Annotated in this window: 34 protein-coding genes; 12 read left to right on the top strand and 22 right to left on the bottom strand. The window is 34.2% G+C overall.

The features are described 5' to 3' along the window. Positions 1-1,621 precede the first annotated feature (1,621 nt). On the bottom strand, positions 1,622-3,409 hold the full coding sequence (aspS, locus tag RINTHH_RS07495; protein WP_008234966.1) for an aspartate--tRNA ligase: 1,788 nt from the start codon (positions 3,407-3,409) through the stop codon (positions 1,622-1,624). A 1,569-nt stretch (positions 3,410-4,978) separates the two neighbouring features. Further along, positions 4,979-5,845 carry a M48 family metalloprotease gene (locus RINTHH_RS07500; protein ID WP_008234968.1) on the bottom strand — a complete coding sequence of 289 codons (867 nt, stop codon included), beginning with the start codon at positions 5,843-5,845 and terminating at the stop codon, positions 4,979-4,981. A gap of 460 nt (positions 5,846-6,305) precedes the next feature. On the opposite strand from RINTHH_RS07500, the gene RINTHH_RS07505 reads away from it, so the two are divergent. Beyond that, on the top strand, positions 6,306-7,913 hold the full coding sequence (locus tag RINTHH_RS07505; RefSeq protein WP_044304870.1) for a cation:proton antiporter domain-containing protein: 1,608 nt from the start codon (positions 6,306-6,308) through the stop codon (positions 7,911-7,913). Positions 7,914-10,139: 2,226 nt separating this feature from the next. On the opposite strand, the gene RINTHH_RS07510 is transcribed toward RINTHH_RS07505, so the two are convergent. The 6 genes from RINTHH_RS07510 to panB form a co-directional block, all read right to left on the bottom strand. Further along, positions 10,140-11,498: an aromatic ring-hydroxylating dioxygenase subunit alpha gene (locus tag RINTHH_RS07510; RefSeq protein ID WP_231291175.1), complete on the bottom strand. Its 1,359-nt coding sequence runs from the start codon at positions 11,496-11,498 to the stop codon at positions 10,140-10,142. Between the two features lie 1,197 nt (positions 11,499-12,695). Continuing rightward, complete coding sequence (locus tag RINTHH_RS07515) at positions 12,696-13,766, bottom strand: ABC transporter ATP-binding protein (RefSeq protein ID WP_044304871.1); 1,071 nt, start codon at positions 13,764-13,766, stop codon at positions 12,696-12,698. A 29-nt stretch (positions 13,767-13,795) separates the two neighbouring features. Then, complete coding sequence (locus RINTHH_RS07520; RefSeq protein WP_331270895.1) at positions 13,796-14,212, bottom strand: ABC transporter permease; 417 nt, start codon at positions 14,210-14,212, stop codon at positions 13,796-13,798. Beyond that, positions 14,203-15,378, bottom strand: coding sequence for an ABC transporter permease (locus RINTHH_RS07525; RefSeq protein ID WP_008234981.1), 1,176 nt, complete (start codon positions 15,376-15,378; stop codon positions 14,203-14,205). The genes RINTHH_RS07520 and RINTHH_RS07525 overlap by 10 nt, the downstream gene beginning before the upstream one ends. Before the next feature lie 3 nt (positions 15,379-15,381). After that, positions 15,382-16,356 carry an iron ABC transporter substrate-binding protein gene (locus RINTHH_RS07530; RefSeq protein WP_008234982.1) on the bottom strand — a complete coding sequence of 325 codons (975 nt, stop codon included), beginning with the start codon at positions 16,354-16,356 and terminating at the stop codon, positions 15,382-15,384. Positions 16,357-16,570: 214 nt separating this feature from the next. After that, positions 16,571-17,338, bottom strand: coding sequence for a 3-methyl-2-oxobutanoate hydroxymethyltransferase (gene panB, locus RINTHH_RS07535; protein ID WP_008234983.1), 768 nt, complete (start codon positions 17,336-17,338; stop codon positions 16,571-16,573). Between the two features lie 2,671 nt (positions 17,339-20,009). Between panB and RINTHH_RS07540 the strand changes: the two genes are divergently transcribed. The 7 genes from RINTHH_RS07540 (at position 20,010) to RINTHH_RS07570 (ending at position 29,578) form a co-directional block, all read left to right on the top strand. Then, positions 20,010-21,440, top strand: a complete 1,431-nt coding sequence (locus tag RINTHH_RS07540; RefSeq protein WP_008234984.1) for a form I ribulose bisphosphate carboxylase large subunit — start codon at positions 20,010-20,012, stop codon at positions 21,438-21,440. Positions 21,441-21,518: 78 nt separating this feature from the next. Beyond that, positions 21,519-21,923, top strand: coding sequence for a chaperonin family protein RbcX (locus RINTHH_RS07545; RefSeq protein ID WP_008234986.1), 405 nt, complete (start codon positions 21,519-21,521; stop codon positions 21,921-21,923). A gap of 47 nt (positions 21,924-21,970) precedes the next feature. Further along, positions 21,971-22,300, top strand: coding sequence for a ribulose bisphosphate carboxylase small subunit (locus RINTHH_RS07550; RefSeq protein ID WP_008234987.1), 330 nt, complete (start codon positions 21,971-21,973; stop codon positions 22,298-22,300). Positions 22,301-24,839: 2,539 nt separating this feature from the next. After that, positions 24,840-25,925: an aromatic ring-hydroxylating dioxygenase subunit alpha gene (locus tag RINTHH_RS07555; protein ID WP_008234992.1), complete on the top strand. Its 1,086-nt coding sequence runs from the start codon at positions 24,840-24,842 to the stop codon at positions 25,923-25,925. A gap of 142 nt (positions 25,926-26,067) precedes the next feature. Continuing rightward, positions 26,068-27,354 carry an aminotransferase class I/II-fold pyridoxal phosphate-dependent enzyme gene (locus tag RINTHH_RS07560; RefSeq protein WP_044304872.1) on the top strand — a complete coding sequence of 429 codons (1,287 nt, stop codon included), beginning with the start codon at positions 26,068-26,070 and terminating at the stop codon, positions 27,352-27,354. A 110-nt stretch (positions 27,355-27,464) separates the two neighbouring features. Next, positions 27,465-28,610: a hypothetical protein gene (locus RINTHH_RS07565; RefSeq protein ID WP_008234996.1), complete on the top strand. Its 1,146-nt coding sequence runs from the start codon at positions 27,465-27,467 to the stop codon at positions 28,608-28,610. After that, positions 28,607-29,578, top strand: a complete 972-nt coding sequence (locus RINTHH_RS07570; protein WP_008234998.1) for an NAD-dependent epimerase/dehydratase family protein — start codon at positions 28,607-28,609, stop codon at positions 29,576-29,578. The genes RINTHH_RS07565 and RINTHH_RS07570 overlap by 4 nt, the downstream gene beginning before the upstream one ends. An 853-nt stretch (positions 29,579-30,431) precedes the next feature. On the opposite strand, the gene purF is transcribed toward RINTHH_RS07570, so the two are convergent. The 6 genes from purF to groES form a co-directional block, all read right to left on the bottom strand. After that, positions 30,432-31,931, bottom strand: a complete 1,500-nt coding sequence (purF, locus tag RINTHH_RS07575; protein ID WP_008235000.1) for an amidophosphoribosyltransferase — start codon at positions 31,929-31,931, stop codon at positions 30,432-30,434. Between the two features lie 1,739 nt (positions 31,932-33,670). Then, entirely contained in the window at positions 33,671-37,435 is a 3,765-nt protein-coding gene (purL, locus tag RINTHH_RS07580) for a phosphoribosylformylglycinamidine synthase subunit PurL (protein ID WP_044304873.1), read from the bottom strand. Positions 37,436-38,221: 786 nt separating this feature from the next. After that, positions 38,222-38,569: a hypothetical protein gene (locus tag RINTHH_RS07585; RefSeq protein WP_008235006.1), complete on the bottom strand. Its 348-nt coding sequence runs from the start codon at positions 38,567-38,569 to the stop codon at positions 38,222-38,224. 366 nt (positions 38,570-38,935) lie between these two features. After that, complete coding sequence (locus RINTHH_RS10840; protein ID WP_008235007.1) at positions 38,936-39,109, bottom strand: CAB/ELIP/HLIP-related protein; 174 nt, start codon at positions 39,107-39,109, stop codon at positions 38,936-38,938. An 839-nt stretch (positions 39,110-39,948) separates the two neighbouring features. Beyond that, complete coding sequence (groL, locus tag RINTHH_RS07595) at positions 39,949-41,583, bottom strand: chaperonin GroEL (RefSeq protein WP_008235009.1); 1,635 nt, start codon at positions 41,581-41,583, stop codon at positions 39,949-39,951. A gap of 125 nt (positions 41,584-41,708) precedes the next feature. After that, positions 41,709-42,020 (bottom strand): co-chaperone GroES, encoded by a 312-nt coding sequence (gene groES / locus RINTHH_RS07600; protein WP_044304874.1) that lies wholly within the window; start codon positions 42,018-42,020, stop codon positions 41,709-41,711. A 1,113-nt stretch (positions 42,021-43,133) separates the two neighbouring features. Here groES and RINTHH_RS07605 point away from each other — a divergent pair. Further along, positions 43,134-43,811 carry a response regulator transcription factor gene (locus RINTHH_RS07605; RefSeq protein WP_008235011.1) on the top strand — a complete coding sequence of 226 codons (678 nt, stop codon included), beginning with the start codon at positions 43,134-43,136 and terminating at the stop codon, positions 43,809-43,811. A 571-nt stretch (positions 43,812-44,382) separates the two neighbouring features. On the opposite strand, the gene RINTHH_RS07610 is transcribed toward RINTHH_RS07605, so the two are convergent. Continuing rightward, complete coding sequence (locus RINTHH_RS07610; protein WP_008235012.1) at positions 44,383-44,994, bottom strand: RNA polymerase sigma factor; 612 nt, start codon at positions 44,992-44,994, stop codon at positions 44,383-44,385. A gap of 293 nt (positions 44,995-45,287) precedes the next feature. Here RINTHH_RS07610 and RINTHH_RS07615 point away from each other — a divergent pair, with 293 nt between their 5' ends. Together RINTHH_RS07615 and RINTHH_RS07620 are read left to right on the top strand one after the other, a co-directional pair. Continuing rightward, positions 45,288-45,875, top strand: coding sequence for a glyoxalase-like domain protein (locus RINTHH_RS07615; RefSeq protein ID WP_044304875.1), 588 nt, complete (start codon positions 45,288-45,290; stop codon positions 45,873-45,875). 1,274 nt (positions 45,876-47,149) lie between these two features. Then, positions 47,150-48,199 (top strand): WD40 repeat domain-containing protein, encoded by a 1,050-nt coding sequence (locus RINTHH_RS07620; RefSeq protein ID WP_155943947.1) that lies wholly within the window; start codon positions 47,150-47,152, stop codon positions 48,197-48,199. Between the two features lie 638 nt (positions 48,200-48,837). Here RINTHH_RS07620 and RINTHH_RS10845 read toward each other — a convergent pair. Further along, positions 48,838-48,984: a hypothetical protein gene (locus RINTHH_RS10845; protein WP_008235015.1), complete on the bottom strand. Its 147-nt coding sequence runs from the start codon at positions 48,982-48,984 to the stop codon at positions 48,838-48,840. A gap of 907 nt (positions 48,985-49,891) precedes the next feature. On the opposite strand from RINTHH_RS10845, the gene RINTHH_RS07625 reads away from it, so the two are divergent. Continuing rightward, entirely contained in the window at positions 49,892-50,572 is a 681-nt protein-coding gene (locus tag RINTHH_RS07625) for a tetratricopeptide repeat protein (protein ID WP_008235016.1), read from the top strand. Between the two features lie 449 nt (positions 50,573-51,021). On the opposite strand, the gene RINTHH_RS10850 is transcribed toward RINTHH_RS07625, so the two are convergent. From RINTHH_RS10850 to RINTHH_RS07645, 6 genes are all read right to left on the bottom strand, one after another. Then, complete coding sequence (locus tag RINTHH_RS10850; protein WP_155943948.1) at positions 51,022-51,192, bottom strand: hypothetical protein; 171 nt, start codon at positions 51,190-51,192, stop codon at positions 51,022-51,024. A 23-nt stretch (positions 51,193-51,215) separates the two neighbouring features. Beyond that, complete coding sequence (gene panD / locus RINTHH_RS07630) at positions 51,216-51,599, bottom strand: aspartate 1-decarboxylase (protein WP_044304876.1); 384 nt, start codon at positions 51,597-51,599, stop codon at positions 51,216-51,218. A gap of 980 nt (positions 51,600-52,579) precedes the next feature. Continuing rightward, positions 52,580-53,095, bottom strand: a complete 516-nt coding sequence (locus RINTHH_RS07635) for an inorganic diphosphatase (protein ID WP_008235019.1) — start codon at positions 53,093-53,095, stop codon at positions 52,580-52,582. A 517-nt stretch (positions 53,096-53,612) separates the two neighbouring features. Next, positions 53,613-53,795, bottom strand: a complete 183-nt coding sequence (locus RINTHH_RS10500) for a hypothetical protein (RefSeq protein ID WP_008235020.1) — start codon at positions 53,793-53,795, stop codon at positions 53,613-53,615. Between the two features lie 870 nt (positions 53,796-54,665). Continuing rightward, positions 54,666-55,637, bottom strand: coding sequence for a DUF362 domain-containing protein (locus tag RINTHH_RS07640; protein WP_008235021.1), 972 nt, complete (start codon positions 55,635-55,637; stop codon positions 54,666-54,668). Between the two features lie 179 nt (positions 55,638-55,816). Next, complete coding sequence (locus tag RINTHH_RS07645; protein WP_044304877.1) at positions 55,817-57,232, bottom strand: aspartate ammonia-lyase; 1,416 nt, start codon at positions 57,230-57,232, stop codon at positions 55,817-55,819. Positions 57,233-57,671: the final 439 nt, after the last annotated feature.

The raw sequence follows: 57,671 nt of genomic DNA on the forward strand, positions 1-57,671 counted from the left end.
ATATAACTGAAAGGAATAGATTTATTTAAGGCAAGCTATAATTTATATAGCCTAATACTATGAGACTTAGAAATACTTGTATTTTGAATATACAAGAAAAATTTTGTATCCTTAATAACCTCTATTATCAAAAGTTTTTATTTATATAAATACTTCTAATGTTAGATAAGTAGCCATTAAAACCATAGATAACTACTAGTAAATAAAATTAGCATATGTTCTTTTAATAAATACTAATTTTATTATAAAAAATCTATTTTTAATGATTACTACTAAAAATCTATTTGCTTGATTTATATTATTTGTTAACTCAACGTTATATTTATCCAAAAATTCTAAATACTAACAGTCTTAGTATCACTTAACTTGATAACATAGTCATCGATATCAAAAATGCTGAATAATCGACTTACCAGTACAATAAATAAACACTGATATATCATTCCAAAGAAAATTATTAATAATTGCTATCTACACCACAAATATTATGCTTATAGTTATTTCCAAACTGAGTAATTTACGGAATTATTATGATAAGCCCATCCCTGTGTAAATATAACTATAACCTACCAAACTAAATCTAATCAGCCTGCCAGTATACTCTACGGGAAAGATATAAACGAACTAGATGTTACAGATAATCTGAAATTTACTATTACTTTCTTCTCACTAATACTCTTGAAAAGTATAGTCTTAGGGCACTTCTCAAATCCAGAATATTCTCCCTTCGACAACAACTTCAATCAATATTTTGTCATTGATGGGACTTAATACATGAATTATGATCCACTGGATAATTACTGCAGCATAGGAAAAAGCTAATTATTGGGTTAGAAACACGACCAACTACTACCTGGTAGAATAATGAATTCTAGAGTTTTAGGAATATGGATTACAAAATATCTACAATTATATTCTAGTTAACAAAATGTTCATTTTATACATGGTGAATAGCTACTATTAAATCTGCTACCTATTTTAGGTATACTGAAATCCGTATCAATTACACTTGATAGTTTCTCTCTTGATACTTGCCAACTACAGATTGTTATCGTATGTATTTTTCAATATTATTCAATTTATCCTATTATAGTATTATTTTTTACGATAAAAAGCCGTATTAAATTCATACCTAATTAAGTTTATATTATCCTAATGCACAGGCTGTTAAAATAATGAATAATGCTATTAATACATAGTACCAACTGTAAGTGAAGGTATATGGTTTTACTATATATTTAGTTTATTTTATATTTCCTTACTTAGTCCAATTCTTGAATCAATATTCCTCAGTTTAAACCTTATTAAGTTTCGGGTAAAATTTAGATGCAAAGATACCCAGTTTGAAATTCTATATCTTCCACAATTTAATTTATTGCTTGGGAACAATGGTAATCCACACAGGATAAAATATTAATTCCACTTTATTTGAATCATTCTACTAGAAACTGTTTGCAATATCTTAAAATAGGTACTGGTTATAGAAATCTCTATTTATCTGACTATTTTAAGTATTATTATACTTGAGTTATAACAACAGAAAATTGGGGACAATTATTTATCTATCTTGATACTTAATCCTACAAAATAAGGACTATTATTTTGTAGGATTAAGTTTGTTTTAGAAACCGGGCTTATAAGTGGAAATAACTTGTAATTCTCTTAGTCTCTTTTCATCGATACTAGCAGGTGCATTTGTCAATAAACATCTTGCCTGTTGTGTTTTTGGAAAGGCAATAACGTCACGGATTGATTCTTCTTCTGCTAGGAGCATAACTAATCTATCAAGACCATAAGCAATACCACCATGTGGTGGAGTTCCATACTCAAGTGCTTCTAGAAGAAAACCAAATTTACTATTTGCTTCTTCTGGGGAAAGTCCAATTTCACCAAATACTTTTTCTTGAATTTCCCGTTGATGAATACGCAAGCTACCACCTCCTATTTCAAAACCATTTATAATTAGATCATATGCCTGAGCACGAGCTGTTTTAAGATTGATAATATCGTCAGGGCAAGGGGCGGTAAATGGATGATGTAGAGCTTCAAGACGTTTTTCATCAGAATTCCATTTAAACATAGGGAAGTCTGTAATCCACAGTAGATTATTTTGATTTGGCTTTATTAATTGCAATTCCCTAGCCATAAATTGCCGTAATCTATCTAGGATTTTGTTAACAGTAGCATCATCACCTGCTGCAAAAAGCAATAAATATCCAGGTTTAGCTCCAGTGCAATTGAGTACTTCTTGTTTTTGTTCTGATGTGAGGTTATCTTTGATAGCACTAATGGCATCTATTTCTCCATTTTCTCGTACGCGGATAAATGCTAGTCCCTTCGCACCTGCTTCACAAGATTCCTTAAATATATCCCCACCGGGTTTAATACGAACATTAGAAATGGTATGATTCCCATTAGGGATTGGGAGAACCTTTACAATGCCGCCATTAATGATTGCTTCCCTAAAGACCTTGAAACCACAGTCTTTGAGAATATCGGAGACATCCACCAATTCTAAACTATACCTTGTATCTGGTTTATCCGTACCATAACATTCCATGGCTTCAACATAAGTAAGGCGTGGAAAAGGGGTTAAGATATTAATTCCTTTGATGCTTTTAAAAATATGAGCAACTAACTGTTCATTCAAAGTAATAATTTCTTCTAGAGACATGAAACTCATTTCCATGTCTAGTTGGGTAAATTCTGGTTGTCTATCAGATCTTAAATCTTCATCCCGAAAACAACGAGCAATCTGATAATAGCGATCACACCCAGCTGCCATAAGCAACTGTTTGAAAAGTTGAGGCGATTGGGGTAAAGCAAACCATTCACCAGAATTGACGCGACTGGGTAAAATATAGTCTCTTGCACCCTCAGGGGTAGAACGGGTTAGCATAGGGGTTTCCACCTCAATAAAGTTTTCCTGGTTCTCTAGGAAACAACGTATAGCTTTTACTACTTGGTGGCGAATTTGCAGATTACTTGCCATCCGACTACGTCTTACATCGAGGTAACGATACTTAAGTCTTAGTTCTTCTCTTACGGGATCAGTTTCAGCAGTAGAAACTTGGAACGGTAAGTTTTTAAATACACCATTAATTAATTTAATTTGCTCGGCATAAATTTCTACTTCCCCCGTGGGTATGCGTTGATTAAGAGATTCCTTAGGACGTTGTGTAACCTTACCTTGGATTTCCACAACACATTCATTACGAAGGGAATTAGCTAATTCACAAGAATCAGGGGTGTGTTGAGGATCGCTTACAATTTGAACAATACCGGAGCGATCACGTAAATCTAAAAATATCACACCCCCATGATCACGGCGACGGTCTACCCAGCCGTATAAGGTAACAGGTTCTCCAATATGTGCAGTTCGGATTTCGCCGCAATAGTAAGTTCGCATAGGAATTATTTCTTAATATTATAGGTAATCAAAGCCGCTTAGACAGGAAGTAAATGTCAAAGCCTTTTTATTATCTAGCATCATTAGTACTTATCGTAATTTCCAATCACTAAAATCTTAAATAAATTAGTCAATTTATATATCCTACATAATGCCTAACAGGTTAAATTTTAGGGTTTTGGAAAATTACCCAGGGTTTAAATTAAAATTCCATAACTCTATTTATCCGTACAGATTAGAACAAATTATGAAAAATTTGAAACTTCATGAATCACTATCAATGATCATTAAACATCATTCAAAATTCTCAGTTCGATTACGATAAACAGCTGCAGATCCACTCGCCCAAAAGCCTTTCATAAACAACTTATGATTGATTAAAATCTAGACTTTCATTATTTTATTTTTGAGTTAATTTACTTCAATACCTTTGTTTTTTTATGGGGGGCAGAGAGGTAGTATTTTGATATTTTTGGATCTCGAAAAATCCTAAACCAGCGCCAATACTAATATCATCAGGTACATTCGCTTAGGTATATTTTCATTATTTATCAGAAAGAAGAATTCAGCTTTTATTTTTCTGAGTATTGAAGCCTGATGCTCAAACCCATTAATATACTACCTACCACCGCAAATTAATACAGTACGCTAATAATAGCATACTGTATTAATTTGCTTCGTGTTACTATGTCTGCTAATCTCTAAATTTAGTGTTAGCTTGATTAATTATCATTTATATCAAATGTAATCCCTAAACAATGAAATATTAGGCAAAATATGAAGCAAAGCCCAGTTAAGAATATGTCGGCATTGAAAAAAAGGTAATTGCTGTTTATGGTAAGTACATAAAATTGATAATATTAGAGTTACAAAGACTATTCTATTGAACTAGGTGATTCCCAATATCTGTTTTCTCTAAATAGATGTTTGATCTTGTTTAGTAATATGGCTTATAATTTCGATTCTTATTTCCTATTCCTTAATATACTTAGTTATTCTTTCACGATTCTAATTTCTCAATTTGAAAGAAACCATTTTGATTAAGCTATTTGCCATATACTAGGTAAAACAACCGCGGCAGTGATTTGCCATTATTGTTTCTTTCCTAGAAGGATTTTAATGTTAAGGCTTACTAGGGTGATTTGAGTAGTAACTGTAGGCATTTGACTGAATATTATATTTCTTAAATAATAGAATTTTAGTTTTATTTTATCTCTTACCTAATTAATCTTTAATATATGTTAAAAATAATTAAATTCAATCAAATAATTTGCTTCAATTGCTTCTCCTTTTTGCACTACCATATCTAAGTAAGTTTAATAAAAAAATAAACCTCAAATTGAGGAGGTATTTCAATCGCATCAATGAATTCTTTTATTCCACCTTTCACTTAATCATTCCCATCACCGATTTGTACTTTTGAATGTCCTTGCATTTAGGAAAAAATCTGCAATTGGTTATCATTTCTTCCTTTTGCTAGTCATCATTTTCAGATATCCTAATTCAAACTTAAAATTTGCAATTCAATTTTTCGATTCTTGCAAGATATTGTCTTTATCTATCTGGCATTTAATAATTTGTTTCCATGAGTTGTTCCATTTCCAGTAATGCATTTACTCTTTCTTCGGTAGGCGGATGACTAGAAAATAAATTTCCTAAAAATCTACTTGAAAGAGAATTAATAATTAACAAGTGTCCAAAAGCTGGATTTGCACTGATTGGCATTTGCTTCGCTGTTCCTTCTAAACATAGTAAGGCTTGAGCCAAAGCACGAGGATTACCAGTTAATTTCGCCGCACCGGCATCAGCCGAAAACTCTCGTGTCTGGGATATAGCAGACTGAATAATTGTTGCTGCTAGAGGTGTTAAAATTGCTGTTGCAACAATCCCTATAGGATTAGCGCTGCGATTATCATCACGGGAAAAACTACCAAACCACATACTATAAGTTAGCATCTGTCCTAGATGGGAAATGGTACCAGCAATAGTAGCAGCGACTGCTTGGATAAGGGTATCACGGTTGTCAATATGAGTTAATTCATGGGCAATTACACCTTCTAATTCTTCTTCTGTAAGAATTTGCATAATGCCTTCAGTAACGGCAACTGCAGAATGTTCTGGATCTCTTCCAGTAGCAAAAGCGTTAGCATTTTGACTGGGAACCACATATATACTAGGCATGGGTAAATTTGCTCTCTGGGATAATCTATCCACCATGTCATAGAGTCTTGGTAGATCTTCGGGGGATACTTCGCGGGCCCGGTAAACTCCCAAGGCAATTTTATCTGATTGATACCAAGCAAATAAGTTAGTTCCTGCTGCTAATATTAGTCCAAGGATGAAGCCACTGTTACCCCTAACTATGAAATTACTAATTGTAATTAAAAGACCACTAAGAGTCGCAAGTAGGACAGCTGTTTTAAATTGATTTGTCATTTTTTATTCTCCTGCTTATGCTGTTTAAATTACTGATATAAGTTCGCCAAATAATAAACACTATTATTTGAGCTAAACTTTTGTTGTATGAACTATAAAGCTAAGTATTAATAAACAAGTAAAAATCCGATTTACAATTAGGATTAATAACTGATTCAGTTATTAATCCTAATTGTGATGTTTCTCTGATATCGTAGATTATCATTGGCATAATCCTACTATTATCCCAGCATTATTAAGTAAAAAATATTAAATTTATTACCTTACTGAATCAATTTTCAATAAATCTAATTGGATATTATAATGCAAAGTAAAAATCGATAAAGCTTGATATGAAAAAATTATTCTTGGAATATAAATTTTTTATACTGAATTTATTATTAGTTTTAAGACCATAGTTTTAATTTCCAAATCTATACTTATAAAACATCTATATTTTAGTAGTACTGCCCGCTTTCAAATGTTAATTAGTGTAATGTGGATTTTAGTTGCAGGGTTCTTAGGGGGTGAAGTTGCCAGGTATTTTAGGGCTCCACCTTTAATCGGCATGATTTTAGTGGGAATTGTTATAGGGCCCCAGATGGCTAATTTGTTGAGTGTAGATGTGCTAAACATTGCCAATGAACTGAGGACCATCGCAGTGGTGATTATCCTTATGAAGGCAGGTTTGAGCTTGGATAGAGAAAAACTGGCTAAACAGAGTACAGTGGCATTGCGTTTAGGATTTTTACCTGCAATAGGGGAAGTACTTATAATCGCAATTGCAGCAATGTTGATATTTGATTTTGACGTACTTACGGGATTATTATTGGGTTGTGTAATTGGAGCTGAGTCCCCTGCAGTAATTGTTCCGGAAATGCTACGGCTCAAAACTTTAGGTTTGGGTGTTGCGAAGGGAATACCAGATGCAATTTTAACAGGTAGTATCCTCTCCGATGTATTGTTGTTACTGGTATTTAACCTACTGATGAGTCTCTTGGGTAAGGAATATATACAGAGTATTACTTTACCTGGGGGATTAACTTTTACTGTAATTCAGTTACTACCACTACAGATTATCTTACAAATATTATTAGGTTTGGTTTTTAGTTATTTTGCTACCCTTTTATTAGTTTATATCTTGGCAAAGCCAAACCTAACACAAAATGTGGTTAAAGAGATTTTGTTTACTATCTGTTCATCCCTATTGATGGTAAATTGCAGCCAATATTTTTCTGGTTATTTAGCAACTATGTCAATGGGATTTTTTTTAACTGAACTTAATGCACCATTAGCAAGAAGATTACGCGATGGTTTTAAATCTCTATGGATAGTTGCAGAGATAATCTTATTTGTTTTGATGGGAGCAACAATTCAGCTACAAGCACTAAAAAATATATTTTTACCCAGTATATTCATTTTAGCAGTAGGTTTGTTGTTTGGCCGCTCTATTGGTTGTTATCTTTCTACTTGGGGAAGTAATTGGAACTGGCAGGAAAAACTATTTTTGTTACCAGGAAATTCTGCTAAAGCCACTATACAAGCAACCATTGGCACAATCCCTCTCAGTCAAGGGATTGCAGGGGGGGAAATTATTTTAGCAGTGGCTACTTTATCTATTTTAATTACTGCACCTTTAGGAGCCTGGGCAACTAATGCCTTTGCTCCTAAACTATTGCAAAAGGGAGAAGTAGACCTAACAAAAGTTAATGTTGCCAGCCATACTTTATTATTGGCTGCAGTCGATAGTTCCCCTTTAGCTATGAAGGTATTGAAAAAAGCAGGGGATTTAGCTAGACAAACAAATGGAAAAGCAATTATTTTATATGTGATTACTATTCATGATGAATATTCACCAGAAGCCCTGAAAGTTCAAACTCATCATTTTTTGTCTGATATCCAATGCGAATTTATAACTACTACAGGAAATATACCTGAAGAAATTATTAAAACTGCTAATAAATATGGAGCTACTGATGTTATTTTAGGGAAGCGTAGAAGCAACCCATGTGGAGGAAGAGTAAGACTTGGCTCAGTTTCTAAAACTGTGTTAGAAACTAGTTCTATTCCTGTAATTTTAGTGGAATAATGATTATTTTTTTGCTGTTAGGGAAAGCTGTTAGCAAATCATGATAATGTCAAGTTTTTCTATAATGATATATACTTGTACAAGTTTTTTAAAAGTAAATTGTTAAATTTGCAGGCACTTACAGCAACTTAATTAATGCAAACAAATGCATTAATTAAATTAACATCATCCTCTATAAATTGCTGCCTTGGGATAAATCTTTAGTATATTAACTTGGGGAAATGGATGTAATACCTAGATTTGATCACATGATAATTATGTACAGTAAATAGATGAAAAATTAGAAGTAAAATATCCTCATCAAGCAAAGCATCACCACAAATTTAGGAATCTAATTATTTATACTCAGGGATAAATTTTCAGTGTATATAAGAAAATAAGAATAGTAGAAATCATATAATCATTGATGTCTTCAAAAAACTCAAATTTTAGTAATGATAAATTGAGGATATTAATTTTTCTTTTTATTATGTTCTTATAGACAATTTGTAAGCATCGCGCCTACGAATGATTAAAAAAATATTGGATTGCATATATGGCAACGCTAAGTATTACTACTATGACGGTTTTTATGCTGGTGTCTTAAATTCTAAAAAGTCACAGTTATGATGTAGTTTATGTTACTACCAGTGATTTTATACAGTGAAACATATTATTTCATTAAAAATTTTTCAAAGGATACGATTATTTGAGTTAAATTATTTATAATTTCTATAGTAACTAGCACATGGTACTAAACCTAATAAATCTTCAAAAGAAGAGATCATTTGTGGTAATTTATAACGTATCACTAGCTTATTTTAACGCTTAGTTCACAATAATTTTTACTATGAGTAAGAATTCTAATCACTAGCAATGCAATAGTTGCCTATATAAGAATATAGTTCAAAAATCAAAAATATGACTAGTCATATTTCTACAAATTAATGATTGTTTGAGATGACCCTTTTGTTTTTCTGATCGGATACAAAAATGGAAGGAGTTCTAGCTAGTATGGAATCTTTAACGGTATTAAGACAGGTCATCAATTTGCTATGGATTTCTCTATTAGTAGAAGTTTGATTCTGTTGTTGGTGGCAGCTGGTGGTTGGCCTTTGCTAGGAAAGATATTATGATTTATATCAAAGCTTAAATTAATTGATAGTAGATGTCTCCTATGAACTGAGTAGTCCTATTGCTTTAATTAAAACCAATGTACAGGTAGCATTAATAGATTTGGATTTCGCATGAATATCAGGAAGTTATTCTGCCTAATATCGGCGACAGTGAAAGTTAGTAGAGAGATTAAACAAATGTCTAGGAATTTTAGTGAACTATTTACTGCTTTTAATACATCAAGATAGTGATAGTTCAAGTAAGAAGTCTATCCCATTTACTATGAGTACTTTGCTAATAGAAGTATTAGAAGAGCAATAATTACTTGCTAAGGAAAAGCGCATTTATCTTAACTTTACAACTGATTGATTCCCCATTTTCAATTCAGGGATTAGAATTATTAGTCAGGTAATTTACCTTTAAAAGTAATTAGGACTATATAGTTCAGCTATTTACTAATTAAATTAGTAAATAGCTGAACTATAATCTTGATGGAGTTAAAGTGACTGTGGAGCTGGAACCGTTATATTCAAAGAATTAGGTCTCTAGGCTGCAGAAGAGCCGTAAATAATTACAAATCAAAATGAGAGATGTAAATGCTAGCATTTCTGCTGGAGCATTATCCAAATTATTTAATTACTTTTATCTTTGTTACTCAAAATAAGAACATTTTTTAGGAACATATTTACAGAGAATATCACTAGTTCTGGATTAGTATCAGCAAGCATCTAAGCTATTATGGAAAATAATCACAGACTAATACAAGGAAAAAAATAATATTGGTGAGAATTATAATTTTAAAGTCATATTGATATAAGGATAAGGATGCTAGATGAGAATGAGGAATAAGTAGAGGCTATTCAGCCATATCATTCGATGGAATTTTACTGATTTTTACCAATACGTGTTTTGTGTAAATCACTTACCAAGGATATATTACTTGTACTTAGAGCTAAAACTCTTAGCTTTGTTCCCCTCGTTTAATTCATGATAATCAAGAGATTTGCAATTAGTTATTCTCCTAAAACAAAGTACAGAGTTCATATTCTGATTATTAAGGTTACATAATTAAGCATTTTACTTGTTCTTTGATTACCCTAGCTCGGAAAACTAACTGCTTGTATAATGTCATTAGTTTTCTTTTAGATTGCGTGGAGGTTTGTTTTCTCCTCGATAAAATTTTTGTTCTAAATTTACCAAATATAACCAGGCTACTACACCAATGATCATAAATATATAATAAGCAATCATAGGTATGATATTCCTAGTAGACATCAATACTGGCATTAAAGCCCAAATAAAAACAATAACTACAGCTATTCCCATTCTTGCTCGCTTCAAATTGGTTAGAGCTGTACGACAAATCCTACATTTTTCTGTGTGGGAATTATATCTATCCAACAAAACTTCTTTGGGCAATGCAGGTGACAGATTTTTTCCAGCAAAAGGGTTAATGCTGTATTCTTTTACCCAAGTGTGAAGCTGCAAGACAAATAAATCAGCTTTGGTGGGTAAATAAAATGCCTTGGAAAAATTACTACTACCCCCTTGTGCTTCTAAATACCGTTCCTGATGATGAAGGAAAATTTGGTCGTCTTCCAAAATTAGATTTTGTTTAATATGGGAATACCAACGGGGAGTTAACTTTAACAATATCATTGGTATTTTAGAGGAAAATTTGAAGGGGAAACGAGCAAATAAACGACATTCACCTTTACGAATAGGGGTGGCATAAACCACTGTCAATGTCCGACCAAATTTACTGGAAGTAAGATCATGCCACATCAATCCTGGGGCAATAAAAGTGGTATTTTGTTTACCTAAGGTACCCCGACGTGGGCCCTCTTGCCAAACTCCTTTAAAACCCCATTCACCTGAGTCTACCACTTCTAACTCTACCGGGGATACATTGGCTCGGTTACCCACTGTACGATGATGGGTGTAGGGAATATGACTGGAGTCAAGAACATTTTCCATTAATGTCAAGGCACCATAAGGTAGATCCCGAAATGTATCCAAATAAACCCAACTATTTGGTTCTAACTCAAGGGGTTCAATGATGGGAATCTTACTCATGGCTGCATTCTTAGGATCACCAGGATAGACAAATAATAAGCCCTGTCTCACGGAAGTTGGGAAAGACTTTACACAGGTGCGTTTAGAATTTTCAGGCTTACTTCCTGGATGTTTTTGGGGTATAGATTTACAAGTTCCATCCCCGGAGAAAGACCACCCATGGTAAGGACATTCTAAATATCCCTGATTATTTATTCTACCTTCAGAAAGAGACACTAGACGGTGAGGACACTGGTCTAAGAATACTCGCCAATCTGACTGTTTTTTGTACCACCAGATAACTATATCTTGCTCTAATAAAGTAAAGCGAGTTAATTGAGACTTGTCTAAATCTTTTATGTAAGCAATGGGATACCAAACTTCTTGCCAGTCAAAGCATTCTGAAACAGTTGTACTAGTAGAAAATGTTTCCATTACTATATTGTGAACTAGTGTAAGTTTACAAGACACTGCCATAAATGTCTGGATCTTTAAGGAGTCATTACAATGTGACTGATTCTACAACTAGAAAAGTCAAAAATGAGATAGATATGGAAAATTGATATATTTTGGAGCGAGTATCAGAATTATGAATTTGCCAGGCTGACTTTAAGTTGCCCTTTCCTCTGAATCTTATTTATTTTTTTATCGGTAGGGTTATTAACTCTATGCTGATTTTTTAATCATATTTGAAAAATAAGATATTTACCTTATTATTTTGGGGACACTGCGTTTGTGTTTAATAAGTACCACAATAAATTTACTTATTAGGGTTATGGTGTAGAGCCCTAAGTAATTTGGATTTGGAGCGTTGTTCAAACAGTATAAATATTTATCTATTAATGAAAACATACTATGCTAACAATAATTTCCAAGTAATTTATGGCATGGTACCATTTCATTTATAAGATTCTTGTGAATATAAAATTCTCGTAAATACTAACTACTGCCAGTATTAGGTTGGATTATGTTAGTTATCAACAGCAAATAACAACTAATATAAAAATAAAAATTATATAAAATAAGGTATAAATTCTCTAATCAAAGCTAACCATATTAAGTTTCATGCCCCTAGTTTTTAGTAATCATACTTTTATTATTCCCAAGACCCCAGCAGCTGGGGTCTTGGGTTGTTCAATTTTTGTGCTCTCTTAGTTAGTAGTAGCAATTTGGTATCCCCTTTTGTTTTGATGTTCAGACTCCACTATTGTAATTTTGCATATGATATAGAATCCGGATGATGTCATAAGTGAACTTAACTTTTTAACACTGCCAATTGTAAATAGTAGGTTTAAAAAAATTAAAACCTACTATTTACAATTGGCAGTCACATTTTCAAAATGGTGTGTTAAGGCTTCTACTACTCCAATATTGATTGTACTAATAACGGAGAAAGACCGGATTGCTAGATGATGAAATATGAACGGTAAATTTTCAGTAGCTTGTACTCTCTAAATTATGTAGTTTTATTAGATAAAATACATTTTTCCTTCTCACTATATTTTATATAATGATGTCTTACAAGACCTTCATCTCCTGGGATTGATAGCTGATATATCACAAGATGATGTTTTCATTTTATTCTTCTGTAGTCCACAGATAATTGAGTTTTTAAGTCAATTTGGTAAAAATCTAGGTTGTGCCTACTACAGGAAAAAGTCTGATTTTATTTCCTGAGATCAGTAAATTAACTCTTGTACCAATAGGTAATAAGGTATTTAGCATAGTTCTTACATGCAATTCATTTCCAGAAGGAGTTTGCAAGCAATACTGATACTCTCGTCCTAGAAATCGTCTCGTACGAATTACAATCTCAGAATTATTTGTAGGTTCTAAAATGATATCCTCTTGTCGAATCATTATTTCACCACTATCATGAATGTCTGCTTCCACCGATGTATTCTTCTTGTTACACTCAAAACACCCAAACTCTGTAGACCACATATTACCTTGACGATATGCTGGTAGAAAATTGGCTTGGGTAACAAATCCTGCAACGAATCGGGATATAGGATGATTATAAATTTCTTCTGGTGTTCCTAATTGTTCTAAGTGTCCTTTATGCATTACACCAACAAAATCAGATATTACTAAGGCTTCTTCTTGATCATGGGTCACAAAAACTGCCGAGATGCCAGCACCTTTGAGGATATCTCTAATTTCTTCCCGTAGTTGCAACCTGACTTGAATATCAAGATGACTCAAAGGTTCATCTAATAACATTAACTTGGGTTGAGGGGCTAAAGCACGAGCAAGAGCAACTCTTTGCTGTTGCCCTCCGGAAAGTTCATGTGGGTAGCGTTTTTCAAACCCCTTTAATTCTACTAGAGTCAGAACTTCATTCACACGTATTTTTGCCATGTTTTTAGGTTGCTTTTTTAAGCCAAACGCTACATTCTCAGCTATTGTCAAGTGGGGGAATAAGGCATATTCTTGAAAAACAATGCCCAAACCCCTCTGCTCTGGGGGAATAAAAACAGAAGGTCCATAAACTAATCGATTTGAAATTTCTACTTTTCCATCCCCTGGTTGTTCAAAACCAGCAATTATTCTCAGTAGAGTTGTCTTACCACAACCCGAGGGGCCAAGCAAACCCAAAATATCCCCCTTATGTAATTGCAGAGTCATATCATCAACTGCAGGCGAGGGGCTATGTGAAAACTGCTTTGTGATGTGATGTAAATTTAAGACTACTGGCTTCATATTTAATTTGCCTGTACAAACCGATATACCTATATTCTATTTTCAACTTTTTCCTGAGATAAAATCAGTAGTGTTAAGCCTATCGAGACTAGGAGCATTGCCAGAGAACCTGCCGCTGCACCAGCAAAATCTACATTCTCTGTTGCTTGCCAAATTTCAATGGCTAGAGTATCAAAGCCAATGGGAGATAACAACATGGTAGCTGGTAGTTCCTTGATAGTGGCCATCAATACTAGTACTGCCCCATTTATAATCCCAGGTTTTGCTAGGGGTAAGGTAACTTCTTTTATGGTTTGCCATGGTGATCTACCTAAACCGTATGCTGATTCTTCCAAGCAGGGATTTATTTGTAGGAGAGAATTACGTATACTGCCTAAAGACTGGGGCAAAAATAGAACCAAATATGCAAACAAAAGTATAGGAAGAGTTTGATATATTACTGGCAAATAATTTGCACCAAAAAAACTAAAGATAGGGCAATTGTAATCCCCGGCACTCCAAATCCAATATAGGAGCAGCGCTCAATAACAGCAGTCATTTTACTGGGAAATCTAACTGCAAGGATAGCAATAGGTAGTGAAAATACTGTAGTAACTATGGCTGCTAATAATGCCACTCCTACGGAATTGAGTATTGTGGGTAATAAATTGGGGAATGAGTAGTCGGTAATCAAACCGCGTATAAGCCAAAATAGAGTGACACCAACAGGCAGAAATACACTAAAAGTAGCAATTAAGAAACAAAAGCCAACTGCTGTCCATTTCCATATACCCAACTTTATTAATGGGATAGGACGTAGAGATCCAGAACCCCTACTATAGTACGTAGCACGTGATCGAACCCGAAACTCTATATATAAAATTATCAACACCAGGGTGACTAACATCAAAGCTAATACAGCAGCGGAATTACGGTTAAAACTGGCTGTATATTGAATAAAGATTACCCTAGTAAAAGTATCAAACTGCATTAGAGAAGGCGTACCAAAATCCCGAAGAGAATATAAGGCAACTAACAAACTTCCTGCGATTAGTGAGGGCCTCAACTGGGGTAAAATTACCTTCATAAAGTGTTCCCTTCTAGTGTACCCTAGACTTCTGGAAGCTTCCTCCAAGGATGGATCAATTCCTTGTAAACCAGAACGGATGCTTATAAATACATAAGGATAAGCAAATAAGGTAATTGCCAATACTGATCCTGGCAACCCATAAATCGAAGGTAACTCTTCTAACCCTAAGGGAGCCAGTAATATCTGCAAAAAACTCCCTTTAGGGGCAAAGGCAGCAAGTAGGGTAAAGCTACCCACATAACTAGGGACAGCCAAAGGTAATATGGCGGTCATTAACCAAAACTTCCGTCCTGGGAGATCTGTAAGTACAGTTAGAAATGCTAGTGGGATCGCAATAATGGTAGAAAATACTGCTACCATCCCTGCCATCACTACACTATTAGCTAAAACAGATAAATGTCGGAAGCTGGAGACCAAAGCAAATAAGTCTCTGGAATCCATACCCAAACTGCGGATTATTAAATATAACAGGGGTAAAGTAATAGCGATTGCAACCACTGCCCCTGTTAAAGTGAGAAATAATGGAGGGCGAAGCGCTTTCAATTCCTACAATACCCCTGCTTGTTGTAGTAATTCAAGTGTTGTTCCCAAGTCTGATAGGTTGCTAAGATTTATACTGGGAGGGTTTAGTTGTTCTAAGGGGATTTGTTTAGCAAAAGTACCAGCTCCTAATGCTAAAGGATACTCATAAGTTTTTTGAGCAAAGTAATCTTGTGATGCTGGTTTTAGCAAATAATAAATCAATGCTTCCACGTCCTTTTGCTGGTCGGTGGTTTTCATAATTGCCACCCCTGCAACATTTACCATAGCTCCTGGACATTGACGTGTATAGTGATGTTCTACAGGAAAATCGGGACTATTTTCTTTGAAGCGTTCTAAGTAATAGTGGTTTACTAGTCCTAAATGAATTTCTCCCCTTCCCAAAGCATTAATAATAGGAGTATTTTTGGAGTATCTTTTTACCCCATTGGCCCTCATAGCACGTAACCATTGTAGAGTTTTCTGTTTTCCTTCTAATACAGTCATCCCCGTGATAAATGATTGGAATGATCCATTGGTAGGAGCCCAACCCACTTTATCTCGCCATTGTGGTTTTGTTAACTCCCAAATCGAGTTTGGTAAATCTTTTTTATTGACTAGCTTGGTATTGTAGTCAATTGTTCTTACTCTCCCAGAAATACCCAACCAACGTCCTCTAGGAGAACGAAAACGATAATTAACCTTATTTAACAACTTTGATGGAATCTTAAGAGCAAGGTGTTTTTGTTCCACCACTCCCAGGGCTCCAGCATCTTGGGCAATAAATAGGTCAACACGACTATTTTTACCTTCTTCTAAAAGAGCTGCTGCCAACTGAGCAGTTTTACCATAACGTATTTTAATATCAAGACCCAAATCACGTTTAGCTTTTTCAATTAAAGGCCCAATTAATTTTTCATTTCTACCAGAGTAAATAGTTAGTGTTTTTGCTTGGGTACCATTTGCCAGACCCATAATAATGCCAATAGTGCAAACTAGCATACCAACTGATATTTTCTTTAATGACGCTGCTCTCACTCTTGTCAACTCCACAATCTTTCAAAGAAGCTTTCCTAATAGAACATTATTCCGAACAGTATCACCAATACATATAATTAATCAATAATATTTCTCAAATCCTTTGAGAAATATTATTGATTAATTATATGTATTCAAGGCTAATTATTTTTTGCTTATGAACATTTGAATATTTAAATTAAAGCCTACCTTCTCGAGCTTCCATTACATATTCTTCTATAGCTTTGGTGATTAATTGACGTAAATTCGTGTAGACCTTAGCAAAAGGTGGTTGTTTTTCTGAAAGACCTAAAATATCAGAGGTAACTAGAATATAACCATCACAGTCTTTCCCTGCACCAATACTGAACGTGGGGATGCTAAGTTTCTGGGTAATTTTTGATCCCAAGCTACTTGGTATATGTTCTAACACAATGGAAAAAACTCCCGCTTTTTCTAAAGTAAGGGCTTCTTGTAAAATTCTGTCGCCATCAGCTTCCGTTCTCCCCTGCTGGCATAAACCTATATGGTGAATAGACTGTGGTGTTAAACCTACATGACCCATTACTGGAATTCCAGCTTGTACTAATCTGGTTATAGTCTCAACTAAAAATGGATAAGCACCTTCCAACTTTACAGCTTGTGCTCCTGTTTCTTTAAGAACCCTACCTGCTGAATTGATAGCTTGTTGAGTACTTTCTTGATACGTTAGAAACGGTAAATCTACCACTAATAATGCCTTCGAGACCCCGCGTTGTACGGCTTTAGCATGGTGTATAATTTCATCCAAAGTCAGAGGTAGGGTATTCTTGTACCCTAATATAACTGACATAGAATCACCAACTAAAATTAAATCCACTCCAGCAGCATCTAGAAGTTTGGCAATCACATAATCCCAGGCTGTCAAAGCCACAATTAAGCGTCCTTCTTGTTTCCATTGAATTAATTGTTTAGTAGTAATGGGCATTGCAATTTTGGATTTTAGATTGGGTACTGAAGATAGCGATACTAATTACTCAACTTTCGTAACTCCTAACCGAACAGCATAGGCAAAAGTAAATAGGGTCTTACCTGCTATTTTAAATCAATCAAAACAAACCCTTGGTCGTGAAAATCTAGACTTTGTTACCAACATTAGGAGCTAATACTAATACTTTACTAGAAAAAATAACCAGTGATTTCTCAAAAGTAAAATAACTTTTGAAATTTTAGTCTTAGCAAATGATTACTAGTACTGGCTCATAAGTTAAAAGATTGATCAAATTGAACTTTATATTCTCTTGATGTACTCATAAACCTTAAGAAATGAAAAATTTGTCTGATTGATAGCTTTAATATCTCTGGTATAAAAGTATGTGAATACTTACGCCCAAATTACTTACTCTAACTTATGTATCTTACTTATAAGTGAGCTTTAATTTCAATAAAGTTCATATTGTTCAATAAACTTCAGAATAATAATTTGAGTTATTTATTAAAATCTATAACTATAATTAGTCTCACATGCTTATATGCTATTTGGTGAGAGTTTGTTGTATAGAGTATATTATCAATCCTAATGACCTGGAGTAGTGTAATATTGGTGCAATTAACACATTCGAAATAGTATTACAAAGATATAAAATAAAATTTATCAAGGAAGAAATATGAAAATACTGAAATACCAACTTGGTCTACGGATAAACAAGAAATTTATGGTGGTTATAGATCTGCATTGTAAAACAACAGAAATAATGCTACCAGTCTATTTACTGCTAAGATAGAGGAAAAACAATAATAAAAAATTGGACGTGTTGCGATAAGCTAAATATAGCCAAAAGGATAATAAGGGTATCGAAAAGTAACTTAAATAAAACCTAGATGAGTACGTAAGTTTGAAACCTCAATACTTGCGCTTTTAGAGGCTTTGAATAAAAAAATAATTTGTAAACCAATTAGAACAGTATTAAATTACAAGTATACTTTTCATTTGTAATTTCTGTGACATAAAGTAAACAGCAGAACAGCCAAAGAAATACTGTGATATTAGAAATTATATCTATTCTATCCTACAAGTATTTTTCGAATAGACAAGCGTTTATACAAATTCTTCCTAAAATAACAATAAATTTGATGCAAGCAAGATATATAAAATTGAATTGGTGAGTAAAGGCTAGTAACTACCCATGAGAAAATAAATTGGGCAGTGATTATAGCTATTTGCTTTTCTATCAATTAGACTAAAATATAAAATCAACCTGGTCAGACATTTGCATGTATTAAGCACAAGATTTTATAAAGAATATGAAACACTAATGATGGATTTATATAAATATTGATTTTTCATAATTAATTCACAAATTTATGAAGTTCAATAGTACAGATATTATACTGATAAGTCTCTTCAATTTTTACAAATATGAAGTCTAACAGTATTAGTACTACTACTTGATAACATCCAGAAAAACTACTTGAGGATAATTCTTTCTTTTACTCAAAAATATTCTATAATTAACAGCCATAAAAGAATTTATATAGTAGTTATTATTTAATAGAATGGTTTCAAGATGTTGTCAATTTAACTGATAGTCACAGTAGTTTTTTCATCAAACTACCCGGATAATAATTAGTTACACTACTTCAACTCCTCCTTTGATTCCTAATACTTAGACTTGAATCCTTACATTTTTTAAATTTAATTCCTAACCAAAGCATATGAAAGTCTAACTTTAAATTTGACAAAATTAGCTCTTACTATTAGGTGCATTTGAGACCATCGCTTTACAAACGATGGGCAAGATATTTTAGATAGGAAAGCTAATATCCTTATACTAGGCAAAATCCTACATTCAAAACATTGTGTATAATTATCACTACTTTGAGATTCATTAATGCCATAAGTCTAAGATTTTCAAAATATTAACTTTTAGTATTTTTTATAAGAAAAAGGATAGCTTAGCAGCGATATGGCATAACATCCTAAAATACTGCTATTGAATCGTATTCATTCAACAGAGTAGATTTATAACCCTGCTAACACAATTACAACTCGCCTTTTTTATATTTGTAGAGTCTATAACTACACACGATGTATATTTAATGTCTGGTACACATAACAGAATGTGTATTTTTGTAACAAAAAGTGGGTATTATGATGTTCAATAATAAATTCAAATAACAAAGTTAAGAAGATTGAAAGAAAAACCTATCCCAATTCTTGATATATTGTGATATCAGATACAAATTATGTGGGGTGCAATTTTTGTCATTAAAACCGCCATTTACCCTTAAGTCATATCAACTTGATTTTTGGTACCCTTGGTTTTGTATGTGGGAGAATAATAATGAGAAGTTATTTTTATTCCTAAAAAGAATAAAAGGGTAGCTCTCCTATCCGACGTGAGGATTATATAGGTGTTATAGGGGCAATTGTCCTGAAAATATCAGATAGCGAGAGCAAAACTGATGTTTATTTTTAAGTATACTCACTTAGTATTCGTCGGGTAGAAAATGACTAGATATCTACTAGAGATAATCCCCAATAAAATGTTCTTTCCAACCAATTCCTGGTGAAGTTAAAGACGTGAAGGGTAATGGTGAGGATAAACTGCACGGAGCGTAATTTGTAGGTCAACAGAGTGACTCCTTAGAAGGTAAATATGTCTTACGCTCAAACGAAGACTCGGTCAAAAGCAGGGTATGAAGCTGGAGTAAAAGATTATAGGTTAACTTATTACACCCCAGATTACACACCCAAGGATACAGATTTATTGGCGGCGTTTCGGATGACACCCCAGCCTGGAGTCCCTCCAGAAGAGGCTGGTGCTGCTGTGGCTGCTGAGTCTTCCACTGGTACTTGGACAACCGTGTGGACAGACTTACTCACCGACCTTGACCGCTACAAAGGTCGCTGCTACGATATTGAGCCGGTATCTGGTGAAGACAACCAATATATAGCTTATGTGGCTTATCCCCTAGATTTATTTGAAGAAGGCTCTGTCACAAATATGTTGACTTCTATTGTAGGCAATGTATTTGGTTTCAAGGCATTGCGGGCACTGCGTTTAGAAGATTTACGTATTCCTGTAGCCTACCTAAAAACATTCCAAGGGCCTCCCCACGGTATTCAGGTTGAGCGAGATAAATTAAATAAATATGGCCGTCCTCTGTTGGGTTGTACTATTAAGCCTAAGCTTGGTTTATCAGCTAAGAATTATGGTCGAGCTGTATACGAATGTTTACGTGGTGGTTTGGACTTCACTAAAGATGATGAAAACATTAACTCTGCCCCATTCCAGCGTTGGCGTGACCGCTTCTTATTTGTCGCTGATGCCATCCAAAAAGCACAAGTAGAAACCGGGGAAATTAAGGGCCACTACTTGAATGTAACGGCTCCGACCTGCGAACAAATGTTACAGAGGGCCGAATTTGCCAAAGAGCTGAACATGCCTATTGTTATGCATGACTACTTAACTGCTGGCTTTACAGCTAATACTACTCTGGCTCGTTGGTGTCGTGATAATGGTTTGTTATTGCATATCCACCGTGCAATGCATGCAGTTATTGATCGTCAAAAGAATCATGGTATTCACTTTCGTGTGTTAGCTAAATGTTTGCGGATGTCTGGTGGTGACCACATTCATACCGGAACTGTTGTAGGGAAACTGGAAGGTGAGCGTGGTATTACTATGGGCTTTGTTGATCTACTTCGTGAGAACTACGTAGAGCAGGATAAATCTCGTGGTATTTACTTTACCCAAGATTGGGCTTCCATGCCTGGTGTTATGGCCGTAGCTTCTGGTGGTATCCATGTATGGCACATGCCTGCACTAGTAGAAATATTTGGTGATGATTCCGTACTGCAATTTGGTGGTGGTACTTTGGGTCATCCTTGGGGTAATGCTCCTGGTGCAACTGCTAACCGCGTGGCTTTAGAAGCTTGTGTTCAAGCTCGTAATGAAGGACGTAATATGGCTCGTGAAGGTAATGACATTATCCGTGAAGCTGCTAGATGGTCCCCTGAATTGGCTGCTGCCTGTGAACTATGGAAGGAAATTAAATTCGAGTTTGAAGCAATGGATACCGTCTAGTAATTAGAGATTTGGGATTTTGGATTTATCTAAAATCCAAAATCTGAAAATCGAAAATTATTGGGGCTGGGGTCAAGCATGAATTTAAAGCAAATTGCAAAAGACACAGCTAAGACATTGCAACATTACATGACTTATCAGGCAATAAAAACTGTGTTGATTCAACTTAGTCAAACTAATCCTCCACAGTGGCTATGGCTAAATAACTTTTCTGCTGACAAAATTCAGGATGGAGAGGCTTTAATAGAAGAGCTCTTTCATGAAAAACCAGAATTGGCTTTGCGAATTATCCTAGTTAGGGAAAATATTGTAGAGGGGGTGGCTGAGTTCCTACCAGAAATGATTATTACTGGCATTCAACAATCTAATATGGGGCATCGTCGTCAGCATCTTGAGCGAATCACGCAACTGAATTTATCTAACCCCAGTCAGAAAACGGGGCAACAAGCCAATTTAGATGATGCAGATAGTTCGTCTGATTAAATTTTGTCTTTCACTATTCAAATATCACTTATCCATTATCAAAAATTATGCAAACCCTACCGAAAGAGCGCCGTTACGAAACCCTGTCTTATCTTCCACCTTTGAGTGATACTCAAATTACCAAGCAGGTTCAGTACGTTTTGGATCAAGGTTATTTTCCAGCAATTGAGTTTAATGAGGATTCGGAACCAACTCAGTATTACTGGACAATGTGGAAGTTACCTTTATTCAACGCAAATAGTACTCAGGAGGTATTAAGAGAAGTACAAGAATGTCGTTCTCAGTATCCTAACTGCTTCATACGCATAGTTGGGTTTGATAATATTAAGCAGTGTCAAATACTGAGCTTCATTGTTCATAAACCAAATAGATACTAAAGTCAATTTTTCAATAAAGTATATAAGGATATTGAGCATTAAGTAATTATCCTAAAATTATGAGAGGTAGAAATATCTGCCTCTCTTCTCTTTTATTTATACCCAATTTTCAATAGTGATAAAAGTATTAATTTCTAAAAAACCCTAATATTTAACACCAGAATTTATGATCATTACAGTCAATTAATGTAGAGAAAAGTTATCAGCGGTTAAATCTCATATCAATAATGAGGGACTAAGGAGAATTATATCCTCTACATAAATTGGAAAGAATATATGTTTGACTTGACTATCAAAATTGATGACCCTCTTCAATTAAATTCCAATGATGATTGATTTAAAACCAGATACCATAGCTATAGCTATGGTTTTGCCAAACATGTAGGTCTTCAGGTAAGTTTACTATGCTATTCACTCTAATAATATTAGAGGTAATCAGGTTTATTAATAGCTATATGTTAACTTCATAATTTTGCCTGCTTGGTCTAGATTTAATAATAATTCTGGAAAATGCATACTGTACATATATTAATTTTCCTATGGTAAAGCTTACACATTTAGCTTATAAAAATATAATATTATTTACTTAAAGTTTATACAGAAAGATATTGATTAAAACTCAAATTATCACCAACCATAAAAATAAATTGTTACTAATCCAATCCCCAAAAGCTTTTCCTCTTGGTAAAGCCCAGGAAAATATATGGAAACAATAGTATTAAAGAATTCTCCTTTATCCAAAAGTAAGACAATTTATTTTAGTTTTATGGGCCAAGTCTATTATTGGATTCCTTCACAACTACCCTAGATATTTATCAGTAGAAATAAATGAAATTATAAATTTTGTAGTAGAGTTACAAGCATAATAATTTTTTCTGAGAAAGGAAAGAAATGTTAATGACTAATTTATTATAAAATGCAATTAAAGATCCACAAAGATTTAGTCAATAGGGAAAATCAGAAGAACTTTTACATGAGATTGCTAAAAAATATCAGGAGTAGATAATTATTAAAGTTGCTTAGAAATATGAAAGAATGGGAAGTAGTCAACCAGATGGTGAAAATTTCTTATACCAAAAATAATTAAATGAAAAATGGATGATATGGACAATAGCTTGATAGATTAATAGAATCTATAATTATTTATTAATAATCTCCTATAATCTATGTGAAAAGCAAGGCTATTCTATCATAAAACGAATTATTTTTGGAATATAATGCCAGGACCTATAACTTAACTTATAGAATCCCATATTTCACATTATTTTCTAAATTATAGTATTATCTATTATTTTTAATAGATAATGGGACTTTTATTTCATATGGAATATATCCATAAGTTCCATTAACATACATATAGATACAAGTTAATTCAGAATGTAATTTAGTCAAGAATATATTTGTGGACATAATAGTATATAGAATCAGTTTTATATACTATTATGTATGTTTACTGAGTATTTTAGCAATTGTAATTAGGTCATAGATTAAGGGATTTGAATATATTCATCGAAATATCTTAATATTCTAGTACAAGTAGATTTTCCCGGTAAGAATTAGAGATCAGGTACAAGCAATTTGTCATAGTAGAGCACAGTAACATTATGTTTCTTTTGAACATGGTCAAACCCGGGAAAATTTAATTATAAAAGTCTCATGAATTCTATGAATATAGAATTAAATATATTCAATGGTATTCTAGTAATAATTGGTTTAGATTTAAAGAGAATTCAAACCAATTATGGTAATATTTTAATATTTCATAGAAAGTATACATTTGTTTAATTGCCCCAATAACAAAATAATCAAATTTGAGGACTAAGGTTGTTACCTGTGGTTAACCAAAATATATTTACCAGAGTAAAATCTATTTTGAAGTAGCACTGATATATCAAAATCCAACTGAGTTTTTTGATAATTGATAGTTATTTAATGTTTTCTGCTAGTGGTTGATGGAAATTTTATTTGACCTCATCGTAAAATAGTCACTATGAGAAAGTAAAATTATGGAAATGTACCCTTGCAGTTTTTTTATAAACGATGTTATTGATCATCAGCTCATGAAATTACTTGGTAAATAATGCTTATAAATCTATTTCAAAATAGCTTGGGCCATCTTATTTTTTTCCATCCTAATATGGAAAAAACTCCACCCATTGAGAAACAAGAAATAGAGAAAAAATATTACAATTATCAGTGCTAAATAACATGATTTTAGCTTAGGGAAAAACCTTTATTCTGAATAAGGCTAGAAAAAGTGAGGGTTAATTCCAAGCTTATACTTGCTTACTATTATAAGCTTTTATTATCAATAATCTAAGAAGCTCTCCCTACAACGAGTTTATAACACTTATTACCCTTCAGATTATTCATAACCTAAAAGTTCTTAACCTTGTATGTTTAAGCTTTTATCTTTTTCTTTGAAGGTAGGTTATTGCTTAATTTCTGAGTAATTTGTAGATTTCTTATAAGATTGTCAATAAATCATTTAGGATTATAATCTGTCTCTCTGTTGTCGTTCCATATTCAGGAGTGTCGAATGGAACTGGCTCCTATTCTTAAAAGCCAGATAATTCAAAACCGGGTACGGGAAGTGGGTATTAACCCTAATTACTGGTATCCAGTGGCTTGGGCTGACCAAGTCTTGTTAGGTAAGATAATGTCTGTAGTTATCTGGCAACAAGTGATTGCTATTTATCGAGGTCAAAATAGTAAAATTCATGCTCTAGAAAATGTTTGTCCTCATAAGGGAGTAGCTCTACATAAGGGTGAAGTACAGGGTGATAACCTTGTGTGCCCCTATCATGGTTGGCAATTTAATAGTGATGGAAAATGCATACATATTCCGTATTTACCAAAAGGGCAAAAACTCCCTTGTGCTGAAGCAAAGAGCTATCCTACACAAGAAAAATATAATATTATTTGGGTTTTTCCTGGTGATGAAAAGTTAGCAGAGGGGATTTCTATACCAGATATACCTGAATATGACAACCCTGAGTGGTTAAAGATTCCTATACCAGCACGTTTCAAAGCTCATTTTTCCATTTGCAATGAGAATACCATGGATGTATTCCATGGTTTTTTACACAAGGATTTACAAGGTTGGTTTAATCCAGTACTACTAAAATTAAGTCAAAATCAATCTTCAGTTCAAGCAGAATATCAGGTTTCTTATCAGGGTTGGATAACAAAATTTCTAGGATTGAGTCAACCAAGAACCAAAATTACCACCCGTACTATTTCTATCAAATACGAGTATCCACATTACCATAGCTCTTTGGAGGGCATTTCTTCCATTTATCTCATGCGGCTTCCATTAGGAATAATGGAAACTCAATCCTTTTCTTTGTTATTTCTGAAAATTGGTTTACCTAAGTGGATACTGATACGGATCAAACCACAATTATCACAAGCAATTTGGCGTTTTTTGTTTAAAAAATTTCTTGATCAAGATTTAGAAATGGTGGAGAGCGAACAACGCTCCTACTTAGCTAACCCAGAAAGACGTTATGTAGAAATTAATCCGGCAATTATTGCTCTACAACGGGTAATTGTCGGGCAATATGAATATTTTATGCAACAATCTAGAAAACTGTTAAATCATAACCATAGAAAAGGGGAATAGTCATCTGTTGTCGCTAGAGAAATTTCTTCGGAGTTCACTAGTGAAAGTCCACAATTGGGTGAATAAGTTTATTCAGATATGTGGGTTAGTTACAAACTGTGCCGGGTCATATGTGCTTTTATCAAGTCGAGAGGAGTAGAATGTGGAAGTTATAGAAGAATATATGCAGAGACTACATCAAAGTAGTCTTTATCCAGATAAATTTATTTGTCATGGAAAGCAGGGAAATTTTGTCAATGTGGAAGACCCTACAAATGGAAAGAGATTTAAACTTTTGACATTTTGCACCAATGATGTACTAGGCTTGGTCCAATCAGAAGCTGTTAAAAGTGCAGCTATTGATGCTATTGTCCAGTATGGGACCTCTAACAGTTCTTGCTCAGTTCTTAGTGGCCGCATTGACTTACATCGGCAGTTAGAACAGGAAATCTCTGATTTTAAGCATTTACCCTATACTCATCTGTTTCTCAATGCTTGGATGGCAATGCAAGCATTGGTCGATAGTTTCTGCCATTTAGCAATAAATATTCCTGGCTTTCAAAATACCAGAGAAACACTGATTCTTACAGATGTGTTAAATCATGGTTGTATTCTGTCGGCAGTAGTAAATGCAGGTAATCGTTCTGGGAAAATGTTTAGTCATAGTCCTGATGTGCGGGTTAAACCATACCGTCACTGTGATGTCAATGACTTTGCTCGCAAATTACGCCGTTATGCTAAACCAGGTAATCGCATTATGGTAGTTTCTGATGCAGTTTTCTCCATGGATGCGGATATTGCTCCGCTCTCAGAGATGTTGGATGTTTTAGCTAACTATCCTGGCAGTGTAATTGTCATGGATGAAGCTCATGCAAGTGGTGCAATTGGGGCAACTGGGGGGGGTATATACGAGCACTTTGGCATTACTCCACAACAAGTCCTTGATCGTGGTATAATACCTTTGGTGATGACCACCTTTTCTAAGTTTGCGGCATCTGCGGGGGCAGCGATTAGCAGTCATAGGCGCGAAATGATTGATTTACTTGATGTTTCACCCACTTCAATTGGTACAATTTCACTGCCACCCCCAAGTACTGCTGCTGCATTAGAAAGTATTCGTCAATTAAGGCAAAATCCCCAGTTGGTGAAAACATTGCAGGCAAATGCTCACTATTTACGATCACTTCTAATTGAGCATAATTTTGATGTAATTGGGGAAACTAATGTGTTACCCGTAATATTACCTCAAAATTTGAGTCCTAAAGTTTTTGCTCGTCATTTAATGGAAAAACATAGTGTGTGGGTATCAGCAATTTGGTTTATTGCTAAACCTCGACTCCGAATTACTGCTAATGCTTTGCATACTCAAGATGAAATGGAGCAATTAGTAGAAGCAATGGTAAAAACACGGGATACATTGTATCAACCAGCAGCAGTAGCCACAGCCTAGATGAGGAGTTAATAGGGACGGTATAGGAGGTTATGAATCTTCTAGAGTAAGGCTTTCCCAAATAATTTTCCATCAGACCATTGCCTATTTTCCTTATTACTTAAGCCATTATGTTGAATCGAAATAGCAGCAACTTCCAAATACAAGTGGTTAATACTGATGTCCAAAGGAAGGCTTTTTTAGATTTTCCACTGAAAGTCTATAAAAATGATCCTTATTGGGTACAACCCTTACGCAGAAATACTATCAAGGAATTAGCACATAATAGTCCATTTAGAGTATATGGACAGTTACAACAGTTTATTGCTGTTTATGAAGTTTCTGGGGAAACTTTAGGACGTATTGTTGCTGCCATTAATCAACGATTGATTGAGAAAGAAGGGGAAACAATAGGACTATTTGGATATTTTGAATGTGTGGAAAATTTCACAGTAGCCCAAGCACTCTTGGAAAGAGCTTGTGAATGGTTACGTGACCAGGGAATGACTAGGGTTAGGGGGCCAATTGACTTATCCACCCATAATAATTGTATGTTTTTGGTGGATGGGTTTGACTCGCCCCCTATGATGATGATGCCGTACAACCCTCCCTACTATCCTAAGTTTATGGAACAGTCTGGTTGGCAAAAGGTTAAAAATGCTTATGCTTATGATTTTCTCTTAGATTCTAGTCTTTCAACAAAGTTTAAGAAAGGTTATCATATCGCTTGCAAATCAGGGATTACGTTCCGTCCCATTAATACTAAGGGAGAAGGATTTGAACAAGATTGCCGTAGTATTTACCATCTATTTAATAATTCTTTTGCTAATAGTTGGAGTTCTACTCCCCGTACTGAGGAAGAATTTATGGTAGAAGCTAAAAGCTTAAAGCAGCTTGTCGATCCAGATGTATTTCCCATAGCAGAATATAATGGCAAGATAATTGGTTTTTCCATGGGTTTGCCAGATTATAATATTGCGTTGAAACATGTGAATGGTAAACTCGATTGGCTGGGTATATTAAAATTCCTTTGGTATCGTCGTCAAATAAACCAGGGCCGGGTAATTGCTATCACTTCCTTACCGCAATACCGAAGTAAAATGGTTCCCCTTGGTTTGATTTACCTAACAATGCAAGGAGGAATTAAAAAAGGTAAGCCTTATAAGCGTTCAGAATTATCATGGGTATGGGAAGATAATTGTTCTTCACGCAAATTAATTGAAAGTGCTGGAGGCAAAATTTATAAGACTTATCAGATATACGAAAAATTATTATGAAATCTCTAGTTACAGGCGCTAATGGCTTCACTGGTTCTCACTTGGTACGAGCCTTGCATCAGCAGGGCAATACTGTAGTTGGTTTTGTGCGTCCTGAAAGTGATTTAGTGCGGATTAAAGATCTTCCAACACTATTATTTTATGGGGATATTGTTGATCAACAAGCATTGCGTCAAGCTATGGCAAATGTAGATATGGTATTTCATACAGCTGCCTATGTGGAACTAGGGTTGGTAGATCACCAGGAAATGGAACGGGTAAACGTACAGGGAACTCAAGCCGTATTGGAAGTTGCTAGAGAAATGGGAATATCTAAGACGGTTTACTGTAGTACTATTGGAATATATGGTAATACTAAAGGTCAAATTGTTGATGAAAATTTTCATAGGAGTCAGAAAGACTTTTCGTCTGCTTATGATATAACTAAATACAAAGCTCAGAAAATAGTAGATAAATTTGCTATTGATGGCTTGCCTATAGTAAGTGTCATGCCTTCTGGAATACTTGGCGCAGATGATCCTCATTTTTCCCCTGCTTTAAAGTTATTTCTCAAAGGTTGGTTGAAACTTTGGGTAGGTGGTGATCGTATAACAGGAATTGTTCATGTAGACGATTTAGTAGAAGCTATGATTCTAGCAGCAGAGAAAGGGAAAAACGGTGAGCACTACATTATCTCTGCTGGTGAACTCCCTACTAGGGAAATATTTGCTATTCTTAGTCAAGAAACTGGTATAGATACCCCAATAGAGTTACCTGAGTACATAGTGAGGTGTGTGGGAAATATACTCAACCCTATTGGCAGAATCTTTAATTGGAATCCCCCTATTAGCAAAGAGAGGGTACATTATATTTATGAACGCTGCGTAAGAGTTTCAGGGGAAAAAGCCCGTAAGAACCTGGGATGGAATCCTCGTTCTACTCGGGAGACTTTATTAGATATTGTGGCCTTAATTAATTCAGGTATATGATTCACATTGCCTGCTAGGTTTACTGGAAGTTCAAAAGAAATGTGGAAGAGAACATCGCGGGTAAGTGTTCAGTGAAAACGAATAGATTATTAATTTCCCAGCATAATCAAGTGATATCAATTTGGGTTTGTACTCTGTGTTTTAGCCCCTCCATTTATATATGACTCTACCTTACTGATTTTTATACTTGAAGGATAAATTCAGGAGTGGTAAGCAGTATGAATTTCCCTCTATAGTTTCTTATGGATTTTCTTCAGGCTTTTTTCTTAAAACTGAAAAGAAACTGGAGATAGTTCTGTTAGTAATTGGGGTGAAGTTTGTATCCAAAATAGTGTTTTACAGAACTACTTGGGTGTTTCATAAAAACATAATATTAGTTTCTATTACTGCAGGTACTACAGATAGGGGATTAAATTTTAAGGAGTTTTATATACTACTCATCATAGTATTCATCTGCTTCACTTTTAGAACTACACAGCTAACGGGAATGTTCAACTAACTGGATAGGTTTTCCTATACTTGCTAAATAGTAATGTCTACCTTATTACAAGCTAATTGAGTGATTTTGATTTTTTTTAAGTTAAACTAGCAATTACTCTCCCTAGCAGTATTTTATAGATTGCATATTAGCATATTTAAAGTTTCTATGTAGTTCTCATAACTTAACATAATGAAATACATTGTGGTAAACCAATTATTATGATATCAATCACCTTTAATAACTTTTCAAAAACACTCTTTGCTAGATTGTTCTCTAAACTTATTAATACAATATTTCAATAAAACTGGGTATAGCAACCTTCATAGGGGTTATTATAACCCTAGTTTATCTAATCCTAGGGATTGTAATAATCTATACTTTATTGTTTTCCAACATCAACTTATAACGCTTCATATTTTCAGGTATTTTTATCGGGTAATCCCCTGTAAAGCAAGCGGAGCAAAAATCATTGCTGCTTTTTCCAGTGGTTTTTAGCATTCCCTCCCAACTTAAATAATTTAGAGAATCTACTCCAATTTGCTCGGCTATTTCCTTTGTTGATTTGTTTGCTGCAATTAATTGGTCTTGAGTATCTGTATCAATACCATAAAAGCACGGATGAGTTACAGGGGGTGAGGAAATTCGCATGTGAACTTCTATTGCACCTGCACTCCGTAGAGCTTTAACCAGCTTCCTACTAGTAGTACCTCGAACAATAGAATCATCCACAATAATAATTCTCTTACCTTCTAACACATCTTTTAGGGGATTAAGTTTCATCCTAATTCCTGACTCTCGCATACTTTGTGTTGGCTGGATAAAGGTACGCCCTACATAACGATTCTTGATTATTCCTTCTGCATAGTGTATTTTAGAAACCTGGGAAAAACCAATAGCGGCTGGCACACCAGAATCTGGAATTCCAAATACAATATCTGCATCAACTTTTGATTCCACTGCCAATTCCCGACCCAGGCGTAACCTATAGGTATATAAGCTCTCATTATTCATCATGCTATCAGGACGAGCAAAGTAAATCATCTCAAATATACATAATTTATTTTGTGAATTCTGACTCCAGTTATATAGTGATAAGCCATCTTCTGTAATCCAAACCAATTCTCCAGGTTTTACATCCTGTAAATACTTTGCACCAATAATATCTAAACCACAAGTCTCAGAAGCTAAAACATAACGAGTCGGATTACTATCTAAAGTACCAATTACCAAAGGGCGAATACCATAAGGGTCACGCACACCAATTACTCCTTCTGGAGTAGCAATTGCTAAACTAAAAGCACCTTGACATCTATGCAGGGCCTCAATTGTACCATTAAGCCAATCTGCACCATTGTTAACTGCTTCTGCAATTGCAAATATAATCATCTCTGAGTCTGTTGAAGTAACTAAATTGAAATTGCTATTGACTAATTCATTACGTAACTTCCATGTATTGACTAAATTGCCATTATGTGAAAGTGCTACTTTTCCTAAACGGGTGTTAACAATAGATGGTTGGGCATTCGCTTTGCGACTAGAACCAGTGGTGGAATAGCGAGTATGGCCAATCGCCAATTTACCTGTTAGACCTTCTAAGATATCTTCGCTAAAAATTTGATTTACAAGGCCCATATCCTTATAAACATGTACTTCAGAGCCATCAAAGGTTGCTATTCCTGCTGATTCTTGGCCTCTATGCTGGAGAGCATATAATCCAAAATAAGTTAACTTGGCAACATCTTCCCCCGGTGCATAAATACCAAATACACCGCAGGCTTCTTTAGGTTTATCTGATTTATATTCAGAGCAGTTAATTGATTTATGCTCCTTTAGATTGTTCATATCTAAAGGAGCAGGACTATTAGGAATCATGCTCACCTTGCTCCTGGTTGACCTATCAAGCCACTGGGATTATGTCATAGACAGTTGCAGATTTCCTATTAAATCGCTAACCATCTACTTTAAAGACTACCCTACTTATGACAGAAAACGCTACTCATTGACATGAGAGAAATTTAATAGAAAGGGGAATTAATAGATGGTTTTTGTATTCACTCTATAATATTGTATACACACTCTATTAGTATTTTCTATTGCTCACCGCAAGGTCAATCAAGTCATTATAGAATTCCCCGGGATTTAAATTAAAATTCAGTAAGCCCGTTCTTTTGTTAAACCTATTAGACTTTTGTGCTGTAATAAAATCAAAGCTTAATAACAGTTAGTAATCAAAATTCATAAAGAATACTCAACTCTATTCCAACAAGGTTAATTCACTATCAGAGCTAATCCTAGCAAAGATACTTTGTCTAAAAGTAAATAATTCTTATCAAAATATTCCATGAGTTATTTTTCTCGAAAATATTTGAGAATTCAGGTATTTTTTTACAAACCAAGCATTTTTATTTATATATAATTATCAATAGATGGCAATTAGTATAATGATCAGTGATATCAATAGGGCTTATCTTAGTGGTATGATGCAATTCCTAGAGAGAAAACCTTTGAGTATGACTTTTAAGCAATTGATGTAGCTTTTGATATTTATCATATATCTTGATTGGGGCAGTGGGCTTTGAACGACTGCTTCTCTTGATAATTGGAATGACGTAAGTCTTCTCAATACTTACATTAAGAATAAAAAATTAAAATAAATACATTTTCTATTCCTCATACTTAAGTGCTTCTATTGGCTTTATATATATGTGTTAAATTACCAATTACCTAATCATTAAAATGATTAATTAGTATCTTGATATAATCCTGTGCTGACTTATAGGGTTAATCAGGCCAGAATAAAAATCAGATTTCCCTTGTAATCCTATATTAAAGTTAAAAGAAATTAGCAGATTTTAATTTGAAAAATTATACTATTAAATAGTGCTGTGAATATCATAAACACTTTTATGATTTCTTTGTTTTTTTTGAGCCAGAATTAATTTTGATTAAAACCTTTTAAAAACTAGAATCTAGTCTGAAATATAAGTAACAATAGAGTAGTTATAAATCGAAATGTGGTTTTTGATTATGGTGAAAATATAAAACGAGGTATAAGAGATGATTTAGTCTTATTAATTATCTGTGTAGGCATCAGTCTTGATAGGATTTATTCACACAATGTGAGATTTTTTTGATGCTAGAATATTCAAGCATTGATAATACCTGAAAGAACTGATGATTTTGTATTGCTAAAAAACTTCTAACCAATGTTAACTAGCACACTTACATCTTAATTCTGCTTAGGGTATGATATTTTGCTAACTAGTCTAGGACTATCAGTTATTACTCAAAACATCAGAAAAGTTTTGACATGTTACTATTGTCTACATTATCTTCGGGTGATTGGCATAGTTTTTGCTTGTTATAGCTTTGCAAACATCATCTTAAAACCCTTGTAATTCTATCCTGTTAGTAGTAGTCCTGAGGACGTGGTGGAGTTATACTTGCAACAAGAAACAATGTAAACGAAAAAACATATTGATCATGAAGTCTGTCAGTAGAGCTTTAAGGGTTTGCCCTATTTTGACGTGTTTATATTCCAGGATCAGCAATTACTACTCCAGTGTTTGTTCAAGGTTTAGTATGCTGGTATCTTTTTATTTAGCAACCCTTTACTTTCCAAAAAATCTAATAGCATTATAGTAGCTTTCACTCATTAACTCATAGTTAACATTAATAATACTTTGGTGGTCTATAGTCGAAATTTTTAATCCTTTTTCTTTACTCTCAACAGTACCCAACTTCTGCCAGACACCACATAAGTTTTCCTGTAGAAATATTTCCCAAGCTTCTTGTTCTGAGGGTACAACAGAAACAATTATTCTTGCTCCCCCCTCTCCAAATAATAACTCATCCCACTGGAAATTTTCTGGCTGTTGGGAAGGCAAATTAAGAACAATAGTTGCACCCATCTCTCCACTCAGACAACATTCTGCTAAAGCCACAGCTAATCCACCCTCCGCACTATCATGAGCAGAATTTATCCAACTTTGACGAATACCAAAGCGACAGGCAGCTTGTACTCTCCGTTCCAAATCAAAGTCAACCTGTGGTGGTTTTCCTGCAACGGTTTTGTGGATAGTAGCTAAGTATTCTGATCCTCCCAGAGCTACTTGTGACTGGACGGGTAATCCTAATAAATAAATCTTGTCACCTTCATTTTTCCAACCTTGACTACAAATCTTATCTAAATTGGGGATTAAACCGACCATTCCAACCACAGGAGTAGGATATATGGGTTTGGGATTACCTTGATCATCTAAAGTTTCGTTATAGAGGGAAACATTACCACCTGTTATAGGAGTCGATAATTCTCGACAGCCTTCTGATAGACCCCTACAAGCTTCTGCAATTTGCCAGTAGCCAATTGGTTTTTCCGGACTACCAAAATTCAAGTTATCAGTTACAGCTAGAGGTTCTGCTCCTACACAAGATAAATTTCGAGCTGCCTCCGCTACCACGGCTTTTGCACCTTCATAGGGGTTAAGATAAACATAACGGGGATTACAATCCACTGTAGCCGCTATACCAGTTTTAAAATCAGAATTTCCATCATGCTTTTCTAGAGGACGCAAGCGAACTACTGCAGCATCTGCTTCCCCAGGTAAAATCACAGTATTATTTTGTACTTGATGATCATATTGTCGATATATTGAACGTTTAGAAGCAATATTAGGTGTAGCAAGTAAATTTAAGAGAATATCTTGCCAGGTTTGTGCTTGTCCTACAACTTCAATACCATTAATGCTACGACCTTTTAAACATTCTGCTGTCCATTCCCAAGCTTTCTGAACATATGCTGGGGGCTCGGATAAAATTTTCCTCTCATACAATGGGGTGTCCTTAGTCAAAGCCATAGCTGGTACTTCTGCTGCTACCTCTCCTTGGAATAATATACGAACTATAGGCTCCTTAATTATCTCTCCAGCCACAACAGCATTTAAACTCCAACGCTTGAAGATATCAATCACTTCTTGCTCTCTACCCTTATGTACCACAAACAACATTCGTTCCTGTGACTCGGATAGCAAGTATTCATAGGGAGTCATACCATACTCCCGTGTGGGTATTTTATCTAAATCTAACTCAATACCTACACCACCATTTGCAGCCATTTCTGAGGTAGAACAAGTCAGTCCAGCTGCACCCATATCCTGTGCAGCAATGACTGCATCAGTTTGAAAAGCTTCTAAACAGGCTTCAATTAAAGACTTTTCTACAAAAGGATCACCCACTTGCACAGCTGGACGGTCATCTAATGAAACACCACTAATTTCTGCACTAGCAAAGCTTGCACCCTTCATACCATCTCTTCCTGTAGTTGAACCTACATATAATACAGGGTTGCCAATCCCTACAGCTCCAGATTTGATTATTTTGGGAGTTTCCATTAAGCCTAATGCCATAACATTAACTAGGGGGTTATTGGAATAGGAGGAATCAAAATATACTTCACCCCCAATAGTCGGTACTCCAACACAATTGTGGGTAATAATGCCAGAAGTTGTTGCAAATAGATGTGTATTGTCGACTTCTACATCGTAGACATTACATTCACCAACATTTTGAACTTCGATACTTGTGATTCTCACTAAACCAATGTCGCCTGAGTCTTGAGCAGAATCTGGTAAAAAATATTTTGTACCTTTATCCTGCCTTAAAACAGTGGTTAGTTTTAAATTATGTTCTTGACTAAAAACTTCTGATAAAGGTTTGACTACAACAGAATCATTAACTTCCAGGCGCCATAGTAGTGTATGTTGATTACCTTCTATTTCTGTTGATTCTGGATACTGGCAAATATATGGGAGCAATCCTTGGTTTTGAATCAATGCCACTGTTTGATCAAACAGCCTACGACTAGATGTTTCAAAGGTAATTTCGGGATTATAATTATGAAGTTCAGTTGTTAGCAAACTGTCAACTCGCAATAATACTTTTAAGACTTCATACTGCAAATCTGTAGACCATCGCAAAACAAAACTAGGAATAGCCTTATTACTAGGCATATCGCCACATTGCCAAACATTTTTTAAGATATGCCCAAATAGCCAAGAAGTAACATAAACAGCAATGGTAGCAGTAAGATTTTCGATATAGGGATGAAAACCCAAATTTTTAAGTCCTTTTACTACATCATTTACATATTCCTGTTCATGAAGAGCAAACATGAAGATGATTTTATAGGTATTGCCCTCCGGCAATATACGACCTTTTGATAAGTAGTAACCAATTAAGCGGGCAAATTCTACATCTGCTTGGATTACTGCTTTCATTTCACTTTCCTCTCCACAATGGGATAGGTAAATTTGACTTCGTGAAATATTGATCAGTGTTTCTAAATTAAAAAAATATTTAAGAGGAAATTGACCAGTTTTCAAGTACTGGTGACGCCTAGCTATATTTGTTTCTAGTAATCGAAAAGCTAAACCTACAACATCTGTGGGTTGCCAATTCTTTGGTAAATGTACATCAATATTGACATAGTCTTTTATATCCAAAATTCTAAGCAAATCAAGTGTTAGGACATCTTCTGATATTTCCGGTAGAGAAACAAGTATTGGCAGTTTTTGGCCAACTTTTAGGCATTGTGCAGGATAAATATCCCAATTACCATTTTCTCTTACTAACATGGGATGATCTGGGGTGACAGTGAGATTACGCCCCAGAGAAGTACAAATTTTAATTAGTATTTTTGTTTTACGTTTAAATAAACGTCTTACTCGTTGCCAGCAACTGGAGCTACTATCCGGACAGACAGAAAGTGTTTTAACTGCTGCTGTATCTTCTAGCTCTAATGTTGAGCAATTACCATGAAGCCGGGATTCAACAAAATTACCAATAGTATCAAAATTTACACCATTCTCATCCTGCCAAACAAATGTCTCACTTCCCAATAAACAGTTACCATAGTGGCTTATTCCTGCTACAACACCGCTGAGCAACCTGTGTGTTTTTGTATCATGCATATCGCCAAAACGTAGAGAATTGAGTAACGCAATGGGACGAGCACCCATAGTGAAAATATCTCTGAGAATACCGCCAACTCCAGTTGCTGCGCCCTGAAATGGCTCTACTGCAGAGGGGTGATTGTGAGATTCAATCTTAAAAGCCAGTCTTAATCCATCCCCCAAGTCTACAACGCCTGAATTCTCCCCTGGCCCTACAAGAATTCGATCTCCTGTAGTGGGAAATTGACTTAGTAAAGTTCGGGAGTTTTTATAACAGCAATGTTCTGACCACATCACCCCAAACATACCCAGTTCTGCCTTATTAGGATGACGCTTTAATCTTTTGACTATTTCGTCGTACTCTTGGGGCTTAATACCTTCTGCAGCTATTTCTGCAGGAGAAAAATGTGTTTCGGAAGGATTCATATAATTGATTTTCCTTTTGCTCCAATCAATATATTGCATACGATTTGGGACTTAACTTTGAGCCTATTAGAATAGGACTAGATACTTGACCAGTTGTGGGTAATTTTATATTGATTTAATCATTTAAAAATATATTTTATCTATAAAGCACGGAGGTTATGACCACCTCTAGAACAAATATCTTGAGATTCGTATACAATTAATTATGTATTTGTAAAATTTCTTGATAAAATTACTTAGTAATAGATTACTTAGCTTCATAAAATTATAAAGTATAGAGTGAATCTCAAATATCCCTAATACTCCATAAATTTTGGTGTCTGTGTCTCAAGATATAATCATATCCTAATTAAGCTTGTTTTAAAGCCAAATTTAAACCTCAAATTTGATAATAAAGTTTTTTTATCATGAGGAATTTATAATAGTTATATTCTAGCTTGGCAGTTTTTTGTAATGTTGATCAGTACTTAAATATTCAGAGGAAAAGTAATTCCTTTGAATAATCATAAAATTGAATTTATAGAGACCCCTTTTTCTATCTCCTGGAATATTTATTCTCAAGATATTATTGGCAAAGTCTGTAAAAGATCAGCATCTATAATAGATAATGCTTATGTTGGCAAATAATACCGAATTTTAACAGCAGTTGGAGTTATCTTACATAGTTTAAAGAGGCTATTATAGTCAATTTTATGCTTGAAAAGCATAGGCAGTAACAACGGTATTGTAAATCTTTTTATAAGATGAATTAATTACCTTATTGAATAATATTTTAATAAATATTATTTATTCTATATTGGGGTATTTTTTTAAATTTCTAGGAGATTTTTCCTTCGGTATGGTTAATATTGGCAATTTAGAGGGAGAACTTATTGGTTGAGAGGGTAAATAATATTGTTGTTGCTGTGCTACAGACTTTTCAGTCTTTGACTGAAGCCGTTGATTATGTGACCATAACCGCCACAGTAAGGCTATACTTGTTATACCTATTGTACTTAGGCCAATACTAAATAAAGACCAACTATCATTGAATCCACCTATGATTGTATCAACTATACCTATAGTTATGAGGGCACTAATTAGAGGCTCCCTGCGGTAGCTTAATTTTAAGAAACGAGGCAATACAGCATTCATAAGAACTTAATTTTAGTTTATTTTCTATTTCTTTACACACAAGTTTAGTGATAACACTTCAATCACGTTTAACATAGTCTGATTTAAGCTTTATTATATGATAATAGTCTCCACCTTCTAGGGATAAAAGTTATGTATGAGACTTAAACGAGGATCGGTTTACCGTATTTCTGAAATTATGACGTAAATAAGAAATAAGGGAAATAAGGAAAAATAATTATTACCACAAAGTTATAAGAGTCTATCTTAAATTGGACAGTTACCATAAAAATAAAGTTGAGTAGGGAATATACAAATAAAAGAAAACCTTGTGAGGAATTTTCTCCATTTTTATATTCCCTACCTGGCATATATTAGGTCAGTTGTTTATTTCAAGCCCAACCACGATAATATCCCCTGATCAGTGATATATTCGATAACCACTAATAAAAGGAAACCAATCATTGCAGCTCTGCCATTTAGACGTTCTGCATATTCGTTAAATCCGAACTTGGGTTCTTCAATTTTGGGGGTAACACTCGGTTTTGTTTCACTAATCATTTGTTAAACTCCTGCTATGTCAAGGTAAGTGTGAGTGTTTTTTCATTAGTCTGCACTCATATCTCATACAAAAAGTAACTATTCTTTATTTATTTTATAAATAATTAAGGTTTAGTCAAAGATGGAAAATTATCAGAAAGCACTGCAGAGGAAGTTACTTAAATAATTTACAGTCACAATATACGATCACATAAGTATAACTGTAAAAACAATAAATTGAAGTATTGATAGCAAGCATTATTATTGTGTATTAACATCATAATAAACAGATGAAGCTTACTTCAAAGTCAGACATATGAATAGTTAATTGCCTAAATAGGTTAAATCCCTGAAGTTAATCCATGAGGGTGTTGATACTAAGCTGATATGGAAGTCAATATATATTATTTGTTAATGAGGGTGATGCCATCTCCTATTGGCTTTAAATTTTGTCTGTACAATATTGCATTTGGTAGAACCATTATCAATTCTTCAGTATATAAATCACGAGTGATTTTAGCGTGTAAATTCTTTAAGAACATGAGACATATGGTAGGGAGTATATTCAATATCAAAGTAGGAGAAATAGTAAGCTTAGTTAACCATGCATATTGTATTATGGATGAAAACTATGGATTGATCAGGTCTTTTTTACAAGTTGATTGAGGTTTGATGAAGACTTTATGTTAACTTCACAGCGTAAAATACGCTTCACAAGAAAAATACTATTGAATCAGCCCTGGATTATTGTACCTACTATATATCTCCATCATTGATATAACCAAAAAAGCCGCCTCCATGAGAGAAGACAGCCATTATTGATTTTCAGTCTGGGTAAAATAACTGCAGTGCAAATTATTTTAGTAGTCGAAGTCACCACCCATACCAGGAGCAGCCGCAGGAGCAGCATCCTTGGGTTCTGGCTTATCAACTACAATACACTCAGTTGTTAACACCATGCCAGCTATAGAAGCTGCATTTTGCAGTGCAGAACGAGTCACCTTAGCAGGATCAACAATACCAACCTCAAACATGTCTACAAACTCGTTAGTAGCAGCATTATAGCCTACATTGAATTCTTTCTCTTTTACACGCTCAGAAATTACTGCACCGTTTTGACCAGCATTTTCTGCAATCCTTTTCAAAGGAGCAGGCAAAGCACGAGCTACAATCAATGCACCTGTCAATTCTTCATCTTTAAGATTACTATTTGCCCAATTTTCTAATTCGGGAGTTAGGTGAGCCATAGTTGTACCACCACCAGGAACAATACCTTCTTCCACTGCAGCTTTAGTAGCGTTGATTGCATCTTCTAAGCGCAATTTCTTGTCTTTCATTTCAGTTTCAGTAGCAGCACCCACCTTAATTACTGCTACACCACCAGATAACTTGGCTAAACGTTCTTGCAGCTTTTCCTTGTCATAAGAAGACTCAGTTTCTTCCATCTGACGGCGAATTTGCTCGCAACGAGCCTTAACCTCAGTCTCATTACCTTCTGCAACAATTGTAGTATTATCCTTGGTAATGGTTACACGACGGGTGCTACCAAGCATATCCAGCTTAGTACTTTCTAACTTCAAGCCAGCATCTTCAGTAATCAACTGACCACTAGTAAGAACAGCAATATCCTCTAGCATCGCCTTACGTCGGTCACCAAAACCAGGAGCCTTAACAGCAGCTACATTTAGTACACCGCGTAGACGGTTCACAACTAAAGTAGCTAAGGCTTCTTTCTCAATATCTTCAGCGATAATTACCAGGGGTTTGCCAGCACGAGCAACCTGCTCTAATACAGGAACTAAATCTTGTACCAAAGCAATTTTTTTGTCAGTGAGCAATAAATAAGGCTCATCAAAAACTGCTTCCATACGTTCAGTATCAGTTGCAAAATAAGGGGAGATATAGCCCTTATCAAAACGCATGCCCTCAGTAATTTCTAATTCGGTAGTCATGGACTTCCCTTCTTCCAGGGAAATAACCCCTTCTTTTCCGACTTTATCCATTGCAGAGGCAATCATGCTACCAACTTCTTCATCATTGCCAGCAGAAATTGAACCTACTTGAGAAATGCCTTTAGAATCTTCTACAGGGCGAGAGTGCTTGGCAATTTGTTCTACCAAAAAACCAGCTGCTTTATCAATACCACGCTTTAATAAAATAGCATTTGCACCAGCAGCAACGTTGCGCAGACCTTCTTTAACCATAGCATGAGCCAAAACAGTTGCGGTGGTTGTACCATCGCCGGCAGCATCATTTGTCTTGGAGGCAGCTTGGCGAATCAGAGAAACCCCTGTGTTTTCCACATGGTCTTCCAACTCAATTTCTTTTGCAATGGTTACCCCGTCGTTAACAATCTGGGGTGCACCAAACTTTTTCTCTAATACTACGTTACGTCCCTTTGGACCAAGGGTAACGGCAACTGCTTCAGTCAAAATATCCATGCCTTTTTCCAAGGCCCGACGAGCACTTTCATTGTAAATAATACGTTTTGCCATATTTCCCCAGTTATTACGGTTCTTTAAGTCTTAAATTTGTAATTGATCCTATTTGTTAAAGTTTTTGGTACTGAGTTAAATCACAGTTAATCAATATGACAACTCAGAACCAGAGACAGATGACTCTATGAAACAATTGCCAGGATATCTTTTTCTGAAAGTAGTACAAATTCATCTACTCCCAACTTTATGTCAGTACCAGCGTACTTAGAATAAAGAACCTTGTCTCCAATCTTCACATCTATGACCTGACGGCCACCATCGTCTTTCAACTTACCCTCACCAACAGATATAACTTCACCTACCTGTGGCTTTTCTTTTGCGGTATCTGGCAAATAAAGGCCACCCGCGGTCTTTTCTTCGGAGGCATTCACTTTCACAAATACGCGATCGCCTAGGGGTTTTACTGTAGAAACGCTTAAAGATACTGCTGCCATAAAATTACTCCAGAGTTAGCACTCTCAACTCCTGAGTGCTAATCTACCGAAATAAAGCATCTAATGGCAACAAACTTTCTTGTACGGGTTACCGAACTTATAATGGACGTAATTTTAGATTTCTATATAGATTTCTAGTTTCAGATTGATATGTGTCTCTTTTTTATGTTTTAGCCCTAAACGTATTCATGTCAACATAAATTTCCACAAACTAGTGATATATACTAAATTATCTTTGCAGACTGGGTAAATTGATTATAGAACTGTAATCAAAGATATATCGTAGATGACTAATAAGAAAGCGAGAAAATTAGACAATGTTGAAATATTACAAACATTATGATCCCAGAGGTATTTTCTCTAGAGAGAATAGCCAAACAACCTAGAAATATGAATAAGAATACATAAGGCTTGAGACTAATAAAAATTCCAAGGTATATTCCGCTGATGCTGACCAAGACAAATTTAGAGTTTTGTCCAAAGCAAAATAGTCTAGATTCAAGTCAGTACTTAGAAAGAAAGCTGAAGGAGTTGAGGTTAGATTTTTCCAAACTATCAATGTTTTTCTTTTTGGAACTGAGACGTATGTTTTGCTGGTTGATTGTAGTTAGCTGATTCGTAAGTTGTCTACCCAGAGGGTGCTATTACCAAACAAACCTGGAAGTGATTTTAGAAATTATTCAAGAACGCTCACTTCGGAAACGGCTTGTGGCAGAACATGTTTTCTCAAACCTCACCTACCAGAAAAAAGTTTTGTATCTGTTTTACAACTGATAGAATCTTAATCTTATTCAAGTAATTGAAACATATACTTTTTTGCATCTTCCAAATTGCTCAATTTTTTAAAATTTTAGGTTTTCCCTGAAACACAAAATTTATGGAGTAAATCTAAAATGATTATTATTTGTTCAGTATTTTTTGGCCGAGCTCTTTCAATGCGCTATTATATATCGCATTATGAAAACTACTGCTCTACGTATCCTTACTATACATTTGTCAATGGTTTTAGTGGTTTTTGAATTAGTAATAATTACACTTAAGCCAAATCAAAGTAAGTAAGAAAAGTTACCAATTTTCAGTAGTCCAAGATAGAGGAAATTACTCAGGAAGTTGATGGAAAGAAGTGCGACAAGTGCCACTGCTATGAAAGAACCCAGCATGAAAGATTACAAACGACTACTGCTTATTGACGATGACCCCAACCTCATTTTGCTGGTGAAGGATTATTTAGAATTCCGGGGATATGAAGTCACAACCGCTGAAAATGGACGGGAAGCATTGGATATTCTAGAGCAGGATATCCCCGATATGATCATCTGTGATGTGATGATGCCGGAAATGGACGGCTACACTTTTGTAGAACAAGTCCGGCAAACAGAACGCACTGGTTGGATTCCTGTACTCTTCCTTTCAGCTAAGGGGCAAAGTGCTGATCGTGTTAAAGGCCTCAATAAGGGTGCTGATGTTTACATGGTTAAGCCCTTTGAACCAGAGGAACTTGTAGCTCAAGTGGAGTCTTCCCTTAAGCAAACTATTCGCTGGAAAGAGCATCAAGCAAAAGGAGGGGACAATAGTTCTCGAATTCAAGTTCCCTTTGATGTACAGTTAACTCCTACTGAATTGAAGGTTGTTCAGTTTGTAGCTAGAGGTCTAGCAAACAGGGAAATAGCTGAAGAGCTTAATGTCAGTCAGCGAACTGTAGAAAGCCATGTGTCTAATATGTTGGGCAAAACCAATCTTCACAATCGCACCGAACTAGCCCGATGGGCGATCGAAAATCAAATGGCATAAATCTTTTATTAGCTATTAGCCATCAGTTATTTGTGTTTGTAAATTTATAAATAGATTGATCAGATTAGCTAGTCTAAGATTAATAAACTACAAGAACAATAATGATTGCTGATAGCTAGGTTACTTTAAAGTCTGTATCTTAAATGATTCTCATTACAGGGTATCAATATTGAAATCGGTTATTTTTTATGATATCGCTGTTGCTAAAATCTTATATGTGTCATACAGTCAAAATCAAGGTTTCATCATTAATAGACTTCCATCATAATTACTAATTCAATAATAATAATCAAATACTCTTGCTTCACCATATGATTTTACTTTTTTAAAAGTGTTTTATAAGCCAATTAATTTTAATCTTGATTTCAATTCTTTTATTAGTGATTCAGCTGACTGGCCTTTAAAATTTCATTATGGAATACAATTGTATTATACAAGCAATATTTACCCACTTGCTACACTTGAATTTCCTATTAGTTTATGGCATTTTCGCATCGACAATAATGCCTGATATAGACAAATATAGAACTCGTAAGTATATAATTTATACTGGATAGTAAAGCTGATTTAGTTATCCTCCCAAATAAATAGAGCGTATGTCTGATGGCAATTTATCTTCTAACATACGATAGCCTTCTTGAAGAAAAATAGCTATCTCGTTGGGGGCAATCGCTTCTCCTTCTGCTTGAAGATAAGCAGCAATTCGGGTCTCACTCCAATGAAAGGTTTGAGCCATTAAAACTATCAGTCTTAGCATGGCTGGTAGTTGCTCTAAAGCCTTTTCTACATAACACCATAAAGGTGGAGAAGTAGATTTTAGGGAATAATTAATTTGCTCTGTCGGAGGTACTTCCATGGCATTAATACAGTAAGCAGTCATGTTTATTAGCCAGTTTTGCAAGTTAATGCATTTGCCATCTATTTGACTTTCCAAATTCACTCCTCCTAACTCGTAGTAAATGTGTTTCCAGGTCAGAGCAAATAAATAATCAGCTTGCACAGGTGATCTTACCGAGTGTTGAATTACAGTGTATATAATGGGACTATAACGACAAAAAAGCGCTGTAAAGTATTTACCAGAATCAAGGTTAGCCTGGAAAAATATTACCAGTTCGTGGTCACTGTGGTGAAATAAGGACTGAATTAAAGGGTGTTTCGCTTCAGGGAAATGGGGAATATGCACAGTTGAAATCAGCTTGAGCTGGTTAGATTATTTATATAAGAATATAAAACTACAAATTATCAGCTATTAGTAGGTTACAAGTAAGATCCTTAACTTTTTACTATGAAAAATTCTTTTTTGATTACATTGTAATGTTTGTCGATAAATTCATAAGAATCATATCTTAAGTATTAGTCTGTTTGGAATTAACATCCAGAAAGTTCAGATATTGTTACACTTAACAAACGGGCCCAAATTTTGTTTTCATTTTGATGGAACCCAATTTCTCTCTATTATAAAATTATTATTTGTTTATGGTTATAGCAACTAGTTTTACATCGTTATTACTTCAATTTTTTACTATAGGCTTTTTCTTGCCATTTGACAGTTTATTTTCCACGCAAGGTATTATGGTAATGCTATTAGCAGCATATGCCGGTGCTATGTGGATGTTCCTCACCAGTGCGCCAAAAGTATACACTGTTATGGTGTCGGATTTGGAAGTGGCACGCCATTTATATGAAATAATACTGGATTTACCAAAAGCTGAAGTGCCTTTGCACTACTATCATAACTATGAGCAAACTATTGGTGCAACAGGATTAGACCCATTATACCTAGCAAGTAATCCTAGTTTTTCTAGCAGTAATACTTCTATTGCTACAGCAGGTCTCTGGTATCAGTTGAAGAAAAATACTCAGCTACATATTATTACTGGTGCAAGTTTGGGGAAACGAAATAATCAACGTCATGTCTGCTTTGACCATGACTGCTTAGAATTAATTTTAATGCGAGTGGAAGTAAGAGGTTTGAAATTTAAAATTCGTAGCAAGAAACCATTAAATTTTTTAGTTAAAGATTATGATGGTATGGTAGTTGAAATGGCAGAAATTAACAATTAACTTTTATTACTGAATATTTCTATCACATGTATTGAACCTGTTTGTTCGTGTGATTTACCAGAATTATTACTCCCATTTTGAACAGATTTATCTATAATTTGGGGCATATATCAACTTTATTATTTAGCTCTGAAACTTATAGCATTATCATAGAAGAATAATCGCTTAATTTACATGCTTACCACACCATAATTATAAGTAAAAGCTCAAAACATTACCAGTGTTTAGGCTACCAAGATAATGTAGTATTAAGCAACTAGATAAACTAACTAAGTAAACTAAGATTTATATGTTAAGATTGATAGTCTTCTAATATAAGTTTTTACAGAAAAATCAACATTGCATATCTAATATTATTACATGCAAAATAACGACTATAAATTTTAATATTAGTACTAACTTATCTCTAATAATTCTTATTCAAAAATGAGTAATAATCCAGGTATTGATTATTGTATCCGAATATAAAATCTTGTGTCTTTTACCTTGAATAATATGAGAATTTATTCCCTATAGCAACATTGTTAAAATGTTTATGAATTATTGGAAGCTACCATTATTCTGTAGGGATATAAGATGATTTAAATTATTAACCAAACTTCTGTAAGAGTATTTATAAGAAAAAGCAAATGGTAAGACATCAAAAATTATTTATTGCTTTAAGCTTACTATTTTGTATTTATATTAAATTAAGTAAGGCTATACTTAAAGGTTTACTATTCCTTTTCTATAGACTGAATATACATGCTAACTTTGTACTGGATAATAGATTTAGCCCAGGGGCTTATATAGCTCATAAATGCAAATTTTTCTACATGTTATATTTTCAGAGTAACCCTTGATGTAGAAGTGTTTATAAGAATACTATTAACTATCAATTTATTATTATGACTCTTTTAAAAGAGCCTGTTTAATAAATAGTGGTTTTAACCAAAAAAATTAATATTTAAAATCCCTGATGATATTGAGTTTATATATTCCTTATATCTTTATTAGTTAGTATACCAACTGCTCTAATATTAAACATCTCCATACTTTACTATCTAGTTTTGGACGAATATCTTTACATGTGCATAATATAACTCTTATTAACTTTGAGATACACGACTATTTTCAATCCATAATCTTAGAAATTATTGCTGAAGAAATAACTATTCAAAACCGAAATTCATATCTGAGAATTTATTTCGTAAAGTAGTGGCACATATTCAAAAAAATGGTGAATATATAAATAATGGACGAAAGCTATTCTCTAGAAAGGACTATATTGAAGAATGCAGGAAATGAAAACTGATGGCGTAATAAATAATAACGGTGAATTTTTAACCTCCGGGATCTCTACAAACCAAAGCATAACAACTTATTTAGAGGTATTAAATTTAAATGGCCATCAGGACTTAAAGGTCAATACCTGGGATCAGCAGGCTGGAAAATCACAGTTGATTTGTAATAATACTTTAACTCATAATTCACCAGCTATTACTTTTAGTAGTGATGGGCAGTTTTTGGCAACAGGAAGATTGTCAATTAAACTTTGGAATTTATCTTTAGGTCAATTGGTTCGTACTTTTTCTCCTATTTCAAGTATTATGCAAGCGATCACTATTAGTTCAGACAATAAAATGATCGCTACTGGTCGTGTAGCTGGAACAATTGAATTTTGGGAGTTAGCTACAGGTAAACTAATTCATCAATTTATTGGCCATGTGAATGGAGTAAACAGTCTTACCTTCAGTACTGATGGTAGGCTGTTAATAAGTGGTGATCGTGGCAAAAATATACAAATATGGGATACAAACACAGGTAAATTAGTGCGTAATCCCAATGGAGAATTGCCATTAATGAGGCATAGAGATTGGGTAAATACTGTTATTGTTAGTCCCAGTGGTCAAACTATTGCTAGTTGTAGCCATGATAAAACTATTAAAATGTGGAATATCAAGAATAAAATAGAAGTTGCTTGTTTATCAGGGCACTCGTCAAGTGTAAATGATATAGCTATTTGCCCTCATGGGAAATTACTTGCTAGTGGTAGTTCAGATGGAACCATTAAACTATGGAATTTGAGTACTAAAGAGGTTATTTGGACTTTATATGAACATATTAGTGAAGTCTACTCTGTAGCTATTAGTCCTGATAGTAAAATCCTAGTTAGTGGTAGTGCTGATCAGACAATTAAACTGTGGAATCTAAATACAGGAGTGTTGATTAATACTCTTACTGGTCATACATCTGGTATCAAACATCTTACATTTAGTCCGAGTGGAGATATTTTGGCAAGTGGTGATGAAAACGGTAATTTAAAAATCTGGCAGTTCAAATAATTTTATCTATCCCATTGTTATCATTGAATAAAACAGAAAATATTACCTGGAGTTTAAAATAAATTTCAGACTGCGAGGCCCCTTAATTAACTAGTAAAAAATCAGACATAAATTGGAGTAGATCAAAAAAAATATTCTTTATAACAGACGTGAGTATAGCCTTGATCACTTAGTTAAAAAATCAAATTGTACCACTACTAATTTTTCCTGATGACTAATATAAGTAAAGTTTATATAGCTAACTTATTAGCATTTTAGATGTCTGTATATCCTACAAAATAAATATTTTTGGACTGTATCTATGAGGCATAATAATAAACTAATAGGCTGTTTAACTTTACATTAAAATTTGAATATTTACCTGAAAAACTTATAAGTTTTTCAGGTAAATATTCAAATTTTTTGAACTTTTATATATAAAGCTGATAAGTGTTAACAGAATATCTTATTTATTTAAGTTGAAAGACCCAATCAATTGAATTATATCAATCTCCACAGTATTTCTGTTTAAATTTGGTAGGAGCACTATGTTATATATACATAGTAATTATATTTAGAAACAAATTCTAAGAATTGAATAAAACCTCAAACTTTAATGAAAACTGATAAATACTCTTCTACGTTATTTCAATGTTATTTCAATAAATAGGGTGTACTACCCATATAGATTGACTGGTTAGATTTAACCCTTCTCTAGGCAATACTATTCCTAGTACCTTACCTACTGCCCAGTATTTTAGTTGATTTGTTGCAAACTGATTTGCCCATAGAAATTTCCACTCCATGAATTTGTTACATAAGTAATTTTGTCCTTCCTAAAAAGTCTTGCTATCTAAACTATATCTTTATATGTTTAATCTTGGTAATGTCTATTTTAATCATTGTATGTGTTTATATACCACTACGAAAACTTCAAAAATAAGCAAGTAAATTTCCAGGATTTTATATCTCTATTGGCTTTTATAGTAACTATATTAATTAATATACTTTGATTTTAACCCGCTTACTCCTGAATTCTTCGTTCTACTATATTTATATATATATGGTCTTAAAATATCTCAGGTTTATCTAATCTAGAAAACTATACTCATTCCGTTTTCTGTATATTCTCCAATATTTATCTTACTAGGTATCATCAATTATGTTTATTACTTATGTTATTTTTACTCTTCTTTAAATATATTCTTTAACATCATTATTCATGAAATTTTAAACTCATATTCTTCACTTAAATTAAGCACATCTGTTATAGTGTATCACCTCTATAACTTTGCTTATTTGTCTCTATATCTATTCTTTCTATTATACCTGCTTATCCATACTTGTTATTGCTAAATATTTTAGCCTTTTACTATCTAACAGTTGTTAGAGAAGATTAGTCTTTTACCATATTTGTAATATTCTTTGAGGCTTGACTATCAGACATTTATACTTATGTATGGTAATTCTCACATCATGTGCATTCTTTTATACTAATTATTGTCCAGTGATATCTTCTCAAATAAACATTGTCATAGTTACAAATAATTGTTACCCTAACATTAATAGAATATATTATCATTTAAGTGTGGTTTTTCATGGTGTGTTAATTTATCTGGTGTGCAAGAAAGAATATTATTATTTTAATAAGCTGGTAAGCTAGCAATTCCAAAAGAGTTCGAAATAGTTACAAAAGCATTCAGGTAACTTGCAGTGTATAGACGCATATTTCTTATAGTTAGTATTCTTTTAGTCAAGAGCATTGCTGCAACAATGCCTTCATTAGCTCAGGCACAAGTATTAATTGCACGGAAAAGTAGTCCAGAGGTAGTTAATCTACTCAATAAAGGGCGAGAACTTTTTGGTGCAGAAGACTATGAAAGAGCAATTACTGTTTATCAAAAAGCTGCTGTCTTAGAACCAGGCAATCATACTATTCCTGCTGGAATTGGTTTCCTACAGGCAAAAAAAGGAGATTTCCGCAGTGCATTAATTTCTTACCGTCGTGCAATCGCGCTTAATCAAAATAGTAGCGATTATTACTATGCTGTAGCTTATGTCCATGGCAACCTAGGGAATATTAAGGCTGCAAAGGAAGCCTATCGTAAGGCAATTCAATTGAATAGAAATAATAAAAATGCTTATTTAGGTTTGATGATAACTCAGTCTTATTTAGGTGATTATGGGGCAGTTGAGTGGGCATATAAAAAACTATTGGAACTTGATCCCATAAATGCCCGTGCATATGAGCTCATGGGCGCAGAAATGAAAAAGCAGGGTCGCCGTCAAGAAGCTGTCAATAAATTTAAAAAAGCCCGTTCTTTGTATCAAAGCAAAGGTGAAACAGATGGTGTTATTCGGGTAGATATTATGTTAAAAAACCTAGGTATATAAGTTTATTTTCTAGAACTATATGTAATTACAAAAAGTCCTCTAGTCTAGAGTAGTGAAAATATTATTAGTCTGCCTTTTTTACATATTCATAAACCTCCCTTAACTTAATGGACTCTCAAAGATAATTTATAATTATCTCATATATTACATTTAGTATTAAGAATAAGGCCAGGTATATTAGGAGAGATACTAATTTTTAAATATTTTTTAAAAATTAATACCCTTCTAAAATAGGATATATACAATCAGAGTTCTACACATGTTACATTGGAATACTTATACTAGGGAAGCTTAAAACCAAGAATATAACTATAAGGTTGTTTAAACTACCAGACGATAAAAAACAAGGATTAGGATTATGGTCCGTTGAAAATTGGTGGTTTATACCCAAAAACTATATAAGGTAAGAGTTATATAAATTTTAGTTGTATTATATTGGACGGCCATAATCATGGAAAATCAGGTATTGTATGATTGCATTTTTTTACATGAACAGTAAAACTACCATGAAGGTTAGTTTCATTTATTAACTCGCGATCAAATATCTGATATTGAAGAATTGCACCAAGAGTATCTTTAATATCACTCACGTCCAGATAAGCTGGAGATAGTATTAGCACTATACTAATAGTTGTAATTTATACTAATTATCATTTGTAAGACTATCATAATGGTGTGATTCTACTAGTCGGTTTTTCTCATCTACAATTACAACTTGGGGGGAATGGTTACTTATCTCCGTTGGTGATAAATAACCATATGTCATAATAATCAAACGATCACCTATAACTCCTAACCTAGCTGCTGCGCCATTTAATTCAATCGCTCCAGAATTAGCAGGAGCGGGGATAGCATAAGTCATTAGCCGTTCCCCATTAGTAATATTAACTACTTGTACTTGTTCGTAGTGTAAAATCTTGGCTTGGTCTAATAAGATTTTATCTATACTAATGCTGCCAATATAATGAATATTTGTGGCTGTGAGAGTACAATTATGAATTTTTGCCAAAAGAAGTGCATGCTGCATTGGGTTTAGAGTTTATGGGGCAACAGTGACAATGAAAATAATATAATTATATTGGAGTTGTTAGTAAATTACTAAGAGTTGAAGTTGAAATTTTGTAATTCTATTCTCAATTCAATTATAGTGAAATAAACTTGCTTGATAGTATCGTTATAATCAGTTCAAGATTTTCATTTTTACTCTTTGAGTATGTCACTAAACTTGGGTTTTATACGGGGAATAAGAAGATTATCAGTTTCTAGATCCTAATAAATAGAACCTAAATTAATTTCAATCTCTTAAAATTCATTGGTGAAACCAACTTACTTTGATACACTGTGGTGTACTGGTTGAACTAGTTCTTGTGAGGCTATCTTAGCAGCTTATTGGAGAAATTTTGCTTTTGCCTTTCTGAGTAGTAATGGTATTGGATAGGAGATTCAATACCATTACTCATAATCAGTCTAAATATATCTAAACTCTTAATAAACTGTTCTATATTATTTAATCTTCTTTTTTGTGAGAATGCTATCTTTTTAACCAAAAAATATTGAGAATTCTCTTATAATCTGTTCTTCTGTAATGGGCGTAAGTATTCTCATGAATAAGAAAAGTTCTGGTATATTCAAGTCTCAGACAAAACCTTAAGCAAAACAGAACATCAAAAAAATTATCCTGGGTATTGTATAGCTGAGGTTTTTATCCTATTACAAGAGACCATTTGCATGGAGTACAAGGTACTTTTTATCTATAGGCAGTATTAAAATTTGTAAATCGAGTATCAACGATTTTTTGTTGAATTAGGTTATTACCTAAACTGTTTGCTTATGATTCAAGGTCTGGCCAGTATTTGGTATTATCCAGGTGCTAATTTCTAATTTTTTACCAATAAATTAAATGATTGGTAATGGTTTGTTCAAGAATTGGCAATTTAAATATAGGATAAATTTTTATCTATCCTACATTAATTAATGAACTCCGAATTACCCATTACCGATTACTGTTTAAACTCCCCTACCTGCTAAAATATATTTGTCAAGTAAAGGTTGAACTGATTGTAAATCTTGCCAGCTAACAATTTCCGTGACTTTTCCTTCTAAATTCTTATAAGAGCGGAAGAATTCAGCAATTTCCTCTAATCTATGAGGAGCAATATTCTTTAAAGATGTTACTTGTGTATATCTAGGATCCTTATCAGGAACACAAAGGATTTTTTCATCTCGATCACCACCATCAATCATTTCCAGCATCCCAATTGGCCTTGATGCAATTATACACCCCGGGAAAGTTGGTTCATCCATCAAGACCATACCATCGAGAGGGTCGCCATCATCAGCTAATGTGTTGGGTACAAAGCCGTAGTCATACGGATACTTTACAGATGAATATAATACTCTATCTAGAGTAAAAGCTTGTAAATGTTTGTCAAATTCATATTTATTCTTACACCCACCAGTTATCTCAATCACAATATTAATAATGCCGGGCTTCGGCCGTGCTGGAATTAGGGATAAGTCCATAAAAAAACTCCTAAACTACTAACGATTATGGTTATGTTCTGCGCTTGTTAACCGTATAAAATTTTAAGATAAGATGGACTTTCTCCCAAACCATTATATTTGGGTAGCTTTTTCATAAGTAATACCTTGTGAAATGTGATATTACCTATCTGTATCTAATTTGCCAGGTGTTTGTAGCTCTTTTATTGTGGTAATAGCAATAACTATACAAGAAGGAATTGAGTTATTATCCCATACAACTTGCTTTTTCAAGCATTAGATGTAGTAGTTTCTTACTATAAGGCCTTTATAAAATTGAAATGGTTATAGGAATCGTGCTCTCTGCTTTAAAATAGAACACGATACTTATACACCACACGTAAACTCAAGTAAATAAATAGGAATATTCTAAATAATACTGGATGGAAGAAGATCCTTTGACTAAGGAGTTATGTTCTTAAACTCTGTTGAAAGCTACATGAATCAACTCTGGGGACTTCATGAGTGCAAAATGCCATTTGTCTATTCCTAATAACTATCATCTATTTTGCGTATTATATGTCACAGGTTGAGACTGATTCGGAACATTGCTTGACGAATAGCTGGCAATGACAAACACCGGTAAAGTGAGAGTTAAGAAAGCAATTAATGTTCCCACAATATCTGCCAAAGGGTGGGCATACGTATCGGATGAACTGGCAGACCGACTGTTAGCTTCCATATAAAATTAAACTTCTTCACAATTTAATTAGCAGGTTTTCTCTCATCAGGAGAGTGTTATTTATTATTCTAACTTTTTTTTACAAAAAAATCTTACTTAGACCAAAACATTAACCTACTTTTAAACTATGATAACGTTAGTTATTATGCTCATTATTTCACCATCTCTGAGAAACAACAAATATTAAGTAACCCGCAAATTGTGATTCTAGACTACCCTGTATTTACTATATATTAGCACTAGTTTTTTATCTACAAGTCTGGCATTAAAAATTACATAGTTTTAAAAGTACGGATGGTGATATGGAAATCACGTAATTTTTTTGGTTTTATCAATATGTATTAGCTCATCTCTCTCGACCATACTTTAAGACTATTATTAGTAGGGCAATATTTTAAAACTAATTGATTAAAATGGTTTAATCTCTATGTAGCCAATATAAAACCTATAACTGAAAACAATTTTTATATTGTAAAAATAAATAATTAGAATATTGTTAATTAGCCAGATAATATGAATTTATTTATATAATAAAATACTTGAAAGTGTTCATATAATTTCAGTATATTTACTAGTTATATCCAACAAATAATCTAAGCCATCATTTCACTAAATAATCTAGGTCATTTGATAATTGTCAATATACAAATAGATAGATCATTAATCTATCCACCGTGAGTGATATCATTATTTTAAGATAAAAAAAATATATAAACTAATGTTTTGATATTAACAAATATATCAAAAAAACCGCCACTAGGAAGAGCGGTTTTATCGATCAATCGGAGGGTATTTATAGGCTAGTTTAATAATCGGGTAATTGTTGTAGTCAAGCTTGCAATTACTTTCTAATTTCCAGTTGGATAACACCTAGCCCCCACCATAAGAATTCATTGATTCTTTTATAAAACGAATGTAAAGATGTCTAAAAGTTGATTTAATTACTCTGGGAAGACCAAAGTCAATTGGTACAAATTCCTTGGGTAGCTGCCAATTATCTACTTTTAGGGTTTCTGGATGTAAAAGAGGAAAATTAATTACCATTAAATCTTCAATCAAACCCAATCGCAAGGATGCTGCCACAGTTGGTATATTCTTAGGGGCCACACTAAGGATATTTGCAAATGTCATATCCAAGGCAAAGACATCTGCAGATGCTCCTAAAATATTTAAATTTCGGGGTTCTCCCCCACTTGGACCATTCCCTTCATGACCTACAATACCATCGATAATTGTTAAATTAGGATTAATAGCTTTAGCGGTTTCCACCAACATTTCTCCAAAAAGATCAGGATTTTTTCCTGCCTGCATGTGCCACCAAGCTTTCATTTTTCCGGGAACACAACCAAATAGATTTTTAGTTCCTAGGGTAAGTACAAGTTGGACATGGGACTTTACCTTGGGTAAATTAATCACCACATCTGCCTCTATAGCCTCTTTTGATAGGAGTAAGTGTTTAAAATTTTCATTGATTGTTTGATAACGCTTACCTTGAAAATTAATTATGGGAATGTTGAGTTCATTGAAAATAGGTTGATAACCATTTGCAATCGCTACCTTTTTAGCACTACCAAATGCCGGACTATCTCCTAAAAAGGGTTTACCGTTGATTTCCATTACCATTTGGGCTACAACATAAACTATTTCTGGATGTGTAGTACATTCTTTTGTCGGACGTGCTCCTGTAAGTAGGTTTGGTTTTAACAAAACTCGTTGTCCTGGTTTAACAAACTCTGTCAAGCCTCCAAGTGGCTCTAACAAGGTTTTAATGGATTCTCTTAGAGCCTCTCGTTCATAACTGTATGCCTGAATTAAACTGACAAATGGTTTTTGAGTTTGCATTGATGTAATTTTTAAAATTTAGAGTCTTATGGTGCATACACTCAATGAAAAAATCCTCAAGTTGAAGGATAAAAAGAGTTTCAGGGAACAGCAAGTAGGAAAGTAAAATTGAAACAATATTATTTTGGTATTCAAAATAATATTGTCCTCCCTGTTATCTCTTATTAATCCTTTACCCATTAACTCAAATTTAAAATTTGGCTCATTTTTTCTAAGTTCAGAACCTTGGATAACTCCTCATCTGTCATCAGTCCTTTATCCAATACAATCTGCCGTAAGGATTTACCAGTTTCTAGGGATTCTTTTGCAACTGCTGCCGCGTTTAGATAACCAATATGTTTATTTAATGCTGTTACTAGGGCCAAACTGCCTTCTGCATAAGCTAGGCAACGCTCTTGTTTGACTAGAATTCCCTTAATAGATCGTTTTGAAAGGGAAGCAACAGCATTACCAAGAATTTCAATACTATGAATGAGGTTATAGGCAATTAGAGGCATCATCACATTCAATTCTAATTGTCCTGCCTGTGCAGCTAGAGCAATCGCACTATCGTAACCCATTACTTGAAAGCAAACCATAGACATCATCTCTGCCATCACAGGATTATATTTACCAGGCATAATTGAGGAGCCCGGTTGTACAGGAGGCAATTGTATTTCCTTCAAACCTGTTTTTGGACCAGAATCCATTAGTCGCAAATCATGAGAAATTTTAACTAAATCTTGCGCTAAGTTACGCAAAGCACCAGATACATTAACAAAGGGTGCCATACTCTGCATTGCTGCCATGAGATGGGGGGCTGTTTGTAAAGGTAGACTTGTCAGCTCTGATAGTACTCTTACCACACGGGCACGATACTGGGGATGGGTGTTTAACCCCGTACCAACAGCACTCCCGCCTAATCCCAATACCATTAAATCCCCACTGGCAGAATAAATACGGTCATGGTGTTCGCTAAGAATTTGTGCCCAAGCACTAAAGTTTTCTCCCAAGCGTACGGGAACGGCATCTTGTAGGTGGGTTCTACCAGATTTTATTACATTTTGAAATTCTCTGGCTTTGAATTTTAATGTTTCTATGGCTGATTCTAGCGAAGGATGTAGGGTGTGAGATAAGGCAAGCAAACCCCCTATACGAATTGCAGTGGGAATCACATCATTGGTAGATTGCCCATAGTTCACATGATCATTAGGACTAACTCGTTTGTAGTTCCCTTTCTCGTCACCCAAAATTTCTAAAGCTCGATTTGCTAATACTTCATTGATATTCATGTGATGTGAAGTACCAGCACCTGCTTGATATATATCTACCACAAATTGATCGCGGAATTTGCCTTTGAGAACTTCATCAGTTGCCTGAACAATTGCTTGTCCTACTTCTGGGGGAATACAACCAAGCTCTCCATTTACAATTGCCGTAGCTTTTTTAATCAGAATACAGGCATCTATATATGTAGGTAAAGGCTTGATACAGCTAATAGGAAAGTTTTCTATAGCTCTGAGGGTTTGAATACCATAGTAAGCTTGATCAGGGATTTGGCGTTCTCCCATGGAATCGCTTTCTGCCCTATATTTGGGAGAATTGGATTGTTTCATAATATTTAATAATATGTCTTGCTAAGTGAGAATGGACTGGAAATTTTGACTTCTAATGGCCTTACTTACTACATAAATCTTAATGTAATAAGGATTTGAAGTGTTCATTCCTGTTACAAGTTTATGCAGAGTGGGATTTTAGGAAAACAAACTAAAGTTAAAATTTTGCAGCTCCTTCTTGTATGACTTTTTTAATGAAATTTTTCCCAATTCATACTGAGTTGATTTACTGTTGCCAGATACTTGCTATTTTTGTTTTTGGGTACTAAGGACATTAACTCTGATTGCCAACTCTGTTAATCATTACAATCTCCCTAAATCTCATTAACAAGCTCCATAAACTTCCCACCTTGCAACATTCATTTCATATAAGTTCTTGTAACTGTATTTTATCACCTAGGATATATTATAAATTCCCTTGTGTTCAGTGTATTGATAA

It is taken from the genome of Richelia intracellularis HH01 (genome assembly GCF_000350105.1).
Lineage (GTDB): Bacteria > Cyanobacteriota > Cyanobacteriia > Cyanobacteriales > Nostocaceae > Richelia > Richelia intracellularis.

Coding starts and splice junctions, on each gene's coding strand:
- aspS (WP_008234966.1), bottom strand. CDS start 3,409: ATGCGAACTTACTATTGCGGCGAAATCCGAACTGCACATATTGGAGAA.
- RINTHH_RS07500 (WP_008234968.1), bottom strand. CDS start 5,845: ATGACAAATCAATTTAAAACAGCTGTCCTACTTGCGACTCTTAGTGGT.
- RINTHH_RS07505 (WP_044304870.1), top strand. CDS start 6,306: ATGTTAATTAGTGTAATGTGGATTTTAGTTGCAGGGTTCTTAGGGGGT.
- RINTHH_RS07510 (WP_231291175.1), bottom strand. CDS start 11,498: ATGGAAACATTTTCTACTAGTACAACTGTTTCAGAATGCTTTGACTGG.
- RINTHH_RS07515 (WP_044304871.1), bottom strand. CDS start 13,766: ATGAAGCCAGTAGTCTTAAATTTACATCACATCACAAAGCAGTTTTCA.
- RINTHH_RS07530 (WP_008234982.1), bottom strand. CDS start 16,356: ATGCTAGTTTGCACTATTGGCATTATTATGGGTCTGGCAAATGGTACC.
- panB (WP_008234983.1), bottom strand. CDS start 17,338: ATGCCCATTACTACTAAACAATTAATTCAATGGAAACAAGAAGGACGC.
- RINTHH_RS07540 (WP_008234984.1), top strand. CDS start 20,010: ATGTCTTACGCTCAAACGAAGACTCGGTCAAAAGCAGGGTATGAAGCT.
- RINTHH_RS07545 (WP_008234986.1), top strand. CDS start 21,519: ATGAATTTAAAGCAAATTGCAAAAGACACAGCTAAGACATTGCAACAT.
- RINTHH_RS07550 (WP_008234987.1), top strand. CDS start 21,971: ATGCAAACCCTACCGAAAGAGCGCCGTTACGAAACCCTGTCTTATCTT.
- RINTHH_RS07555 (WP_008234992.1), top strand. CDS start 24,840: ATGGAACTGGCTCCTATTCTTAAAAGCCAGATAATTCAAAACCGGGTA.
- RINTHH_RS07565 (WP_008234996.1), top strand. CDS start 27,465: ATGTTGAATCGAAATAGCAGCAACTTCCAAATACAAGTGGTTAATACT.
- RINTHH_RS07570 (WP_008234998.1), top strand. CDS start 28,607: ATGAAATCTCTAGTTACAGGCGCTAATGGCTTCACTGGTTCTCACTTG.
- purF (WP_008235000.1), bottom strand. CDS start 31,931: ATGATTCCTAATAGTCCTGCTCCTTTAGATATGAACAATCTAAAGGAG.
- purL (WP_044304873.1), bottom strand. CDS start 37,435: ATGAATCCTTCCGAAACACATTTTTCTCCTGCAGAAATAGCTGCAGAA.
- RINTHH_RS07585 (WP_008235006.1), bottom strand. CDS start 38,569: ATGAATGCTGTATTGCCTCGTTTCTTAAAATTAAGCTACCGCAGGGAG.
- RINTHH_RS10840 (WP_008235007.1), bottom strand. CDS start 39,109: ATGATTAGTGAAACAAAACCGAGTGTTACCCCCAAAATTGAAGAACCC.
- groL (WP_008235009.1), bottom strand. CDS start 41,583: ATGGCAAAACGTATTATTTACAATGAAAGTGCTCGTCGGGCCTTGGAA.
- groES (WP_044304874.1), bottom strand. CDS start 42,020: ATGGCAGCAGTATCTTTAAGCGTTTCTACAGTAAAACCCCTAGGCGAT.
- RINTHH_RS07605 (WP_008235011.1), top strand. CDS start 43,134: ATGGAAAGAAGTGCGACAAGTGCCACTGCTATGAAAGAACCCAGCATG.
- RINTHH_RS07615 (WP_044304875.1), top strand. CDS start 45,288: ATGGTTATAGCAACTAGTTTTACATCGTTATTACTTCAATTTTTTACT.
- RINTHH_RS07620 (WP_155943947.1), top strand. CDS start 47,150: ATGCAGGAAATGAAAACTGATGGCGTAATAAATAATAACGGTGAATTT.
- RINTHH_RS10845 (WP_008235015.1), bottom strand. CDS start 48,984: ATGGAGTGGAAATTTCTATGGGCAAATCAGTTTGCAACAAATCAACTA.
- panD (WP_044304876.1), bottom strand. CDS start 51,599: ATGCAGCATGCACTTCTTTTGGCAAAAATTCATAATTGTACTCTCACA.
- RINTHH_RS07635 (WP_008235019.1), bottom strand. CDS start 53,095: ATGGACTTATCCCTAATTCCAGCACGGCCGAAGCCCGGCATTATTAAT.
- RINTHH_RS10500 (WP_008235020.1), bottom strand. CDS start 53,795: ATGGAAGCTAACAGTCGGTCTGCCAGTTCATCCGATACGTATGCCCAC.
- RINTHH_RS07640 (WP_008235021.1), bottom strand. CDS start 55,637: ATGCAAACTCAAAAACCATTTGTCAGTTTAATTCAGGCATACAGTTAT.
- RINTHH_RS07645 (WP_044304877.1), bottom strand. CDS start 57,232: ATGAAACAATCCAATTCTCCCAAATATAGGGCAGAAAGCGATTCCATG.